42 protein-coding genes (1 of these 42 running past the window's edge) are annotated in these 54,036 nt (G+C 43.5%); 25 read left to right on the top strand and 17 right to left on the bottom strand.

The genetic code is table 11. The features are described 5' to 3' along the window. Positions 1-768, top strand: coding sequence for an immunoglobulin-like domain-containing protein (locus ITG10_RS17605; protein WP_248386588.1), 768 nt, complete (start codon positions 1-3; stop codon positions 766-768). After that, positions 755-4,201, top strand: a complete 3,447-nt coding sequence (locus tag ITG10_RS26355) for a hypothetical protein (RefSeq protein WP_282575741.1) — start codon at positions 755-757, stop codon at positions 4,199-4,201. The genes ITG10_RS17605 and ITG10_RS26355 overlap by 14 nt, the downstream gene beginning before the upstream one ends. A gap of 55 nt (positions 4,202-4,256) precedes the next feature. Here the strand turns inward: ITG10_RS26355 and ITG10_RS17595 are convergent, their stop codons facing one another. Then, on the bottom strand, positions 4,257-5,450 hold the full coding sequence (locus ITG10_RS17595; protein WP_017631283.1) for a class I SAM-dependent methyltransferase: 1,194 nt from the start codon (positions 5,448-5,450) through the stop codon (positions 4,257-4,259). A gap of 109 nt (positions 5,451-5,559) precedes the next feature. After that, on the bottom strand, positions 5,560-6,963 hold the full coding sequence (locus tag ITG10_RS17590; protein WP_248386586.1) for a methyl-accepting chemotaxis protein: 1,404 nt from the start codon (positions 6,961-6,963) through the stop codon (positions 5,560-5,562). Between the two features lie 88 nt (positions 6,964-7,051). Between ITG10_RS17590 and yccX the strand changes: the two genes are divergently transcribed. Next, positions 7,052-7,339, top strand: coding sequence for an acylphosphatase (gene yccX, locus ITG10_RS17585; protein ID WP_017629738.1), 288 nt, complete (start codon positions 7,052-7,054; stop codon positions 7,337-7,339). 50 nt (positions 7,340-7,389) lie between these two features. Here the strand turns inward: yccX and ITG10_RS17580 are convergent, their stop codons facing one another. The 6 genes from ITG10_RS17580 to ITG10_RS17555 form a co-directional block, all read right to left on the bottom strand. Beyond that, positions 7,390-7,719 (bottom strand): TusE/DsrC/DsvC family sulfur relay protein, encoded by a 330-nt coding sequence (locus tag ITG10_RS17580; RefSeq protein WP_017629739.1) that lies wholly within the window; start codon positions 7,717-7,719, stop codon positions 7,390-7,392. Between the two features lie 179 nt (positions 7,720-7,898). Continuing rightward, positions 7,899-8,564 carry a Bax inhibitor-1/YccA family protein gene (locus tag ITG10_RS17575; protein ID WP_017057206.1) on the bottom strand — a complete coding sequence of 222 codons (666 nt, stop codon included), beginning with the start codon at positions 8,562-8,564 and terminating at the stop codon, positions 7,899-7,901. A 295-nt stretch (positions 8,565-8,859) separates the two neighbouring features. Next, a complete protein-coding gene (locus ITG10_RS17570; protein ID WP_004742336.1) occupies positions 8,860-9,624 on the bottom strand; it encodes an amino acid ABC transporter ATP-binding protein in 765 nt (254 codons plus the stop codon). A gap of 22 nt (positions 9,625-9,646) precedes the next feature. Continuing rightward, the gene (locus ITG10_RS17565; protein ID WP_248386585.1) at positions 9,647-10,744 is read right to left on the bottom strand and encodes an amino acid ABC transporter permease; all 1,098 of its coding nucleotides are present in this window, start codon (positions 10,742-10,744) and stop codon (positions 9,647-9,649) included. A 1-nt stretch (position 10,745) separates the two neighbouring features. After that, on the bottom strand, positions 10,746-11,951 hold the full coding sequence (locus ITG10_RS17560) for an amino acid ABC transporter permease (RefSeq protein ID WP_017630038.1): 1,206 nt from the start codon (positions 11,949-11,951) through the stop codon (positions 10,746-10,748). Positions 11,952-12,097: 146 nt separating this feature from the next. Further along, complete coding sequence (locus ITG10_RS17555) at positions 12,098-13,126, bottom strand: amino acid ABC transporter substrate-binding protein (RefSeq protein ID WP_017630037.1); 1,029 nt, start codon at positions 13,124-13,126, stop codon at positions 12,098-12,100. A 481-nt stretch (positions 13,127-13,607) separates the two neighbouring features. Between ITG10_RS17555 and ITG10_RS17550 the strand changes: the two genes are divergently transcribed. Further along, positions 13,608-14,549, top strand: a complete 942-nt coding sequence (locus ITG10_RS17550; RefSeq protein ID WP_017630036.1) for a bifunctional precorrin-2 dehydrogenase/sirohydrochlorin ferrochelatase — start codon at positions 13,608-13,610, stop codon at positions 14,547-14,549. Between the two features lie 167 nt (positions 14,550-14,716). Here ITG10_RS17550 and ITG10_RS17545 read toward each other — a convergent pair whose 3' ends face one another. Next, positions 14,717-15,199: a YajQ family cyclic di-GMP-binding protein gene (locus ITG10_RS17545; RefSeq protein ID WP_017630035.1), complete on the bottom strand. Its 483-nt coding sequence runs from the start codon at positions 15,197-15,199 to the stop codon at positions 14,717-14,719. A gap of 12 nt (positions 15,200-15,211) precedes the next feature. Beyond that, positions 15,212-16,270, bottom strand: coding sequence for a 3-deoxy-7-phosphoheptulonate synthase (locus ITG10_RS17540; RefSeq protein WP_248386584.1), 1,059 nt, complete (start codon positions 16,268-16,270; stop codon positions 15,212-15,214). 207 nt (positions 16,271-16,477) lie between these two features. On the opposite strand from ITG10_RS17540, the gene ITG10_RS17535 reads away from it, so the two are divergent. Both ITG10_RS17535 and ITG10_RS17530 read left to right on the top strand, forming a co-directional pair. Beyond that, entirely contained in the window at positions 16,478-17,365 is an 888-nt protein-coding gene (locus ITG10_RS17535; RefSeq protein ID WP_017630033.1) for a putative PEP-binding protein, read from the top strand. 159 nt (positions 17,366-17,524) lie between these two features. Beyond that, positions 17,525-18,010 carry a DUF4442 domain-containing protein gene (locus tag ITG10_RS17530; RefSeq protein WP_017630032.1) on the top strand — a complete coding sequence of 162 codons (486 nt, stop codon included), beginning with the start codon at positions 17,525-17,527 and terminating at the stop codon, positions 18,008-18,010. 128 nt (positions 18,011-18,138) lie between these two features. Here ITG10_RS17530 and ITG10_RS17525 read toward each other — a convergent pair whose 3' ends face one another. Continuing rightward, on the bottom strand, positions 18,139-19,494 hold the full coding sequence (locus ITG10_RS17525) for a hypothetical protein (RefSeq protein ID WP_017630031.1): 1,356 nt from the start codon (positions 19,492-19,494) through the stop codon (positions 18,139-18,141). A 28-nt stretch (positions 19,495-19,522) separates the two neighbouring features. On the opposite strand from ITG10_RS17525, the gene ITG10_RS17520 reads away from it, so the two are divergent. After that, positions 19,523-20,431 (top strand): S1-like domain-containing RNA-binding protein, encoded by a 909-nt coding sequence (locus tag ITG10_RS17520; protein WP_017630030.1) that lies wholly within the window; start codon positions 19,523-19,525, stop codon positions 20,429-20,431. 368 nt (positions 20,432-20,799) lie between these two features. Here the strand turns inward: ITG10_RS17520 and rsmF are convergent, their stop codons facing one another. From rsmF to ITG10_RS17500, 4 genes are all read right to left on the bottom strand, one after another. Beyond that, positions 20,800-22,221: a 16S rRNA (cytosine(1407)-C(5))-methyltransferase RsmF gene (gene rsmF / locus ITG10_RS17515; RefSeq protein ID WP_017630029.1), complete on the bottom strand. Its 1,422-nt coding sequence runs from the start codon at positions 22,219-22,221 to the stop codon at positions 20,800-20,802. Positions 22,222-22,415: 194 nt separating this feature from the next. Next, a complete protein-coding gene (locus ITG10_RS17510) occupies positions 22,416-25,082 on the bottom strand; it encodes an MlaD family protein (RefSeq protein ID WP_017630028.1) in 2,667 nt (888 codons plus the stop codon). Continuing rightward, positions 25,069-26,352 (bottom strand): paraquat-inducible protein A, encoded by a 1,284-nt coding sequence (locus ITG10_RS17505; protein WP_026084157.1) that lies wholly within the window; start codon positions 26,350-26,352, stop codon positions 25,069-25,071. Before ITG10_RS17505 ends, ITG10_RS17510 begins: the two co-directional genes overlap by 14 nt. A gap of 54 nt (positions 26,353-26,406) precedes the next feature. Continuing rightward, positions 26,407-28,203: an ABC transporter ATP-binding protein gene (locus ITG10_RS17500; RefSeq protein WP_239848213.1), complete on the bottom strand. Its 1,797-nt coding sequence runs from the start codon at positions 28,201-28,203 to the stop codon at positions 26,407-26,409. Positions 28,204-28,292: 89 nt separating this feature from the next. Here ITG10_RS17500 and ITG10_RS17495 point away from each other — a divergent pair, with 89 nt between their 5' ends. The 14 genes from ITG10_RS17495 (at position 28,293) to rmf (ending at position 49,780) form a co-directional block, all read left to right on the top strand. Next, the gene (locus ITG10_RS17495; RefSeq protein ID WP_017630025.1) at positions 28,293-28,784 is read left to right on the top strand and encodes a GAF domain-containing protein; all 492 of its coding nucleotides are present in this window, start codon (positions 28,293-28,295) and stop codon (positions 28,782-28,784) included. Positions 28,785-28,881: 97 nt separating this feature from the next. After that, a complete protein-coding gene (gene proQ / locus ITG10_RS17490; RefSeq protein WP_017057223.1) occupies positions 28,882-29,505 on the top strand; it encodes an RNA chaperone ProQ in 624 nt (207 codons plus the stop codon). Positions 29,506-29,522: 17 nt separating this feature from the next. Further along, the gene (prc, locus tag ITG10_RS17485) at positions 29,523-31,517 is read left to right on the top strand and encodes a carboxy terminal-processing peptidase (RefSeq protein WP_017630023.1); all 1,995 of its coding nucleotides are present in this window, start codon (positions 29,523-29,525) and stop codon (positions 31,515-31,517) included. Between the two features lie 322 nt (positions 31,518-31,839). Further along, positions 31,840-32,523, top strand: coding sequence for a hypothetical protein (locus tag ITG10_RS17480; RefSeq protein WP_017630022.1), 684 nt, complete (start codon positions 31,840-31,842; stop codon positions 32,521-32,523). Positions 32,524-32,741: 218 nt separating this feature from the next. After that, complete coding sequence (pepN, locus tag ITG10_RS17475) at positions 32,742-35,348, top strand: aminopeptidase N (RefSeq protein WP_017630021.1); 2,607 nt, start codon at positions 32,742-32,744, stop codon at positions 35,346-35,348. A gap of 206 nt (positions 35,349-35,554) precedes the next feature. Beyond that, positions 35,555-35,773: a DUF2835 domain-containing protein gene (locus ITG10_RS17470; protein WP_086711486.1), complete on the top strand. Its 219-nt coding sequence runs from the start codon at positions 35,555-35,557 to the stop codon at positions 35,771-35,773. A 228-nt stretch (positions 35,774-36,001) separates the two neighbouring features. Beyond that, positions 36,002-40,843, top strand: coding sequence for an NAD-glutamate dehydrogenase (locus ITG10_RS17465; protein WP_017630019.1), 4,842 nt, complete (start codon positions 36,002-36,004; stop codon positions 40,841-40,843). 312 nt (positions 40,844-41,155) lie between these two features. Next, a complete protein-coding gene (pyrD, locus tag ITG10_RS17460; protein WP_248386583.1) occupies positions 41,156-42,166 on the top strand; it encodes a quinone-dependent dihydroorotate dehydrogenase in 1,011 nt (336 codons plus the stop codon). 206 nt (positions 42,167-42,372) lie between these two features. Continuing rightward, complete coding sequence (locus ITG10_RS17455; protein ID WP_017059680.1) at positions 42,373-42,921, top strand: cell division protein ZapC; 549 nt, start codon at positions 42,373-42,375, stop codon at positions 42,919-42,921. Positions 42,922-43,428: 507 nt separating this feature from the next. Next, the gene (gene rlmKL, locus ITG10_RS17450) at positions 43,429-45,549 is read left to right on the top strand and encodes a bifunctional 23S rRNA (guanine(2069)-N(7))-methyltransferase RlmK/23S rRNA (guanine(2445)-N(2))-methyltransferase RlmL (protein WP_017630018.1); all 2,121 of its coding nucleotides are present in this window, start codon (positions 43,429-43,431) and stop codon (positions 45,547-45,549) included. 25 nt (positions 45,550-45,574) lie between these two features. Continuing rightward, positions 45,575-45,835: a glutaredoxin family protein gene (locus ITG10_RS17445; RefSeq protein ID WP_019823251.1), complete on the top strand. Its 261-nt coding sequence runs from the start codon at positions 45,575-45,577 to the stop codon at positions 45,833-45,835. Next, positions 45,813-47,729, top strand: a complete 1,917-nt coding sequence (locus tag ITG10_RS17440; protein ID WP_017630017.1) for an ABC transporter ATP-binding protein — start codon at positions 45,813-45,815, stop codon at positions 47,727-47,729. Before ITG10_RS17445 ends, ITG10_RS17440 begins: the two co-directional genes overlap by 23 nt. Before the next feature lie 9 nt (positions 47,730-47,738). Further along, on the top strand, positions 47,739-49,445 hold the full coding sequence (locus ITG10_RS17435) for a DUF3466 family protein (RefSeq protein ID WP_017630016.1): 1,707 nt from the start codon (positions 47,739-47,741) through the stop codon (positions 49,443-49,445). 161 nt (positions 49,446-49,606) lie between these two features. Then, positions 49,607-49,780 (top strand): ribosome modulation factor, encoded by a 174-nt coding sequence (gene rmf, locus ITG10_RS17430; protein WP_010440780.1) that lies wholly within the window; start codon positions 49,607-49,609, stop codon positions 49,778-49,780. A 270-nt stretch (positions 49,781-50,050) separates the two neighbouring features. Here the strand turns inward: rmf and fabA are convergent, their stop codons facing one another. Together fabA and ITG10_RS17420 are read right to left on the bottom strand one after the other, a co-directional pair. Next, a complete protein-coding gene (gene fabA, locus ITG10_RS17425) occupies positions 50,051-50,566 on the bottom strand; it encodes a bifunctional 3-hydroxydecanoyl-ACP dehydratase/trans-2-decenoyl-ACP isomerase (RefSeq protein WP_017059675.1) in 516 nt (171 codons plus the stop codon). Positions 50,567-50,636: 70 nt separating this feature from the next. After that, entirely contained in the window at positions 50,637-52,289 is a 1,653-nt protein-coding gene (locus ITG10_RS17420; protein ID WP_248386582.1) for a Lon protease family protein, read from the bottom strand. A gap of 189 nt (positions 52,290-52,478) precedes the next feature. Here ITG10_RS17420 and matP point away from each other — a divergent pair, with 189 nt between their 5' ends. The 4 genes from matP to ITG10_RS17400 all read left to right on the top strand — a co-directional run. Then, positions 52,479-52,934: a macrodomain Ter protein MatP gene (gene matP / locus ITG10_RS17415; RefSeq protein WP_017630014.1), complete on the top strand. Its 456-nt coding sequence runs from the start codon at positions 52,479-52,481 to the stop codon at positions 52,932-52,934. A gap of 23 nt (positions 52,935-52,957) precedes the next feature. Beyond that, positions 52,958-53,266 carry a DUF3634 family protein gene (locus tag ITG10_RS17410; protein WP_248386581.1) on the top strand — a complete coding sequence of 103 codons (309 nt, stop codon included), beginning with the start codon at positions 52,958-52,960 and terminating at the stop codon, positions 53,264-53,266. A gap of 105 nt (positions 53,267-53,371) precedes the next feature. Next, positions 53,372-53,686: a hypothetical protein gene (locus ITG10_RS17405; protein ID WP_248386580.1), complete on the top strand. Its 315-nt coding sequence runs from the start codon at positions 53,372-53,374 to the stop codon at positions 53,684-53,686. 144 nt (positions 53,687-53,830) lie between these two features. Next, positions 53,831-54,036, top strand: the 5' portion of a protein-coding gene (locus ITG10_RS17400; RefSeq protein WP_248386579.1) for a hypothetical protein. It continues 1,015 nt past the right edge of the window; the window shows 206 of its 1,221 coding nt (coding positions 1-206); its start codon is at positions 53,831-53,833; its stop codon lies off the right edge, out of view.

The following is a 54,036-nucleotide window of genomic DNA, read 5'->3' as shown; positions in this document are numbered from 1 at the left end:
GTGAAAGACCCAACAGCAGCAACGACGACCATCAATGATGACTCAGACGTGACCACAGTGAGCTTGTCAGCGGATGCGTCAGTCACCGAAGGCGAGAACATCACCTACACGGCGACACTGACGAATCCTGCGGATGGCGCGGTGACGGTCACGCTAAGCAATGGTGCAACGATCACTATCGCTGATGGCGCGACTTCAGGAACCACGACGGTTCCAGCAAGTGATGATGTATACGTAGGCGGCGATACGGCTTCCGCGACTATCACTGATGCAACGGGCGGCAACTTCGAGAGCTTGGTGAAAGACCCAACAGCAGCAACGACGACCATCAATGATGACTCAGACGTGACCACAGTGAGCTTGTCAGCGGATGCGTCAGTCACCGAAGGCGAGAACATCACCTACACGGCGACACTGACGAATCCTGCGGATGGCGCGGTGACGGTCACGCTAAGCAATGGTGCAACGATCACTATCGCTGATGGCGCGACTTCAGGAACCACGACGGTTCCAGCAAGTGATGATGTATACGTAGGCGGCGATACGGCTTCCGCGACTATCACTGATGCAACGGGCGGCAACTTCGAGAGCTTGGTGAAAGACCCAACAGCAGCAACGACGACCATCAATGATGACTCAGACGTGACCACAGTGAGCTTGTCAGCGGATGCGTCAGTCACCGAAGGCGAGAACATCACCTACACGGCGACACTGACGAATCCTGCGGATGGCGCGGACGTTCGGTACCGATTACGTGGCGGGCGATGAAGTGACGTCAACACCGTTTACAGTGTTGGATGACCTCACTTTGACGGTTGCTTCTACTAGTGGCGGAAATTTTGAAGTTTTAGACACCACTGATTCGGCTCAAGTTAACATGAATGACGCGCCGGAAGCCGATGACTTCACAGAAACAACTGTTGATTGCATTACTTCGGTCAACTTTGCTCCTCACACTAGTGACGAAGAAGACGATGCCGCAGGCGTTGAAACCTCGGTTATAGTAGAGAGTGATCCAGTGTTTGGTACTTTGTATGAAGTTGCAGACGATGGAACTAAGACAGAAGTAGTTATCGGCCAAGAGTATGGCGATGCGGATAACTTCGAGTATGTGGTCGATTCAGATATCGCTGAGCAACTTAGTTTTAGTGCGTCTGAGCTTGCTTCTTCTATCGATACGTCAAACGGAAGTACATCGCTCTCTTATTTTAATGACCTGATTTCGATATCTGCTGGGAAATATACGGGAAGTTCACCTGTCGGAAACGATGTTGTTAGTAACCCCGGTGTTTACCTTAATTACGATGGTGCTGGTGTAGAAGACGGTTTTGGTGTTTCAACGAGTAAGAATGGAAACAGTGAACTAGACGTAACTTCAAAAGAATTTATCTCTGTTGATTTTTCCAATAGTGGCGCTGAAATCTTGTCTGCTAACCTAGATTTCGGAAGTGTATACGGGAATTACAATGCAAACAGTAGTGCGGATGGGAAAATCAATGTTGTTGCATTGGATGCTGCTGGTAATGTCGTTGGGACCTTCAACTTCAATACTGAAAATGGTTCGAACTCCGGGGATGAATATACGTTATCCATAGACGGCAGTGGCAACGCGACTGTTAATGTCTCTATTCCTGACGGTAATGGTGGCTTTATTCCGTTTACAGAGCTCAGGGTGTTCACTACCCAAGACGGCTCATCAAATCCAAATAGAAATTCAAATATTACTTTTAAAGGTGTTGATGTAGTCGACGCAAAAGTTACAGAGACTATTGATTACAAAGTAGAGGATTCTAGTGATTTAGAGAGTTCAACAGCGCAAGTTACGATTGAGACGGACTCTATAGTTAAACCGTCTCCAGAAGTGACCAGCGTTTCACGTGATGTATCTGAGGATGCTAATACGACACAAACGGTTTCTGGCAATGTAGATGTTCTCTATGCAGATAGCGTTACCTTACAGGAGCCTTCAGAAAACTATACGTCAGGTGGTCAAAGCATCACTTGGGTATCTTCAAATGGTGGTCAAAGCCTTGTCGGTAGCGCTAATGGGGTTGAGATTGTGACCGCGACGATTGACGATTCCGGAAATTACTCAGTAAGTTTAAGTGGTCCGATTGATCATTTAATCGGAAGTACACCAGTCAACGATATGTCGATTGATATCAGTGTTGTAGTAACTAACGATACCGGGACTCAATCCGGCACGATTTCGTTGACTATCGATGATGATGTTCCAGTTGCTCAGGCTAAAGTTCATGAATTGACACCAGTGGTTAAAGATGGTGCAAACGTGCAACTAATTCTAGACGTCTCAAGATCGATGTCAGGAAATGCCATGACGGTCATGAAGCAATCTGCGATAGCTTTGCTTAAAGGATATCAATTGCTTGGAGAAACCAAAGTCCAAATAACTGTATTTGAATCTGATGCGAATGTTGTTAATGAAAATGGCAGTTGGTCTTCAGATAACTCATTGCCTTCTAACCTTTCAACGATTTGGATGGATGTTGACACCGCAATCGGAGTCATAAATTCATTAACAGCAGGTGGTGGTACGGATTATGATGACGCTGTGTGGTTAGCGGGTAGTGATAGCATCTGGGGTAACAGTGACATGGTTTCAGGAGGAAGCAATATTAGTTACTTCTTGTCCGATGGCGGTCCTAGTTCAACTAATCATAGAATCAATGCTTCTGAGCAGGCTGCTTGGGAATCTCAGTTAACGAAGTATGGTGTCACATCACTTGCATACGGGATGGGCTCGAATATTTCGAGTGAACATATGGAACCTGTCGCTTTCGACGGTGATAAAGGTATCGATATTAATCCTGTTATCGTTTCAGATATTAGTCAGTTACCGCCAGTTCTTTTGCAATCTATTATTACTCCTGTTTCAGGTAATATTGGTGCATCTGGTTCCGCGGGTAATGGTTTTGGTGCTGATGGAGGTTACATCCAAAGTATTGTATTTGATGGAGTAACTTATCAATTTGATGGTAGTACCCTAATTAACCCACAAAGCCAATCTTCATCAAATCATTCATTTGATGATTCTAACAATACTCTATCTTTGTTTATAAATAACGAACACTCATTTGTTATTAACTTGGATACCGGCGACTATGAATTTTATGGTGCTAGCGTTGCGGCGGATACCTCGTTTGATTTTGCCTACACGATCGCTGATAACGATGGAGATACAAGCTCTAGCACTATTCAAATTAATATCGCGTCGACATCACTAAGTCCTATTGCAGATGTTAAATCCGAAGGCGACATAGTAGATTCTGTGCAGGTAGTACATGCTGGGACTCAATATGCGTTCACACAATGGGCTCCTTCAGGTCAAGTTCCTACTACGTTTAACCTAGACCAAACTCAATCTGGCTTAGTCGTTGATGTTGGTGCAGCCGGTGATGATGTATATCTAGGCTCCGGTGACGACACTATTTATCTTGGCGATAGTCATGCCACTGGTCTTGATAATGATGCATCCCATCAAGAAAAACTCGCTAATGCTCAAAGCCTTTTAGATGATGTCTTTAGCAAAGGCAGTGACAGTTCACACTTACAAGGCGGCCTCGAGTCTGGAGGTTTCACTACGCTGGCTGCTTCCTCAAATGCTTACGTTGATCTTGGGCACGGTGGGGGCGGTGACGATGCAATTTATGGCCAAGGTGGCGTAGATCTTATGTTTGGTGGTTCAGGGAATGATACTCTTGATGGAGGAGATGGTAATGATGGGCTTCGTGGTGGTACCGGCAACGATACACTTGTTGGTGGTTCTGGCGATGATGTATTAATCGGTGGTTTAGGAGATGATATTCTAACTGGCGATGAGGACAGTGATTTATTCAAGTGGGTTGATCAACCGTTCCAAGATGATGTCGATACGATAACCGATTTTGCTTTAGGGGAAGACCATCTTGATATCTCTGAGTTGTTACCAAACGAAAGTTCAATGTTTGATCTTCTTGAGCATATTACAATTGAAAAAGTTGATAACGGCAGTGGTGATAAAGACCTTGTTATTACCATCTCAGAAAACATAGATAACACAGGTCAAACTCAAAAGATTGTTCTTGATAATGTAGGCGTTCAGTTCGACTCGGTTAGTAGTGCAGTAGATGGTTCTGTCACTAATAGTGATTTGACTAATTTGGTGAGTCAGTTGTTCGTTAACTTACCGGATCAACTTTAATAAAAAAGGGCCGAAAGGCCCTTTTTTATTATCTAGTGACTTAAAGCTTTATCGTCTATAGGACCTTACAAGCAAAACCTTTTAGGTAGAAACCTTCTGGGTAGGCTGTGTCTGTTAGGTGGTCGGCAGCTTGTTCGAAGCGCTCTACGAACTTAACCGTTCGGCCTGCGTCTAGTGCTGCGTCAGCGATGATCTTTTGGAACAAATCTGTGCCCATCAAGCCAGAGCAAGAGTAGGTGAGTAGCGTGCCGCCCGGTTTCAGGATCTGCATTGCTAGCATGTTTACATCTTTATAGCCGTTTGCACCAGACGTTAGGTTGTTCTTGCTTGAAACAAACTTCGGTGGATCCATGATCACTACGTCAAACTTAGTACCTTGGTCGCGGTATTCACGAAGCAGCTTGAATACGTCGGCATTTAAGAACACAGCGCGCTTTTTCGAGATATCAAACTCATTCAATTCAGCGTTCAACTTCGCAGTATCAAGAGCAAGTTGAGATACATCAGCGTTAATTACACGCTTAGCATCGCCTTTCAGTGCGTAAAGGCCAAAACCACCTGTGTACGAGAAACAGTTAAGAACATCTTTGTTTTTAACGTACTTCATCGACTCTTTACGGCTATCACGTTGGTCCATGTAGAAGCCCGTTTTGTGGCCTTCCATAATGTTCACGCTGATTTTTACACCATTCTCTTCAATCACGATTGACTTAGGTGGCTCTTCGCCGTGCAGTACACCGACAACTTGTTCTAGACCTTCTTTTTTACGAACTGCTACGTCAGAGCGTTCGTAAATGTTGCAGTCTGGGAAGCACTCGATTAACGCTTCAACCAATACGCTTTTGTTATATTCAGCGCCAGCACTTAGCAGTTGGCAAACTAGAAAGTCTTGGTACTTATCGATAGTGATGCCAGGCAAGCCATCAGACTCTGCAGCTGTTAAACGGTAACCAGTTAGGCCGTCACGTTCGATGATGTCTTCACGTAAAGACTGTGCATCTTGAATTCGTTTTACGAAGAACGCTTTGTTGATTTCTTCTTTTTCAAATGTCCAAACACGAGCTCGAATTTGAGAAGCTGGAGAGTAAGCTGCTTTTGCAAGCCACTGACCATTTTGAGCATATACGTCTACAGTTTCACCTTGTTGTGGCTCGCCTTCGACCTTATCGATACCGCGTGAAAATACCCAAGGGTGTTTGCGGCGTAGTGATTTATCTCGGCCTTTAGCTAGATGAATTGAAGGAGTCATAATTTACTCTGTTTGTTGAATTTGAAGGAGGGGTATTGTCGGGGAAGTACAGGTGAAAAGCAAATAAGAAAGGGCTGCAGAAGCAGCCCTAGTAACGATATTTCAATGATTAAGCCTTTAGGCCGGTTAATAAGCCTTCCATTGTGTCGCTTTGCTTACGAAGCTGGTCAACGTTGGCATTACTCTTACTGATCATTTCACAGATGCTATCTGATTGATGACGAATCTCTTCGACACTCTGTGCAATGTTATCAGCAACAACACCTTGCTCTTCAGCTGCGGTAGCTATCTGAGTACTACTGTCCGAAATGGATTGATTCTTTTCAGCCAGAGAGCCGATTTCAACGTTCACTTCAGCCATTAATGTTTGTCCTTCATTTGCGTTGTTGACCGTCACTTCCATCAGTTTTGTTAGCGATTGGCTGTTACGTTGTAATGATTCAATCATGCTTTGGATTTCAACAGTCGCTTGCTGTGTTCTTCCTGCAAGAGCACGAACCTCATCTGCAACCACAGCAAAACCACGTCCTTGTTCACCAGCACGAGCTGCTTCAATAGCGGCGTTGAGAGCAAGCAGGTTAGTTTGTTCTGAAATACCATTGATGGTTGTGACTACTTCATCGATCTGTGCAGCGTTCGCATCAAGCTCTTCTACTGCCTGTGAGGCTGATTGAATCTCTTGAGATAGGCTAGAGATAGATTGTAGAGTATTTGAAACCTTCACTTGGCCACTTTGAGCAACACCGCGAGCATCCATCGTTTGAGAGCTAGAATCGTGTGCAAGGGTTGCCACTTCACGAATGGTTGCTGCCATCTGTTCGGTAGCGCTTGCTAGGCTATTCAGGTGCTCTTGTTGATTGCCTGAAATGTCTGAACTTTGCTGTGTTGATTGGTTCAAGTCCGAACTGATTTGCTGCATAAGTGCCACAGATTCTTGTATAGAAAGAACCATGTTTTGTTCACGCTCGGCTACCTTATCGATAGTGATGGCAATTTCACTGAATTCATCACGAACTAAGAAGTAGTTCATACGACAAGTTAAGTCACCATTCGCCAGTGTGTTCAGTGCTTTGTTCATTGAGAACATGGCACCGCCAATGAAGGTCATGATGTAGTAAACACCGAGTGCAATCAGCGTTAGTGTTACCGCGATGATAGATACTTGAGTTGTAGATAGTGCAGACCAAAGGTTTTGATCGTGGTTTGCCACTAAACTAAATGCGCCATTCATGACTGAAACAGAACCCGCGCCATAGCCTAAAGAGATGCTATCAGAACTACTAACGAGTTGAGCCACTTGATCTTTCGTGAGTTGACCCGCCTCAATAAGTCCTTTCATCAAGAGCATTTCTTCTTGATAAAGGTGAGCCAGTAATGAATCCGCTGCACTATCTAAAACGAGCGTTAATATAACCAGAGCGAGAAGAGGTAATAAGAAGAGTAGATAGAACTTTTCTTGGATTTTTAGGTGAATGAGATATTTATCAATCCAACGAAATGGGATTTCTTTCATAATCGTTATACTCGAAGTAAGTCCACCAATAAGCGGTGAATGAATAGAAGCTTAACTATATCATTCATATAATTTATGAGGCAACGTTATGGAAAGTTCCCAATTTATTTTTGTCGTGTCAGGCGTAGTTCAGTGTGTTGGTTTTCGTTATCACACCAGTAGACAAGCGCAAGCTTTGAGTATTTCAGGTTACGCTAAGAACCTAAATGATGGCCGAGTAGAAGTATTAGCGGTCAGAGAGGTTGGGCAAATCGAGAAGCTATACCAATGGCTAAAAATCGGCCCTAAGAGTGCAGTAGTTGATAGTGTTGCAAAACGTCAAGTCGGAGAGGAAGAGCGACAAAAGGTGCGTGTCGGGGAATTTAAAATACTGTAGCTCGTCACTACAGTATTTATATTCGGTAATGTTCTAAAGCAGGTTAGTCTTTACAAGCACTTCGCTGGTTTAGGTAGACCTGCGAGCTTGGTCGCTTGTTTTGCAGGGCCTTTCTTGAATAGCTTGAATAGGTACTTGCTGTTGCCTTTTTCTGGGCCATGCGCCTTTTCCATCGCTTTAACTAGCATGCGAACTGCTGGAGAGGTGTTGAACTCTTCGTAAAAGCTCCTTACAAAATGTACGACTTCTAAGTGCGCATCCGTAAGTTCAATAGCTTCATCTTGAGCAAGAATTTCAATCATACCTTCTTCCCATTGTGTGTAGTCCAATAGGTAGCCTTGAGCATCGGTTGCGATTTGCTTGCCGTTATATTCAAACATGTTTAATCCAGAATCCAGTTAACTATCCAGATAGGGTAATGACCAAGTTTACTTTTCTCAACAGATTTATAGCGATCTCAAGAAATATTGCAGCTATCAAAAGAATTCTGGTGCTGATAGACACAAAAAAGCCCAAGAGCGAGGCTCTTGGGCTAGATATTCTTCAGTTATGGGAGTGATTAGTCGTCGCTACCCATGATGCCTAGAATGCTTAATAGGCTGATGAAGATGTTGTAGATAGATACGTACAAGCTGATCGTTGCTGAGATGTAGTTAGTTTCACCGCCACGAATGATGTTTTGCGTTGTAAGCAAGATAACACCAGTCGAGAATAGGATGAACATACCGCTCATTGCCAATGATAGTAGAGGCATTTGTAGGAAGATGTTTGCAACCATACCTACAAGCAGTACAACGAAACCAGCTAGTAGCATGCCGTTAAGGAATGACAGGTCACGCTTAGTAGTAAGAGCGTAAGCTGAAGCACCCATAAATGCTAATGCGGTACCGCCAAGTGCAGTTAGGATGACATCACCCATACCTGCGCCAACATACATATTAAGGATTGGACCGATGGTGTAGCCTAAGAAACCTGTAAATAGGAATGTGAAGACTAGACCCATGCTGTTGTCACGGTTCTTTTCAGTAAGGAAAAGTAGGCCGTAGAAGCCAACTAGCATGATGATAAGACCAGGGCGAGGAAGGTTCATCGCCATAGATACGCCTGCTACAACAGCAGACCAAAGTAGTGTCATAGACAGTAGAGCGTAGGTGTTACGCAACACTTTATTGGTTTGCAGAGCACTTTCTTGAGATGCTGTGCGTGAAAACATAGGGCTGTTCATAATCTTCCTCGTAAGGTGACTTCAATAGTTATTAGTACATTTATGGGGGTGAAAGTTCGAAAAATCAAGTCTTTCATTCCTCTTGTATACGTAAAATAATAATCAAAATAGTCGGTTAAGTGTTTCTGAAGGTGTAACAAAGTATTTCTTTAGGCTGTAATTAAGTATAGCTAAGATACGATGTTCAACCTTTGGTCGATCCATTCAATTAACCAAAACTTTAAAAGCTATCTATAACATATGAAAAATAAAGAGGCGACCTAAGCCGCCTCTGAAGTTTATGCATCATAACACATTAATGGTGTAAGATTTGGCTTAAGAAGTTCTGGGTTCTGTCCGATTGTGGATTTTCAAAGAAGTCGACAGGGTTGTTCTCTTCGATGATTTCGCCGGCGTCCATGAAGATCACGCGATCCGCTACCTCTTTAGCAAAGCCCATTTCGTGCGTCACACACAACATGGTCATGCCTTCTTCTGCAAGCTCTACCATTACATCTAACACCTCACGAACCATTTCTGGATCGAGTGCCGATGTTGGCTCATCAAACAGCATCACTTGAGGGTTCATACATAAAGAACGGGCGATAGCTACACGTTGTTGCTGACCACCTGAAAGCTGACCTGGGAATTTATCTGCTTGCTCAGGGATTTTTACACGCTCTAGGTATTTCATCGCAATCGCTTCAGCTTCTTCCTTCGGCATCTTTTTGACCCAAATAGGGGCCAGAGTACAGTTTTCTAATACCGTAAGATGTGGGAACAGGTTGAAGTGCTGGAAACACATACCTACATCTCGGCGCACGGCTTCGATGTTCTTTAGGTCTTCTGTCAGTTCATTACCTGAAACGAAGATATGACCTTTTTGGTGCTCTTCCAATCGGTTGATACAACGGATCATCGTTGATTTTCCTGAGCCAGAAGGGCCACAGATAACGATTTTCTCGCCTTTCTTAACTTCTAGGTTGATGTTCTTAAGCACGTGGAACTCACCGTACCACTTGTTCATGTCTTTAAGTTCAATCATCAACTCTTGCGATTCTGGGTTTAGTTGTTGCGTCATAATACGTCCTTGATCTTATTAACTATCGTTTGTGACCGGTGTGAAGTCTGTTTTCTAGCCATATCGAGTACCTCGACATGCCAAAACAGAACACCCAGAACACTAACGCGACAAATACATAACTTTCTGTAGCGAAGCCTAACCACTCAGGGTCGGTATTCGCTGCTTGGCCAATACCCAACACATCAAACATACCGATGATAAGTACCAGACTGGTGTCTTTAAATAGGCCAATGAATGTGTTCACGATTGATGGAATAGTTATTTTCAACGCTTGAGGAAGAATAATCAGTCCCATCTTTTTCCAATAGGTTAGACCCAGTGCATCTGCTGCTTCGTATTGACCTTTAGGAATTGCTTGTAGACCACCGCGAATAACCTCTGCCATATAAGCTGCACTAAACAACACCACACCAACAAGAGCACGGATTAGCTTATCGGTTTCAGAACCTGCGGCCAAGAATAGAGGTAGCATTACTGATGCCATGAACAGCACGGTAATAAGAGGTACGCCACGCCAGATTTCGATGTACACAGTACAAATACTACGAATGATCGGCATCTCTGAACGACGTCCAAGGGCTAGTGCAACACCGATAGGAAGCGAAACCACAATACCCACTAATGCGATGATCAGTGTAACCAGCAGGCCGCCCCATTTATGGGTATCGACAACTTCTAGTCCAAACACACCACCGTATAACAAACCAGCGATTAGAAATGGGTAGATGTTTACGAAGAACAACCAAATCCACGTACGCTTAGGTGTTTTTTCATAAGCCAATAAAGCGACGAAAATCGCTAGAGTTGCGTAGAAAAGGCGAGGGCGCCACAGTTGAGCTTCAGGGTAGAAGCCATACATGAACTGATCCCAACGAACACTGATGAATACCCAGCACGCGCCGTCACTCGTACATGCATCGCGAGTCGTGCCGACCCAATCTGCATTTAAGAATGCCCAGTCAAAGGTTGCCCAAAGTAATGAGAATGCGATGTAACCTAAAACCAGTGTCACTACGCTGTTAATAGGGCCGTTAAAGAGATTTTTCCTTAACCAGCCAACCATACCAACCGTGTTAGCGGGAGGCGGAAGATCAGGTTGAAATTGATGTGTGCTCATATTATCTCTCCACCAATGCGACTTTACGGTTATAGATATTCATTAACGCGGAGGTCAATAAGCTCAGAGTTAGATATACGCCCATGGTCATTGCAATGATTTCAATTGCTTGACCGGTTTGGTTAAGCGTTGTACCTGCGAATACAGAAACTAGGTCAGGGTAACCGATCGCCATTGCTAGCGAAGAGTTCTTGGTTAAGTTTAAGTATTGACTGGTAAGCGGTGGAATGATGATACGTAGAGCTTGTGGGATGATAACCAGCTTAAGTGTGCGAGAACGTGGTAGCCCCAAAGACATTGCAGCCTCTGTTTGACCATGGTTCACAGCATTAATACCCGAACGAACGATCTCTGCAATGAAAGATGCCGTATAAATACTAAGAGCTAACACAAGGGCTGCAAGCTCAGGGATGATGCTGATGCCGCCTTTAAAGTTAAAGCCTTTTAGTGCAGGGTATTCAGCCGAAATAGGCATGCCCATCACAAAGTAAATAACCAGAGGTAAACCAACGATTAAGCTCGCTGCGATGCGAAACATCGGTGTTTGTTGCCCAGTCAGTTTCTGTTTGTTGTTAGCCCAAATATTGATGATCACAGTAGCGATAATACCGATGATCAATGCAGCAATAACGAAGCTGCTTCCTTGCTCTAAAACAGGCGCCGGGAAATATAATCCACGAACATTCAAGAAGATGGCTTCACCCAAGCTCAGGCTTTGGCGAGCTGATGGTAGAGCTTGAAGAACGGCGAAATACCAAAAGAAAATTTGAAGTAATAGAGGGATATTTCGGAAGATTTCAATGTAAACCGCTGCACATCGGCTAACTAACCAGTTAGAAGACAAACGAGCGATACCCATACTAAAGCCAAGAACGGTGGCTAAAATAATACCTAGCACTGAAACTAGGGCGGTATTTAATAAGCCGACAACGAACGTTCGACCATAAGAGAAGGTTTCGTCATATTCGACGAGCGTTAATCCGATACCAAATCCGGCTTCTTGACTTAGAAAGTCAAAACCAGTGGCAATGCCTCGGGCATCAAGGTTGGTAAGGGCATTATTTACGATGGTGTAGAAGAAAGCGCCGAGTGCTCCGATGGCGATGATCTGAAAAACAACAGATCGGAAAGTCGGGTTATATAATAGGTTGGCACTTTTTGCTTCAGGCTTTTCCTGGGAAGGAGTAAGAGTGTTGTTAGGTTTCATACTGCAATAACCTCAAATCCATTTAACAGTTAGGGCGGAAAAACCGCCCTAAATCGTGTTACTCAAATATTCATTTTCTGTTTGTTGCTACCACACAAGATGTGCGTGATAGCAACGGTTACGAACAAGTAATCACGTAGGTGCTATTAACGGATTGGTGGAGCGTACATAAAGCCGCCCGCATTCCATAATGCATTTACGCCACGAGAGATTTGAAGTGGAGAACCTGTACCAACGGTACGCTCAAAACTCTCACCGTAGTTACCAACTTGCTTAATTACTTGGTAACCCCAGTCGTCACGGATGCCAAGGCCTTTACCTTTAGGACCGTCTACACCAAGGATACGCTTGATGTTTGGATCTTTTGACTTAAGCATTTCGTCTGCATTTTTAGAAGAGATGCCGTATTCTTCCGCGTTAATCATTGCAGAAAGTGTCCACTTAGCAACGTTAAACCATTTGTCATCATCTTGACGAACAACAGGGCCTAGAGGCTCTTTAGAGATGATCTCAGGAAGTACTTGTGCAGATTTCGGATCAGCTAGGTTTAGGCGAAGTGCGTATAGACCAGATTGGTCTGTTGTTAGCACGTCACAACGACCTGCGTCGAAACCTTTAGACGTTTGTGCTGCTGTATCAAATACCACTGGCTTGTAAGACATGCCGTTGTTACGGAAGTAATCGGCTAGGTTAAGCTCAGTCGTTGTACCTGATTGAACACATACAGAAGCGCCATCAAGTTCTAGAGCACTTGTAAGACCTAGATCTTTCTTAACCATGAAGCCTTGACCATCGTAGTAGTTAACGCCTACGAAGTTCAGACCCAGAGCGGTGTCACGATGTAATGTCCATGTTGTGTTACGAGATAGTACGTCGATTTCACCAGATTGAAGCGCAGTAAAACGCTCTTTTGCTGTTAGAGGTACATACTTAACTTTGGTCTTGTCACCGAGTACAGCCGCTGCAAGAGCTTGACAATACTCAACATCAATTCCTTCCCATTCACCTTTTGAGTTAGGGTTAGAGAACCCTGGAAGACCTGTACTTACACCACAAGTTAAGAAGCCTTGAGATGTGACTTTGTCCAGAGTGCTTTCTGCCGCTGATGCCGATGTTGCCATCATCGCAGTTGATGCAGCTACTACTGAAGCAAGAAGTGTTAGTTTATTTGTCATTTGTATCCTTCCTTGTTAACCAGGTGACACCTGATACTCGTGCTCGTTTGAGTTTTTCTATATGTGTTGCGTTTTCTATGACCTTGTTGCCCAAATCAAACGAGTTGCATTTTGCAAATGAAACTGTGTGCGATTTAAACAACTGTTTATAAGGTTAGGAAAGGATCCGTAGTTTCACAAATGTATAATTTAAAAAGAATTTTGAATGAAATCACAAATCCGAACACATTTAGAATGACCAAATGTTAACTGAATGTAAATAGTGCAAGGGTTCACACTGTTGGTGCAACAAGATTTAGATTTTTATATTGATAATCGACTAGATAAATATTCTGAATGTATCTCACACTGATGAAACATTCGCCTTAAAAAAGATTGAAATTTGGTCAATAAATATTTTTATTACACTTGGATAGTTATGAATATGCTCCAAATTTGGTAGCATGGCTGAATAGTTATTGAAGTAGTCTCAAGGAAGAACATGCGTTATTTCCCAATGTTTTTGGATGTAGAGAATAAGCCAATTCTGGTGGTTGGCGGGGGCGAGGTTGCTTGCCGTAAAGTCGACAGCTTGTTGCGAGCTGGAGCGAATGTGACTTTGGTTTCTCCCAAGGTAGCGCCTTACCTAAAGCAGCTTGTTGATGAGAACAAACTTCACTGGGTTCAGAACTTTTATTCGTCGCAGATCATATCGAAAGATTACCTACAGGTTTGGGCTACAACCGACAACCCAAGCCTGAATCATCAAGTGTATAATGATGCGAAAAAATTGGGTATTTTAGTCAATGTAGTTGATGATTTACCTTACTGCGATTTCATCACGCCTTCGATGATAAATCGCGGAAGAATTCAAATTGCGATCTCTAGCGGCGGTGCTTCACCTGTTTTAGTGCGAAATATTAGAGAGAAACTCGAAACAGTACTGCCACAAAATATAGGTTTGATTGCAGATTTCGGTGCATCAAAACGCAATTCAATCAAAGAGTCATTTCCAACTGTCGACGAGCGTCGTAAGTTCTGGGAGCGTTTCTTGTCATCTAGCTTTATTGAGCAGATAACAGATAGAGAGCAGTTAGAGTCTTACTATCAACAAGCGTTAACGCAAGGTATTGATAGTGAAGGACAGGTAACTTGGATCGAGTTCGATCAAGATATAGAGCTGTTACCAATGAAAGCTTTACGTCTAATGCAGGAAGCGGAACTGGTTCTTGCTCCGATTGATTGCCCGTTTGAGTTTATAGACTTATGTCGCCGAGATGCGGAAAGGGAAAGCTATGCGAATAGTGGAGAACTGTCTACTAAGCTCGAGCAAGCAAGATCAGAGAGCCTACGTGTCTGTGTGTTTATTCCACCAGCGAGTGTTGAGTTCAATTTACTGGTAGGGAAAGACCTGAAACTGTCTTCTGCCAAGGTGTTGAGTTAAAAGGTAGGTCAGTTAGCTGTCTTCATACTGGCGTCTAACACGCAATAACAACGCCTAGATAAATAAAAAGCCACTTCCGATAAAGAAGTGGCTTTTTGCTATTTTAAATGCCGCATTAAACTGATTAGTGAGCAGCGAATAAGAGCCGCTGCACATAGCCAGATTAATTAGTCGCGGAAGTTATCAAACTGGAAAGGTTGACCAAGTTCACCGTTACGAACAAGTGCCATAACCGCTTGTAGGTCGTCACGCTTCTTACCTGTAACACGAACTTTTTCGCCTTGGATAGCCGCTTGAACCTTAACTTTGTTGTCTTTGATTAGCTTAACGATTTTCTTAGCAACATCGGTTTCGATGCCTTGCTTGAAGATAACCGTTTGGTGCCAAGTGCGACCAGTTTGGTCTGCAGCCTTCGCTTCCATCGCGTTAGGATCAACATTACGCTTTGTTAGGTTGCTACGAAGGATATCGCGCATTTGCTTCAGTTGGAAATCGTCTTGAGCAGTCAGTTTTACCGACTCATCTTTGTAGTCGAAGCTTGCATCAACGCCGCGGAAATCGAAACGAGTCGATAGTTCACGGTTAGCATTGTCTACAGCGTTGCGTAGCTCTACTGATTCTACTTCAGAGATAATGTCAAATGATGGCATTGTGTTATGTCCTTAAGCTAAGTTTCTATCTTTAATTGCAGATGCAAGCATGTCTAGCATAGTTGCAGTATCTTCCCAGCTTAGGCATGGGTCAGTAATCGACTTGCCGTATTCTAGGTTGTTGATGTCAGTCATTGGCTGGTTGCCTTCTTTAATGAAGCTTTCTGCCATGATGCCTGCAATTTGATTCTTGTTAGATTTGATCTGGTCACAAATGTCTTGTGCAACTTCTAACTGCTTACGGTGTTGTTTCTGACAGTTAGCGTGGCTAAAGTCTACAACCAAACGTTGAGGCAGGTCGAATTCAGCCAATTGCTTACATGCGATATCTACCGACTCAGCGTCGAAGTTAGGACCCTTATCACCACCACGTAGAATAACGTGACCGTATGGGTTACCAGAAGTACGATAAACCGTCATGCGGCCGTTCTTGTCTGGAGAGTAGAAGTAGTGTGAAGCATGCGCAGCACGAATCGCATCGATAGCGATCTTGATGTTGCCGTTAGTCGCGTTTTTGAAGCCAACTGGGCAAGAAAGAGCAGAAGCCATTTCACGGTGAATCTGAGATTCTGTTGTACGAGCGCCAATTGCGCCCCAAGTGATAAGGTCTGCAATGTACTGACCTGTGATCATATCAAGGAATTCAGTCGCTGTTGCTAGGCCAAGCTTATTGATGTCTAGCAGAAGCTTACGCGCTTTGTTCAAGCCCGTTTCAAGTGCGTATGAACCATCAAGGTTTGGATCGGTAATCAGACCTTTCCAACCTACAACCGTACGAGGTTTCTCGAAGTAGGTTCTCATCACAACGAACAATTCGTCTTTGTATTGCTCTTGAATCTGGCTTAAGCGCTCAGCGTAATCAAGTGCCGCTTCTGTGTCATGAACAGAACAAGGGCCAACGATAACTAATAGGCGGTTATCACGACCAGTTAGGATATCTTCGATTTGGCGGCGAGAATTGGCAATACGCTCAGCAACGTCGTCAGTAATAGGGTGTGCATTGCCTAATTCGGCAGGGGTTGGCATAGGACCCAGTGCTTGGGTTCTCAACTCATCAGTTTTTAATGGCATGTGATAGCTTTTTTATTCTATTGCGAAGTGGTTAAGATAACGGAATTGAACAGAGGAATAAACTCTCTTGAGTCAAAGTTATCTCAGTTATTGCTAATATTCTTATTTTTATCAGCAGGCCAGGGTCAAATAAGGGATTTTCACTTGTATTAACAGGCAGCTATCGGTATTTTCGTTTGAACACAACATAAAAATGCTGGAGCAGCAATGACTCAAGAAAATCAAAGCACTTTGCACCCAGAACTTGCCTTAGGTGATGTGCTGCCTTCTTATAACGATAATAATAATTCTACCCACTTGTACGTATCTCTGTCTGAATTGGTTATGGACCGTGTTTTCTACCATCCATCGATTGAAGACCATTTAGATACACTTTCTGATATTGAGAAAACCTCTTTAGATGCCATCCTTGGTGGCAAGAGTGTCGAAGAACATTTTGTTTCAACACTGGTTGTTGCGATTCAAGCTGCAGTCCTACCGAATCATACCTCAGTGCGCATCGCGTTGAGCAGTGCAGATAGCTACAGCTTCCGTTCGTTGCTAGGCGGAAATTGTGAAGTTGAAGAAGTGAACCCGGCACTGGGTGTTCGTGGTGTAGCTCGCTATGCGACACCAGAATACAGCAAAGCTTTCTCTTTAGAGTGTCAGGTGATTAAGGCATTACGTGAGCAGGGCATCAACGTTGAAGTGGTTGTGCCTTACGTTCGTGCGTTAAGCGATGCTGCGAAGATCATCGACTTGCTAGCAGAGCAAGGCTTGCCACGCGGTCTTAACGGCCTGAAAGTGCTGTTCTCGTGTGATGTGCCGTCTGCTGTGCTAATGAGCGAGCGTCTACTGCATTACTTTGATGGTGTCGTTGTGAATGTCGACAGCCTAGCGTCTTTCACTCTTGGTGTAGACAAACAAAATGAAGCGCAGCAACATGCTTTCGATCCGCAAAACGAAGCGGTGATTACTTTACTGGACATGATTGTTAAAGCGACGCTGCATGCGAAGAAACCAGTGTTGTTGGTAACGCAAGGTTTAGTCGATTATCCACGTCTACAAGGTTACATTGCTGACCTTGAAGGTGTTGAAACGGTCGTGACTGCGTAAATCGATTAGCTTGCCTGATAAGCTGACTTAAAGCGCTAATGCTTTGAGAATGAAAGAGATATCATTGTGCGATGATATCTCTTTTTTGTAACATTTTTTTGACATTCTTATCGCTAGTCGATTAACTGGTCTGATGACTAACTTGGCTAGGTAATTCGAATGTTGACCCCTCTACAAAAAGCAAATTTCTACTTAAGCATGTTTGGCTTTTTCAAAGTCCCTCTGATCTGGTTGTGTCGACCAAAACTGCTCGCGTTGGACAACCAACATGTTGAAGTGAAAATTCCGCTAAAAAGGCGTACCAAGAATCACCTTAACAGTATGTACTTTGGCGTTTTGGCTGTCGGTGCGGATGTCGCCGGTGGCTTTCTTGCGATGAGCAAATCGCAGCAGCAAGGTGAAAAGATTTCGTTGGCTTTTAAAGAGGTGACGGGTAACTTTTTGAAGCGCCCTGAGGGTGATGTGCATTTCACTTGTCACGACGGTGAGCTGATCAACACTATGTTGGCAGAAACTATGTCGACCGGAGAACGAGTCAATCAACCTGTCACCATTATCGCGACTTGTCCATCTTTACATGGTGACGAGCCGATGGCCGAGTTCACACTGACGCTTTCGATTAAGAAAGTCCCATCTAGAAAATAGCTATTTAAAAAGTAGTAGTTATTAAGTAAATAGATGTTGGGTAAAAAGTTATAGGGAACGTTCGAAGAGTTGAAACAACGGTATGTGAATGGTTTCCACATACCGTTATAGAGAACTTTATAACGGCTCTATGACTCTTGAGTGATCTGCTCAATATCAACGATTTTGGAACGGTTCATAACGATTTTCCAACGGTAGTAGGTTGGTTCGTTATCATGGTTATTCTCTTTGATGATTAAGTTGAGAAGATGACGTTTCTCTACTGATTCGCGGCTAACTTGCCCTTCATTCAACCGGTAGATCTTGTTCGAACCCTTATCCATCAATCGTGTCAGCGCTCTTAGGCTGATTGATAACGTTTCACGAGTCTCCTCATAACCACTCATAAAGGTCGATGTCGACATCTCAGTATGAGAGCGGTAATGCAAGATTTGCTCTTCACGTTGCACCACACGCTTTTTACGGATCGACTGAATGCGATCTGCAAGCTTAGAAAAGTTTGCGTAGTCCAACCATTCCAGTTTATGGCCAACAGATTTATTGGTCGTTGGATCATAGTAACGACGCTTCCATTTCGGTTTGCCTTTACGTAGCCAGCGCCAAAGGATGTCTCTCAAGTCATCTTTAAAGATCTCACGCAGTGCGTAGATGAAAGACATCGCCACGATGAAAGAGGCGGTAATCTCACCAAGAAAGTCACGAGCCAAGATCACAGTAGTGGTCACGACAACCATCACCAAACCAGTCGCGATGCCTTTCACGGCGCGCTTAACGTTCTTACCCATCGATGTCGTTTTTTCTTTAAGCACGATAGGGTGTTCAATTAAACGACGCAGCAAACGCATCTTGTTACTCAGGCGGGTAACATCTTCTCGAACTCTCGCTGAGTTATAGCGGTTTAGTTTACGGTGCGCGGTCTCTTTATCACAAAGTGTTAAGAGTCGTTCTTTAATCGTTGAATACTCGCTGCCACGCGGCATATGCGAAACCAGCGATAAGAACTTTTGCTCGGTGTACCAAGATAGGTAGTTATCGATATTAGCGTAGTAACGTTTAAGGTTTTCTTCGTAAGGGATGCTTCGGCGTAGCTTCTTCAAGATATCTAAAGCCAGTTCAATGACTTCATCTACTTCATCAGCCGTTACGTCGTCACTATCGTTATTGTTCAAGCTGCTTACGGCTTTGTCCAATGCGATAACATATTGATAAGCGAACAAACTCAAACTTACACGGTACTGTGTAATGGACAGTCGGCCACGTTTAGCTAAACGGCTGTGCACCAAAGGCAGCAGTGTTTTATCACTGTAATAAGCACGTTTTTGAGTAATCGAGCTGTAGAAAAATGCGCTTTCAGAAAGCACTTCAGGAGTCAGTCCAAGTTCACCGGGAATGAATAGATAAACGTCCATGTCGAGCTTTTTTGTTTTAGCCATGGCATGGTTAATTTTAAGTGTTATCGCATCTTGTTTATCAACGGTGATCAACGATGGCTCCTAGAATGTAAAAATATGAATGAAACTAGCGAAAGCATATCAGAGATCACGTATAATCTCCGCCAAATTTAAAGTAGAGACAATCTTGATGATTAATATTGGTCAAATAAACAACTTAGAAGTAGTAAAACAAGCAGACTTCGGTGTATTCCTTGACGCTAGCGACTATGGAACCGTGTTGCTGCCGAAACGATTTACTCCTGAAGGTGTTGAAATTGGTCAAAAGTTAGATGTTTTCTTATACATTGATTCTGACAACCAGATCGCTGCAACGACTGAAAAACCGATTGCTCAAGTAGGGCAGTTTGGTTTGATGACCGTTGAAGGTGTAAACAGCACTGGCGCATTCATGAGTTGGGGCGTGAAAGGTAAAGACCTACTGGTTCCTTTCAGCGAGCAACGTGGCCGTTTAAACGAAGGTCAGTCAATCTTAGTATATGTATATATTGATAAAGCATCTAGCCGCATTGTAGGTACAACAAAGTTCAACAAGTGGTTAGACAACACGCCTGCGACTTATAAGCAAAACGAGCAAGTGGATCTTATCATCGCTGAACGTAGCCAGTTGGGTTACAAAGCAATCGTGAATGGCGAGCACTGGGGCATGATTTTCCCATCTGACATCATCGGTAAGCTGTTCATCGGTAAAACTCTGAAAGGCTACATTAAAAATATTCGTGAAGAAGACGGTAAGATTGACTTGTCTCTTCAGAAGATTGGCGTAGCTAAGATGGATGATCTAAGCACTAAGATTCTAGACCTGCTTGAAAAGAAAGGTGGCTTCTTGCCATTGAATGACAAGTCTTCACCGGATGCGATTTTCTCTGCATTCAGAACCAGTAAAGGTACGTTCAAAAAGACCATTGGTGGTTTGTACAAGTCTGGCAAAATCTCGATCGACAAAGAAGGCATTCGCTTAACTAAATAAGCGGGTCTGTCGGTCAAAAAAAAGCCCAAACCTTCCTGTTTGGGCTTAGGGGAAAGGGCTCCGAAGAGCCTACGCTAATCGTTATAATCGTTATAATCGTTATAATCGTTATAATTGTTTATCTAATAGACTGAAGTCTAGTTTAATTTTTCTGATATGCGATTTTTGATAACGCAAATAGTGACTTGAATTGATGTTTTTATAATTAAGCGTTGATTCATCAACCTTTTATTTGCGTTGACTGAGTTAGTCCCTCCGAAAAACAGATTGAATAGAAAAAGCCCAAACAACCTGCGTTGTTTGGGCTTTTTGTTTATTCGTCTGTATAGCTCTGTTCAGGGATAGAGCATGTGCTAGAAGCTAAGAAGCTAAAACAGGTTCTTATCGCGCACTAGCTCACGTGGTAAACCGTTCTTAACTCGGTTGCCAACCCATTTACCAAGGCCAATGATCGCACCGTTGTATTTAACCAGTACTTCGCCTTTACCTGATAGACCTTCAGGGCGAACATCTCGTCCCATGAACCATTCGCGAGCATCTTCAATCGTTAGCTCAACAATGTTGTTTTCGTTGCCTGTTGCGAGGGTGGTCGCCACTTGGTGTTGCCAGCGGTAGCCTTTTTTATGAGTTTCTGCGATCTTGATGCCCATGCGTGAGAAGCGGAACTCACCAATCATCGGCTCCAACGCTTCAGGGAATAACCATACATCTTTGTCACGTATCCATACCTGAGTATCACTTGGTAATTCGATATCTAGCGCACTTGAAAGCTGTTCAGCCACTTCTTGTTGTGCTTTCTTCGATGCTTTCTCAAATGGAAACTTACCCAAGCGCTTTTTCACTTCTGGCGGAGTTACAGACGCCAGCTTGCGAATACGTGCAACGAAGAAGCCTTCAGAGTCATAAACCTGAGGGAAAATGTGTAAGAAGCCTTCTTCTGTTGTAGTTGCTTTCGCATTGTCGAATAGCGATTCCAGAGATTCGAATTCAACCGCGTCACCAAAGGTTTCCTTTAGGTGATGACACACTTGTTGGTTCTCTTCCGTGCTTAACGTACACGTTGAGTAAACCAGAACACCATTAGGCTTAAGGGCGTGGAATGCACTTTCGATGAGGTCTTTTTGGGTATCTGCAATGTCGACTACAGATTGATAAGTCCAGTTCTTCATTGCGTCGGCGTCTTTACGTATTGTGCCTTCGCCAGAGCAGGGTGCGTCTAACAACACAGCATCGAATTGTTCTGGTAGCCATCCACCAAATACACGGCCGTCAAAGTTGCTCAGTGCAGCATTACGCACACCACAACGTTCGATGTTGGCGTGAAGTACTTTTACTCGGCTTGCTGCGTATTCATTTGCAACCAACACGCCACGGTTATTCATGAGTGCTGCAATCTGTGTGGTTTTAGAGCCTGGAGCCGCAGCCGTATCTAGCACTGCTTGGTAGTTTTCTTCGCCTTGGAATAGTGCCGAAGGTGGCATCATTGAACTGGCTTCTTGGATGTAGAACAAGCCAGACATGTGCTCGGCAGTATTACCTAGTGGCGCTTCAGTTTCATCGGCCGTGATCCAAAAACCCGTTTCACACCAAGGTACTGGTTCCAGTTCCCAACCTTTATCTTTCGCGCGCACCAGAAAGTCTTCAACAGTGATCTTGAGAGTGTTCACTCGAATACTTTTACGAAGTGGCTTTTGACAAGAAGCGACAAACGAAGCCATGTCTAGATGGCTTGGCATGATGCCTTCAATGTGAGTTAGGAATTCTTCTGGGATATATACGTTAGCGTGCAAAAGGGTATCTCGATTTATAGCATTAATGCGCGCAGTTTAAAGCAAAATGAGATTGTCCTAAACCAAATTTGCTTGAAACAATAAAAATGCAGCCCAATGGCTGCATTTTACAAGTGAATCCTTGGTTATCTGCTAAGAAAGCAGAAGCCATGGCTAGTTGCTTTAAGTGCCTAAGTGCCTAAGTGCCTAAGTATCTAATTGCTCTGAGGGCGTGGAATCGCGGTTCTCCACGATTTCCACTCGTCTTCGGCTTTAGGATATAAGTAGAAAGACTGATCTTCTTTTGCCAACGGTTGTAATTCATCGGTTGGTGGCGTTGAGAAGGTGATGCCGCCTCGAATCAGGCTATCGACAGTGCCTGCTTTAATGTTCGCGCCAGACAAGCCGATAGACACATCAACACCAGACACATTCCAGAACACGCTGTTTGAGCGAATCAGGTAAGCGAACTCTGGTTTTATCTGAATCGTAGAGATAATACGGTCTGCAAATTCGCCAAGCTGTACGTCAATCACAGAACCAATTTCTAACTCTCGGAACAGCACTGGTGTGCCTTCTGACACTGAACCGCGACTTTCACTTTGTAGGGTGAATATCTTGCCTTCAGGTTGTACTGGGCCGCTGCTCAACTTGAATGCCGTGGTTTTACTTCCGTTCCCCGGCTCAACTTTAATGTGCTTAGAAATCAGAGACGACACATTCTTAATCCCGTTCAAACCGATTTCTGGTTCGGCTACCCAGAAGTGGCTATCCGCGACGGCAATTTTCTCAACATATTCCGGCAGAATACGAGCTGTGATTTCAATACCGCCCTTGTTAAAGATAGGAATAACCAAAGTGACTTCGCCCACTGTCACACCTTGGTATTTGATCGGCATGCCCTTGCTGACTTCTTGATCGCCAGAAGAGGTGATAGTAACTGCACGACCGAATTTACGAGCTGATTTCGAATCGTTGTAAAGCTTCCACACATCGCCCAGTTTGTTGTCGATACCCGGTAGTGAATCAAACGCAATGCCACCTTGAATCAGTGTTTTTACTGGTGCCGCTTTGATGCTGATTCCAGATAAAGACGCATCAACTTCAACACCTGAACGGTTCCAAAAAACTGTGTGCTTATTGATTAAGTGTGTGTAGCGGTTTTCAATCGTGACTTTAATTCTCACGCCACCATCAGCCAGTTGGAAATCTGAAATGCTACCCACTTGAAGGTTACGGTAGAGTAGTGGACTGCCTTTAGAAATCGAAGGTAACTCACTTGCAAACAACGACAGCGTTTTAGAACCTGATTGGTTGAACTTCGCTATCTCGGCCAGTGATTTACTTTGGAACAGTTGGTAATTACCTCTAGCCTGATCTTTGCCTTCACTTACAAAGCTGATTGAGCCTGTTAAAAGCTGTTTGGCTGGTGGAACGGTCACACTTAGACCCGATTCTGTTAACTCAGCGGTTGCGCTGCCAGTAACGAAGAATCGGTTGTTACTTTTGATAAGGTGCGCGTATTCATTGTCGATCAACGCATCCATGAAGACTTCGTGTTTGTCGCTGCCTGTACCTACGCCATCAACCAAGCCCACTTTGATAATTGAGCCGACCGCAATACCTTTGTAAAGCAGTTGGGTACCAACATCCAAGCCGAATGAATTGTTTGAAGTTAGGCGAATCGCGACTGATTTCTCTTGTTCTTGGCTGTATTCGGTTTGGCGAATCGCAGTAAAGCGACGCGCTTTTTCACCTTCACCGGGTACCAAAGTTAAGAAGTTACCTGTGACCAAGTTGGCGATGTTCTTCATACCAGTCAGTGATAGCTCGGCTTCTTCAAGAACGAATTTACTGCCACTGTTTAAGAAGTCACTGAATGCAGGTTGGATTGCAGCTGAAGCAACCACGTGCTCACGACCTTCGCTTAACGATAAATCGGTAATTTGACCGATTTCGATACCGCGATACATGATTGGAGCACCTGTCGCACTGATCTTATTGTCATCAGGAACCGCAATCTTAATTGAAATACCACGACCCGCTGTTTTCAGATCAGGGTAGAGCTTGAACTTAGTATTCATTTCTACTGGCTGACCATCTCCTGGCGAGTCTACAGCGATAGAACCACCTAAGAGGGCACTGAGACTTTCTAAGCGGACATCAACGCCAGAGAACCCGATACTTGCGCCTAAACCGCTCACATTCCAAAAACGGCTTTGGTCAGTGATGATATGGCTGTATTCGTCTTTAATCGCAGCCTGAATCGTTACTGACTTACCGTTTTCGTTGAGCTGGTAGTTATAGACCTCACCAATCGGGATTTTGCGATAAACGATTTGAGAGCCAACCGACACGCCACCTAGGTCTTTGGTCGTCAGTGAGATATTCAAACCTTCAGAAGCGAGTAAGTCAGAAGGAGATGATTCCAAGGCTTGGAAAACCGTTTCTGGCTCCTGTTTCGTTTCACTAGGGTGAATGGCAATGTAGTTACCCGAAACCAACGCGTCTAAACCAGAGATGCCCGATAAGCTTGCTGTCGGTTTAACCAACCAGAAGCGTGTACCTTTCGAAAGCAGCTTTTTAGCTTCAGGGTAGATATCAGCATCAACGTAAATATTGGACAGGTCTTTGGATAGCGTGATGTCACGAACCATACCTACCTCTAAGCCTTGGTAGCGAATGGTGGTGCGTCCTGCGATTAACCCTGCCGCATCCGAGAAGTAGATCTGCACACGTTGCCCAGCATCGTGAACCGACTTCATTACCAACCAACCGGCGAGAGCGACGGTAAGTATTGGCAGAATCCACAAAGGTGAGATGCCTTTGTTTTTCCTAACTTCTGGTGAATATGACGTTTGTGATTGGTTATTGTTGTTCATTCACTGACTCATCTTTAGAGGTATAGTTATCCCAAATTAGCCTAGGATCTAAGCTTTCCGCGGCCAGCATTGTTAGAACAACAACAACGCCGAAAGCGACTGCACCATAACCTGGTGTGAAGTTTAAAATTTGTCCACGGTCGACCAATGTCATCATGATCGAAATAACGAACAGATCCATCACGGACCACTTTCCTACCCATTTCACGATGAAATAGACGATCATTCGTTGCCTGTGGTAAAGCGCTCGCTTCATCTGAATACAAATCAAGATGTAAGCCAGTCCAAGGATTTTTGCTACTGGGACGACAATACTCGCCACGAAGATGATTATCGCAATACCATACATATCGCTGTTAATCAGAGATGCAACACCGGAGATAATCGTATCTTCGAGCCTTTGCCCGTTAGTAATTAGAATCGAAATAGGAATGACGTTGGCAGGCACAATGGCTACTGACGCGGCAAACAACAATGCCCATGTCTTTTGAATCGAGTAAGGCTTGCGGTGATAGAGGTCGTGATGACAACGAACGCAACTATCGCCTTCAGGTTGAGAAAGGTGGCAGTTATGACAATGAACGTTCTTGGTTTCGGCAAACTCGTAATCAGATTCTTTAGCCCACGCTTCCCAATAACGCCTTACACTAATGCGGCTAACTAATAGCACGCTAAATAGTTGCAGCAGAATGAGTCCAATCAAACCGGGACCAACAAAGATGTCTGAATAGTCTTGTAGCTTAAAGCACGAGATGGCCACGCTCACTAAGAACACATCCAACATCATCCAATGCTTTAGGGTTTGGATAATAGCTAATGAATAGCGAAACGGCGTAAAGAGTCCGAAGCGAAGTGATAGGTGGCTGATAAGTACAGAATTGCAAACCAGCAAGGGTGCGATGGAACTACAGAATAAGATTAACAAACCAAGTAGCGGGAAGCCTTCACCCATTAAGGTAAACACACCAGATGGCAGAGTTGCAGGTATCATCACCCCAATTAGGCGGATGCTAATGAAATCGAAAAAGTGAGAAGGGATAAATAGCAACAAACAAGTGACGGCGATTGCTAGGTTCCCAGACAGGCTAGGTGTGCCACCTCTATAAAGCTGAGTGCCGCATCTTGGGCAATAAGCGGATTTCCCTAAAGGAATGTCCATTTTATCGACGGGAAGTTCGCAGCCCTGACAAAGGCGCACTGAGCTGCTATCGCATTGATGCTTAGTTGATAAAGGGTTAGTAACGGATGGGGAGGTCACTCGACCTCCCAAGTTGAAACGTTAGTCAGGCTCGATGCCCGACTTAAAGACTCAGAACCACAAACATCAGGCGTGCGATTGCACACTGCCGTAGAGTGTTTGATAAAGTCCTTGTTGTTCAACCAATTCACCATGTGTTCCCGTCTGTGTGACTTGCCCATCTTCTAAAACATAGATTAGATCGGCTTGTTTCACCGCTGATAATCGATGAGCCACTATCAAAGTTGTGCGATCTTTCAAAAACTCGCTTAGAGCTTTATGCAGTGCCGACTCTGTGGCTGTATCCAGTGCGGAGGTCGCTTCGTCAAGAATAACAAACTTAGGATTGCTCAGCACCATACGGGCTATTGCTAAGCGTTGTCGTTGACCGCCAGACAGTCGAACCCCGTTCCTACCAATTTGTGTATCCAAGCCATTACTCAGTTGCTTGATAACATCTTGCATTTGAGAGACTTCAAGCGCACGCCATAGCGACATTTCATCGTATTCAGCGCCAAGGGTCAGATTATGCCTCAATGTGTCGTTAAAGAGTATAGGTTGTTGTAAAACAACGGCAATTTCATTGCGAATAATATCAAAACTGATGTCGTCAGTCTTTTCTCCGTTATAGCGTATACAACCTGAGTCGGCTTGATAAACCCCAATCAGCAATTGGATTAATGTAGACTTACCGCCACCACTCGCACCCACCAGAGCGACCTTTTTCCCAGCAGGGATGTGCAGTGATAGGCTATTTAAAACAGTGTTTTCTAATGTGTAAGAGAATGTAACGTTTTCTATGTCTACTGTCACTTCTTGGTTTTCATTGAAAGGGTTCACTTTACTTACTGGACGATGCTCTTCTTCTAACTTCAGAAGATCATTGATTCGTTGTAGTGCCGCTTTCGCGCTATACCAAGAGAATTGAATCCCTAGCAGCTCTTGAACCGGGCCCAACATAAACCACAAGTAACCGAACACCGCGAAGATTTGACCGATGGTTAAGTCACTGAATAGCACCATTAACATCGCGACAGCGCGGAAAAGTTCAAAGCCCAACAGAAAGAGCAGAAACGACACGCGCCCGGCAGCTTCCGATTGCCATGCGTATTTATCGGCATCGATTCTTACTTGGTTCGCTTGAACCTTCAATTCATCTAGGAAGATTCGTTCTTTATTGGCAGCACGTAGCTGATAAATGCCATCTAAGGTTTCCACCAAGCGATTCTGAAAGCGTTCGAAAGATTGGTTCTCGTACTTTTTAAGGTGTTTAACCTTGCTGCCTAGTTTACGAGAGAAATAAATAACAACAGGATTGACCAGTAGAATGAACAATCCTAAACGCCACTCTAACCATAACAACACGATCGCAGTGCCGAACACTGTTAAAAAGCTGATGAGAAACTTAGAAAGCGTTGAGCCAATGAACTTATCGATTGTCTCTATGTCTGTAATTAGGTGAGCATTAATGCCGCCGCTGCCCTTGGTCTCGTATTGTCTAATACTGATGCGACCAAGCTTATCTATCATCTTGCTACGCATTTGATAGGTAATTGTTTTGGAGACAAGTGTAAATTGTCGCCCTTGTAGAATGTTCAACGCTTGGCTAACGGTACGCATGATAATGACTAACAACAAAGTCAGTGCAATATAGCCAGTGGGTGTCTGCAACGATGTTGGAAGTAGGTGGTTCATCATATCTAAGCCAGAAGCCGGCTTATCAAGTAATACTTCATCAACCATTAATGGCATGAGCAACGGGATAGGGACACTGATGAGAGTTGCAAGTATGGCAATAATGTTAGCAAACAGTAATTTGGACTTGTGTTTTTTTACTTGAGTTATTAACCAAGAACGGCTAATAGTGTCTTCTGAATTGTTCATTGTAATGAGAATAAGTCCTATTTAGTTTGATGGCCGCATTCTACTGCGTTCTCTTGATAATGGAAGTCTCAATTTAATTGGAAGTTAATATGAAAATAGAACATTACCAACGCTTAACCAAACAAGCCGTTGCATTAATTGAATCAGAAACCGATCTAACTGCTAATCTTGCTAATATCAGTTCTTTATTATTCATGGAATTGGATGATTTGAATTGGGCGGGTTTCTATTTAATGAAGCAGGATCAAGCTAAGGAGAAAGACGAACTTGTACTGGGTCCTTTCCAAGGTCAACCTGCTTGTGTGCGAATTCCGGTAGGGCGTGGAGTGTGTGGAACTGCGGTTGCGACGAATACAGTTCAGCGCATTCATGATGTTCATGAGTTCGAAGGTCACATCGCTTGTGACGCTGCAAGTAACTCAGAAATCGTCATTCCGTTCTCTATTGGTGGAAAAATAGCGGGTGTTCTTGATATCGATAGCCCAAATGTTGGCCGTTTTTCTCAAATTGACGAGGACGGATTGACATTTTTCATGGCAGAAGTGGAAAAGCTGCTTAATTCGCACGCGAACAAGGCATAAATTATTCTCTTACTGTGGTTTTTCCCAAGCATCTCTCTATAATACGTAAAAATATTTTCTTAATGCTCGCGGAAAACCGCAAAAACCAGGAACCCACATGGAAAACACTGAAAAGTTAAAAAACAGCAAAGAAGTTATCGCATATATTGCTGAATGTTTCCCTAAATGCTTTACTCTAGAAGGTGAAGCGAAGCCACTTAAAATTGGTATTTTTCAAGATCTTGCTGAACGTCTAAATGAAGACGAAAAAGTAAGTAAGACTCAGCTTCGTGCAGCGTTAAGACAGTACACATCATCATGGCGTTACCTGCACGGCGTAAAAGCTGGCGCAGAACGTGTTGACCTAGACGGCAACGCGTGTGGCACACTAGAAGAAGAGCACGTTGAACACGCTAAAGCTACACTTGCTGAAAGCAAAGCGAAAGTTCAGGCTCGTCGTAAAGAACAAGCACAAAAAGCTCGTGAAGAAGGCAAAGCGAAACCTAAGGCGAAGAAAGCTCAACAGCCTCGTCGTCAAGCGCCTAAAGCACCAAAAGTAGAAAAGCCTGTAGAAACACGCGCTTTGAACGCTGACGAATTCATCGCTGGCAAAGAAGTAAATGTGAACATGGGTAAAGGAAACATGGCTGCGACCATTGTTGAAATCAATAAGGAAGATGTGCGTGTTCAGTTAGCAAACGGCCTACAAATGGTTGTTAAAGCGGAGCACTTGCGCGCTTAAAGGAGATACTCCTACGCATGAAATGCCGTTCAAAATTGACACTGATTGCTGCTAGCTTTTGGCTAGCAGCTTCAGCTCAGGCTCTCGAAGCCAAATTAGATCAGGACGATTTACCTCTACTCGCTCCTGAGGTCCAACACGAAACTGCTAGTAAACGTGTTACTTCTCGATTTACTCGTTCTCACTATAAACACTTCAATCTCAACGATGATTTCTCTCAAGCTATCTTTAGTCGTTACTTAGAGATGCTGGATTATAATCGTAATATCTTCACTCAAGCTGATATTGACTCTTTCTCTGCGTCATCTAAACAAATTGATGATCAGCTGAAATCGGGCAATAACCAGATTGCATTCGATGTTTATAATCTGTCTATGCAGAAGCGTTTCGAACGTTTTCAATATGCATTGTCTTTGCTAGATACTGAGATTAAGTTTGATACCGATGAAAGTATTGAGCTCAATCGCAGTGAAGCTGAGTGGCCAAAAGATATCGCTGAAGTGAATGAGCTTTGGAGAAAACGCGTTAAATACGATGCGTTGAATCTAAAACTTACTGGTAAAGAGTGGCCAGAGATTCAAGAAGTTTTGGAAAAGCGTTACAACAATGCGATGAAGCGTATTACTCAATCGCATAACGAAGATGCTTTCCAGATCTACATGAACGCATTCGCGCGTGAAGTTGATCCGCACACCAGTTACCTTTCTCCAAGAAATGCAGAACAATTCCAATCTGAGATGAATTTATCTCTAGAAGGTATTGGCGCTGTACTTCAAATGACTGACGACTACACCGTTATTCGTTCTTTAGTTGCTGGTGGCCCTGCGTCAAACAGCAAGCAATTGAGTGATGGCGACCGCATTGTTGGTGTTGGTCAAGATGGCGAAGAGATTGTTGATGTTATCGGCTGGCGTTTAGACGATGTAGTACAACTTATCAAAGGCCCGAAAGGGACCAAAGTTAAGCTACAGATCTTGCCAGATGGTAAAGATGCAAAAAGTCACGTTGTCACAATTGTTCGCGATAAGATTCGTTTAGAAGACCGAGCTGTTAAATCAGAAGTGATTGAAAAAGACGGCAAGAAGATTGGTGTACTAGAAGTACCAAGCTTCTACGTTGGCCTTTCTAAAGATACCGATAAACTGATCACCGAGCTTAAAGAGCAAGGTGTTGAAGGTATTATTGTTGACCTTCGAAACAATGGTGGTGGTGCACTGACTGAAGCAACCGAACTCTCTGGTTTGTTTATCAAAGAGGGACCTGTTGTTCAGGTTCGTGATAGCTACGGTCGTGTCAAAGTGAACAGCGATACTGATGGTCAAATCAGTTACCAAGGTCCGTTAACGGTATTGGTGAATCGCTACAGTGCTTCAGCATCTGAAATCTTTGCAGCAGCGATGCAAGATTACGGTCGTGCAATCATCTTGGGTGAAAACTCTTTCGGTAAAGGTACGGTGCAACAGCATCGCTCTTTGAATCATATTTATGATTTGTTCGATAAAGAGTTAGGCTACGTTCAATACACAATCCAGAAATTCTACCGAATCAATGGTGGTAGTACGCAAAACAAGGGCGTAGTGCCTGATATTGCTTACCCAACGCCAATTGATCCTGCAGATACTGGTGAAAGTGTTGAAGACAACGCTCTTCCTTGGGACAGCATCGACAAAGCGAAGTACTCAGTGTTACAGCGTAACGATGAGCAGATCGCAGCGTTGACGGCTAAACACCAAGCTCGTATCGCAACAGACATGGAGTTTGGCTTTATCGCGCAAGATATTGAAAAATATAAGGCAGATAAAGACGACAACGACCTTTCTCTTAATGAAAAGGTTCGTCAACAAGAGAGTGATGATGCGGATGCGCTTCGTCTAGAGCGTATTAACCAACGTCAAAAAGCCGCTAAGTTAGAGGCATTTAAAACGTTGGATGATATTCCAAAAGACTACGAAGCCCCGGATGCTTATCTTGATGAATCAGTTGCTATCATGCTGGATATGATCAAGAAATAAACAAAACACTTGTCATAAGGTGATTGTTTAAAGACGTACTATTTGAAAAGCGAGCTTAGGCTCGCTTTTTTTGTACCTGCGTTCTCGCTTAGAATAATGTCACGTTAACGGCATGCTTCCTCGCTTTTTAACTTGTTCCATAACCACTGTTATTTGATTTTCGACTGTGAAGTGCACCGTAAAAATAACTAAACTTAAGTATTATTTTTCGAGTAATAATGACATTTAAGTTACTTCGCACTTAAAATTTAGTGACTTGGATCATATTTTTTCGCTTTCTATTCATTACGTGCCTAAGCTTAAAGAAAACGAGGGGACGCTTATGAAATGGATTCTACTATTTTTATCTTGTTTAAGTTTTGTGGCTTTTGGGAGCGAGGTCGCTTCGAGTAGCCAACAATCAAAAAGTGATAGTAATCTATCCCATTTTGACCTTCCTTTGCTGCTTGGCGATTGGTATTTGATGAACCCTGATCCTGAGCAAGGCACTGAAAACTTTAGAGCGATCAAGCTTACTCTTGATTCAAACTACTCATTCACTATCGATATCCAAAAGAAAGACTACAGTGTCGATCATTGGGAAGGTTTGTATAACGCCAATGAAGACACGATTATTTTGGGTTTGAATACCTCAGAACCTCAGGTTTACGCGTACAGCAGTAATCACAACATGTTGAATCTTAACGGTGTTATGTTCACCAAGGCCTTGCCAAATGCATTGGCGGGAATCTGGTCAAGTGCCGAACTGTCTGGAAGCGATTTACGTGCAAGTAACATTCAAAAAATGGATTTGGTCCTTCAACCAGACTTCATATTCATGTTCCGAGTTTCCGATGAAGAAGGTGGTGAAGTCATTCGTCGCGGGGTGTATTACACCGAAGGCGACCAACTAGTGTTACTTTATGAAAACGGTGAACACGGTACTCGATATACACTGAACAGCGATGTGTTAACGCTGCAAGGTGAAGAGGGAGATATGTTTGCTGTGCTCAATCGCATCCGATAATCGAGAATTTTAGCAGTAAAGTCGTACTCGTTGATAATATTGTGCACAGTTCATTTCTTAGGCGTTCCTGTCTGATTTGATTGATAAAATAGCAAAACATGGAGGCATTTTCTTACAATGCCTCCTTTTTTTAATATTCCCCTTGTTTTATTGGCGCTCAACCTTTAGATATATACAGTTAAAAAATAATTACGTATAACGATCAAAAGGAACCCGTCATGGCACATACACCTCAAGCCAAGTATCGTAAAGATTATCAATCACCATCTCACACGATTTCTGAAATCGATCTTACTTTCGATTTGTACGACTCAGCATCCATTGTTACGGCTGTTTCTAGTGTTAAGCAGGAGAAAGACAGCGCGACATTAGTACTTGATGGTGAAGGCTTGAAGTTGGTTTCTGTTTTGGTTAAGGGCAACGAATGGACTCAATACGAGCAGTCTGAAACTCAACTTACGCTGAATGATCTTCCAAAAGAATTTACGCTAACTATCGTTACTGAAGTTAACCCTGAAGGGAACAGCGCACTAGAAGGCTTGTACAAGTCGGGTGGCGCTTTCTGTACTCAGTGTGAAGCTGAAGGTTTCCGTCGTATTACTTACTACATGGATCGCCCAGATGTATTGGCGAAATTCACTACAACGGTAATCGCAGATAAAGCAGAGAACCCATTCCTATTAAGTAATGGTAACCGTGTAGACGAAGGCGAAGCTGAAAACGGTCGTCACTGGGTGAAGTGGCAAGACCCACATCCAAAACCAGCGTACTTGTTTGCTTTAGTTGCGGGTGATTTCGATGTACTTCGTGACGCATACACCACACAATCGGGTCGCAAAGTTGACCTAGAAATCTTTGTTGATAAAGGTAATCTAGACCGTGCAAACCACGCGATGGTTTCTTTGATTAACTCAATGAAGTGGGACGAAGAGCGTTTCAATCTTGAATACGACTTAGATATCTACATGATCGTAGCCGTTGATTTCTTCAACATGGGTGCGATGGAAAACAAAGGCTTGAACGTATTTAACTCGAAGTTCGTTCTAGCAAACGACCAAACTGCAACGGATACTGATTACCTCGGTATTGAAGCAGTAATCGGTCATGAATACTTCCACAACTGGACGGGTAACCGAGTCACTTGTCGCGATTGGTTCCAGTTAAGTTTGAAAGAAGGTTTAACGGTATTCCGTGACCAAGAGTTCTCGTCTGATCTTGGTTCTCGCGCAGTAAACCGTATCAACAATGTACGTATTATTCGCGGTCCACAATTCGCTGAAGATGCAAGCCCAATGTCTCACCCAATTCGTCCAGAAAAAGTAATAGAAATGAATAACTTCTACACTTTGACAGTGTACGAAAAGGGCAGTGAAGTGATCCGTATGATCCACACATTGTTGGGTGAAGATGGTTTCCAAAAAGGCATGAAGCTTTACTTCGAACGTCACGATGGCACGGCAGCAACATGTGAAGATTTCGTCGCAGCAATGGAAGACGCATCGGGTGTTGATCTGTCTCAGTTCCGTTTATGGTACAGCCAGTCTGGTACGCCAACGCTGTCTGTTGAAAGTCACTACGATACAGATAAGAAACAATACACGTTAACAACTCGCCAAGTAACGGCGCCAACGCATGAGCAAACTGAGAAGCAGGCTTTGCATATCCCTCTAGATGTCGAACTGTACACAGCATCAGGTGATGTGGTTGAGTTACAATGTAACGGAAAACCAGTTCATAACGTATTAGATGTGAAAGAAGCAGAACAGACTTTCGTGTTTGAAAACGTTTCTGAACAACCAATCCCATCACTACTTCGTGAATTCTCTGCGCCAGTGAAATTGGAGTACGACTACTCAGATGAAGAACTTATCTTCTTGATGGTGAATGCTCGCAATGAGTTCTCTCGTTGGGATGCAGGTCAAATGCTATTGGCTAAGTACATCCGCAGCAATGTTGAAAAAGTTCAACAAGGCGAAGCGTTTGCACTTTCTGATTCTGTGGTTGATGCATTCCGTGGCGTACTATTGAGTGACTCGCTAGAACCTGCCTTTATCGCAGAGATGCTTTCATTGCCAAGTCATAACGAAGTATCAGGTTGGTACGATCGTGTTGATATTGATGCTGTTGCATCTGTGCTGAACTCAATGAAGGTAACACTGGCAACAGAACTTGAAGACGAACTGGCCGCGGTTTACCACAGCAATACACTAGCAGAATACACAATCGATCACGATTCGATTGGTAAGCGCACTTTGCGTAAAGTTTGCCTAAGTTACTTAGCACATACAGAGCAGGGTAACGATTTGGTTGTTACAATGTACCAGCAGGCAAACAACATGACAGATACAATGGCAGCGATGGGTGCGGCAAACAGCGCACAACTGGCATGTCGTGAAACTTTGATGGCAGATTACAGCGACAAGTGGAAACACGATGGTCTTGTTATGGACAAGTGGTTTGCTCTGCAAGGTACCAACCCAAGTTCAAATGCGCTTGAAGTGATCAAAGAATCTATGTCACATCAAGCGTTTAGCTTAAAGAACCCGAACCGAACTCGTAATTTGGTTGGTTCATTCTTAAACATGAACCCGGTACAGTTCCATGACAAGTCTGGTCAAGGGTATGCGTTTGCAGGTGAGATTTTACGTGAGTTAAACAGCAGTAATCCGCAAGTTGCTTCACGTCTGATTGATCCACTTCTTAAATTCCGTAAGTACGATGATGAGCGCCAAGCTCTTATCAAGCAGGAACTTGAAACATTGAAGAAAATGGATAACTTAGCAAAAGACCTATTTGAGAAAGTAACGAAAGCACTAGAAGCTTAAGTTATGCCTTCTCAAGGTTAACGGTTTACTTATAAGCTGTTTACTTATTAAGGAAAGTCACCAGTGGTAGAGAATATCTGCCACTGATTTTTTGTTTCTGGTTCATCGAATTTTCGATAAGCTAGAGCAGTTTCAAGCTCAGTTTCACCGTCAGACATCGTTAAGTGCCCCAAAATACTGGCACTGTATATCTATACAGGTATCGTATGAATCACTATATTTTCCAACTTAACATCTCATATCAGCAGTTTTTGGCCAGTTATTCTGGTGCGGCAAGTAAAGTTCAAGTGATAACAACGACCGGATTACGTTTACAGTTACCTGCAACTCGGTTCAGACCATTTCTTACACAAATAGGGGTTAGAGGGCAGTTTAGACTGACAACTGACCAAAAAAATAAGTTTATTAAGTTGGAAGCTCTGTAAACCTTGGCGTGCCTAGTGAGTTAAAAGGAATCTTAATCACATAATCAAACATTTCACCTCTTACCACCTCCAAAACAATTAACTATTTCTCAATAATGCTTTTACAATAAATGAATGCATTACCTTTGCTTAACTCGTTAGTAGAAAAGCGCTCAACGGCACGATTCAAACACCAGATTAAGTGATCCCCCTAATAATAAAATATAATTCTAATTGTGGAGTGTGACTATGACCGCACGTGAAACTGTGGTTCCAGTTTTACTTGAAAAAGTTTACAAGCTGATTCAAGACAAACTTGACCTTGCTCATCGACCTCTCGTAACTCAACTTGCTCAACACTTGTTTAGTAACGTTTCTCACGACGACCTAACTCAGAGAAACGAATCCGATTTATACGGTGCTGTAGTTAGCTTATGGCATCACATCAATGAAAAGAAAGCCGACGAAATTTCTGTTCGTGTTTTTAACCCGACAGTAAGTCGCCAAGGCTGGCAGTCTACTCACACTATCGTTGAGATAGTGGTACCAGATAGCCCATTCCTCGTTGATTCTGTAAAAATGGCATTAACTCGCCTCGACCTCTCTTCTCACCTTATGCTTCACAACCCAACTCAAATTTCTCGTTCTGACTCAGGAAGTGTTGTCGGTGTGAGTAATGATGAAGGTGTGTTCCAGTCGCTTTTCCATATTGAGGTTGACCGTCTTAGCAGCAAAGCCGAGATGACAGCACTTAAAACAGAATTGCTGGATATCTTTACTGATACTGGCCTTGTTGTTAACGACTGGCTAAAAATGGTTGAAAGACTGAAAGAAGTCACCAACCAAGTTGAAAAGCAAAAAGAGACAATTCCGGTAGATGCTCAACGCTTCGATGAAACGCTGGCTTTCCTTCGTTGGTTAGGCGAGCACAACTTTACGTTTATGGGTTACAAGGAATACGACCTTGTGTCTGTAAATGGTGACACTGAACTGCAACCGACTAAGGAGCAAGGCCTTGGTTTGTTCGCGAATTCAGATCGTGTACGCAACGTTAAGCTGTCTGAGTTTTCTGACTCGGCACGTTTAGAAGCGAAGAAACCGTATGTACTTATCGTCACGAAGGGCAACACGGCTTCACGCATTCACCGCCCAGCTTACAATGACTACATCGGTATTAAGAAATTCGATAAGAACGGTAAGGTAATTGGTGAGCATCGCTTCACTGGTCTTTACACTTCTGCTGTTTATAACCAAACCGTTGAAACGATTCCTCTAGTTCGCGAGAAAGTAGAGCGTATCTTAGACGCGAGTGGTTACCGTGAGGGTTCATACTCTTACAAAGCACTTCATAATATTCTTGAAAACTACCCACGTGATGAACTGCTTCAAGCTCGAGAAGAAGAGTTACTTGAAGTGGGTACCGGCGTAGTTCAAATGCAAGATCGTGATCTTCTGCGTTTGTTCGTTCGCAAAGACCCGTTTGGCCGTTTCTTCAGCTGTATGGTTTACGTAACAAAAGATCGTTACAACACTGAACTTCGCCGTCAAACACAACGCATCTTGAAGCAGTACTTTGGTTGTGAAGAAGAGGTTGAATTTACAACGTACTTCTCTGAAAGCCCACTGGCGAGAACGCACTATATTGTTCGTGTTGATAACAACAACATGGATGTGGACGTGAAAACAATTGAGCAAAATTTAATGGAAGTATCGTCTACTTGGGATGACCGCCTGTCTGAATCAATCATTGCAAACTTCGGTGAGAGCAAAGGGCTTCCATTGTCGAAAGAGTACATGCGTGCATTCCCACGTTCGTACAAAGAAGACATGATGCCAGGTTCTGCGGTAGCGGACATCGAGCGCTTGGAAGCACTAAGCGAAGACAACAAACTGGGTATGCTTTTCTACCGTCCGCAAGAAGAAGCGGCAGATTCTAAAGCAGTTCGTTTGAAGTTGTTCTATCACAGTGATGAGCCAATTCACCTTTCTGATGTAATGCCAATGCTTGAAAACTTTGGCCTGCGCGTTATCGGTGAGTCTCCATATGAAGTGCGCAAAACCAACGGTGTGACATATTGGATCCTTGATTTCTCTATGCTACACAAGAGTGACAAGACAATTGATCTTCGTGAAGCTCGCGATCTTTTCCAACAAGCCTTCGCGGCAATTTGGGCGGGTGAGTTAGACAGCGATGGTTTCAACCGTTTGGTATTGGGCGCGGGTCTTTCTGGCCGTGAAATCTCAATCTTACGTGCTTATGCTCGTTACATGCGTCAAGTGGGTTTCCCATTCAGCCAACAATACATTGAAGACACATTGTCTCATTACCCAGATTTAGCAAAAGGGTTAGTGAGCTTATTCGGCAAGCGTTTTGACCCGAAACTGAAGGGCAGCGCGAAAGGCCAACAAGATCTTATTAAGAAGATCACAGAACAGTTGGATCATGTAGAAAGCTTGGATGATGATCGTATCATTCGTCGCTACATGGAAATGATCACTGCAACGCTTCGTACTAACTACTACCAAGTAGATGAGAACAAGCAGTCTAAACCTTGGCTGGCTCTGAAAATGAGACCAAGCGAGATTCCAGATATTCCAGCGCCGGTTCCTGCGTTTGAGATCTTCGTTTACGCACCTGATATTGAGGGTGTGCACCTACGTGGCGGTAAAGTAGCTCGTGGTGGTTTACGTTGGTCAGACCGTCAAGAGGATTTCCGTACTGAGATTCTAGGCTTAGTTAAAGCACAACAAGTGAAGAACACTGTGATTGTTCCTGTTGGTGCTAAAGGTGGTTTCGTTTGTAAGCGTCAACACATGATGTCTGGCCGTGACGAGATTTTTGCTGAAGGTCAACGCTGTTACAAGCGCTTCATTCGTGCACTATTAGATGTATCAGACAACATCATCGAAGGTGAGGTTATCCCACCTAAGAGCGTTGTTCGTCACGATGAAGATGATCCGTACTTGGTTGTTGCAGCCGATAAAGGTACAGCGACATTCTCAGATCTAGCGAACTCAGTATCTGATGAATACAACTTCTGGTTAGGTGATGCATTTGCATCGGGTGGCTCTAACGGTTACGACCACAAAGCGATGGGTATCACCGCGAAAGGTGGCTGGGAATCAGTTAAGCGTCATTTCCGTGAAATGGGCATCAACTGCCAAACGACAGATTTCACTGCGATTGGTGTCGGTGATATGGCGGGTGACGTATTTGGTAACGGTATGCTGCTATCTAAGCATATTCGTATGCAAGCGGCGTTTAACCACATGCACATCTTCATTGACCCGAATCCAGATTCAGCATCAAGCTGGGTAGAGCGTGATCGTCTGTTTAATCTGCCTCGCTCAAGCTGGGAAGATTACAATAAAGATCTGATTTCTCAAGGTGGTGGCATCTTCTCTCGTCGAGCGAAGTCTATTTCTCTAACGCCTGAAATTCAGAAAATGCTGGGTACCAAGAAAGCATCAATGGCGCCGAATGACTTGATCAAAGCGATCTTGTCTATGCAGGTTGATCTACTTTGGAACGGCGGTATCGGTACTTATGTTAAGTCTTCAAGCGAGACTCATACTGATGTTGGTGACCGTGCCAACGACGTTCTACGTATCGATGGCCGTGACCTAAAAGCTAAGGTTGTTGGCGAAGGCGGTAACTTGGGTATGACTCAACTGGGTCGTATCGAATACGCTCTTACGGGTGGCCGAGTTAATACCGACTTCGTTGATAACGTTGGTGGTGTTGACTGTTCGGATAACGAAGTAAACATTAAGATCTTCTTGAATGGCTTGGTATCTAATGGGGATCTAACCGTTAAGCAACGCAACCAAGTGCTTGAATCAATGGAAGATGAAGTGGGCGAAATCGTACTAGACGACGCATATTGCCAAGCTGAATCGATTTCTGTTACTGAGCATCAAGGTGTTGGCTTAGTGAAAGAGCAAATCCGCTTCATTCACACAATGGAGAAAGCAGGGTACTTGGATCGTGGTTTGGAATACATCCCAGATGACGAAACGCTTCTAGAGCGTGAGAAGCAAGGCCAAGCACTAACAAGACCTGAGCTGTCGGTATTGATCGCTTACGGTAAAATGGTGCTGAAAGAAGATCTTGTGAGTGATGATATTGCGAATGATGAGTTCCATGCTCAACAGTTGATGCAATACTTCCCAACCGAGTTACGCCGTAACTATTCTCAACACATGGATAACCATCCACTGCGTGCTGAGATCATTGCGACAGCACTTGCAAACCAAATGGTTAACGAAATGGGTTGTAACTTCGTGACTCGTTTGCAAGAAGAAACGGGCGCAAACATTGTTGATATTGCGAATGCTTACGCGGCATCTCGAGAGATCTACGGCTTGGGCAAAGTGCTTAAGAGCATTCGTGAGCTGGATAATATCTCAAGTTCTGAAGCTCAATACGAGTTGCTTTACCACGTGCGCCGCACGCTGCGTCGTCTAGCGCGTTGGTTGCTAAGAAACCGTACCGGTAAACAATCAGTGAACGCATTGATTGAACTGTACCAAGGTGATGTGGTTGCTATTACTGAGAAACTGGATGAAAACCTAGTGGCTTCAGAAGTAGAAGAGCACCAAGCAATGGCTCAGGTATGGATTGATCAGGGTGTAACGGCAGAACTGGCGAATTCAGTGGCTCGTTTGTCTAGCTTGTACTCAGCACTGGATATATCCACAGTGGCTCGTGAAACGGGTAAAACAGTACAGCAAGCGTCTAAGCTTTACTTCAACCTTGGCGACCGTTTGTCTCTGCACTGGTTCTTGAAGCAAATCAATGGCCAAGCGGTAGACAACAACTGGCAAGCGTTGGCACGTGCGGCATTCAGAGAAGACCTAGATTGGCAGCAACGTCAGCTAACAGGCCAAGTTCTTAACTGTGGTTGTGGTTCAGACTTAGATGTTATTAAAGCATTGGACGACTGGATGGAAAGCAACTCAGTTTCTCTACATCGTTGGGAAAGCATCTTGAACGAATTCAAAGTGGGTTCCGTTCATGAGTTTGCTAAGTTCTCAGTGGCGTTACGTGAATTGATGCTACTGAATCTAAACTGTATGTCGAAAGACTAATGACTAGATAGAAACGAAAAACTATTAGGGTAGGCCATTAGGTCTGCCTTTTTCGTTTGGCTAAACAGTTTTCGATAAATTAACTATTCGTAGAAGTCTCACTGTATTAGTGAGCTGGTGGCAGAAGAGGTATAAGGAACATTCCCAATAGATAATCAGAGCTTGAAACGGTAACGTTTGCTTAATAATGAACCTCATTCGTTAGCAAACTCGATTATCTTACCCTTACAGTCAGTAATAGATTGAATAGTTGGGTAAATAAGTAAATAATATCGCCCCGTTTACACGGGGCTTTTTTCTATCGGAGGCACAATGCTTTACCGTCTAGCCAGAACTGGCTTTTTCCAACTTGATGCCGAAAAGGCACATGATCTTGCAATTCAAAATTTCAAACGCTTCACAGGTACACCTATTGATCTTTTGTATCGCCAACAATTACCTCACCGACCTGTAGAGTGCATGGGTCTTACTTTTAAAAACCCAGTTGGCCTTGCTGCCGGCCTAGATAAAAACGGCGAATGTATTGATGCATTTGGCGCAATGGGCTTTGGTTTCGTAGAAGTAGGGACTGTTACTCCTCGTCCGCAAGCGGGTAACGACAAACCTCGTTTGTTCCGTCTTGTTGAAGCAGAAGGCATCATCAACCGCATGGGCTTTAATAACCTAGGCGTAGATAACCTTGTTGAGAATGTTAAGAAGTCGAACTACGATGGCATCTTAGGCATCAACATCGGTAAGAACAAAGACACACCAATTGAAAAGGGCGCTGAAGATTACTTGATCTGTATGGAGAAGGTATATCAATACGCTGGTTACATTGCTGTGAACATCTCTTCACCAAATACTCCAGGACTTCGTTCTCTTCAATACGGCGAAGCACTAGACGATCTATTGTCTGAGCTGAAAACGAAACAATCTGAACTAGAAGAGAAGCATGGTAAATATGTTCCTCTTGCTCTTAAGATTGCTCCGGATCTAAGTGACGATGAAATCAGTCAAATTTGTGAATCATTGATCAAAAATAAGATCGATGGTGTGATCGCAACGAACACAACATTGGATCGTTCAATCGTTGAAGGCATGAAGCATTGGGACGAAGCGGGTGGTCTAAGCGGACGTCCAGTTCAATCTCGCAGTACTGAAGTTGTTCGTAAACTTTATCAAGAGCTTGGTGACCAACTGCCGATCATCGGGGTAGGTGGTGTTGATTCGTATGTTGCTGCAAAAGAGAAAATGATGGCAGGCGCTAAGCTTGTACAAGTTTACTCTGGTTTCATTTACAAAGGTCCAGGCCTTGTAGGCGACATCGTTAAAAATCTTTAAACGGCAAGACGCTTTTATTTCTGAAAAGCGACAATCTGGCATCGTCTTAATAAAAGAGACACTGTAACTCACTGAGTTGTAGAGAAAAGCAATAAGAAAGAGGAATTCATTTCCTCTTTTTTTTTGCCTATTGCTCAGTAAAATTACTGTAATTGAAGGTAATTTTGCGTTTTACCTAATGGAATGGTTCAACAGTGTGAGACGAAATGATGCTTAAACCTAGCGATACATGGAGTTGGTATTACGATGAGCAGCAATGTTCATTAATGCTAAACCTCGGAGAGGATATGATTTTCAAAACGAATCTGGTCCGCAATAAGCTGGTGGACTGCGCGTTTCGAGATAATGAATTCACCGTTGATGACGCATCTTCATACCAAACCTTCAAAGAACAAATTTCTGGCTTAGAGCTGTCTGAGCCTCGCCAAGCTGAACTGGCACTCTATTGTGTGGCAGCAAAGCGCTTCCATAAGCCTGTACAGCCTAAGAGTTGGTTCTTCGACTCACAAGGTGCAGGTCATGAATATCCTCAAGAAGGGGATATTGTACAAATGAATAACGAGCATAGCTTAGGGTATTTCATTGTATTAGAAGTGGGAGAGTGTGCGAGCCTATGTGCATTTGTCGACCTAGAAGAGTTCCTGTTAACGCCTTCAAAAGGACTGCGATTTGGAGACTCAATCAAGGTGATGCACGATAGAATGATAGACGCGAACGCTATCCTTCATCAGACACACATAGCGATGGTAGGTTAACCTCCAATCTAGCACATCATTTCTACCACGCATCGCAGCACACAAACGTATAAACTCTCCTCAGAATCGGCTTAATAGCCGATTTTTTTGTGCCTAAAAAACCTCATCCTGATAAATACATCACTGCTTAACCATTTAAATAGTGAACTTACGACTATTTTTTCACCTTAATTTCTGCTCGTTTTCATCACCAGAAGAGTAAATTTACCGCCTTTATTCCCTGTTTTTGGTTTTTTGTAGCTAAATTTCACCCGTAAACCTCCATTGGTATATACCAATTTTAAGGTGAATATAAATTCACATTGCTACTTTGGTTAATAAGTGGTCAGAAATGGAATTGGTTTGATAGGTCTTATGTTCTAAAGGGATGTGGGTAAGCGATCGCTTCAAGACTGTGCATTTGCTAGCCAGTTAGTCGAAAGATTCAATGAAAAGACGCGTTTAGTGTGATGCTCTAGTTACAAATTCAGGTATAATCGAGCTCATTTTTATTAATAAAAGAACACTATGAATCAATATCTAGCGGTTACCTCAAACGGCCTTGAGAATTTATTAGTTGAAGAACTAACCCAACTAGGGATTACAAACGCAAAACCTGTTCAAGCAGGTGTTAAATTCAAAGCGACCAATGAGCAAATTTATCGTTGTTGTTTGTGGAGCCGTTTGGCTTCTCGATTTGTACGTGTCCTTTCTGAATTCACTTGTGTGGACGACATGGATTTGTACCTATCAACCACTGCGGTTAACTGGGTAAATCAATTCCATAGCTCTAAGCGTTTTGTTGTTGACTTCAATGGTACGAACAACGAAATCCGTAACAGCCAATACGGTGCGATGAAAGTAAAAGATGCTGTTGTTGATTGCTTCGAGAAGAAGTCTGTACCACGTCCTTCTATCAGCAAAGAGAACCCAGATGTTCGTATTCACGTTCGTCTACACCGTGATAAAGCGATTCTTGGTGTTGATATGGTGGGTAGTGGTCTTCACCAACGTGGTTACCGTCCAGAATCAGGTCGTGCTCCGTTGCGTGAAACACTAGCTGCTGCAATCCTTCTTCGTAGTGGTTGGGATGCAACGAAACCTTTCTTAGACCCTATGTGTGGTTCTGGTACGTTAGTGATTGAAGCTGCAATGATGGCTGCAAACCTAGCACCAGGTGTTAAACGTCAGAAATGGTGTTTTGAATCACTAGAAGATTTCGAGCCTGAGCTTTGGGCTGAAGTTAAAGCAGAAGCGAATGTTCAAGGCCGTCGTGGCGTTAAGAAAGTAGAATGTAAGTTCTATGGTTACGACAACGATGAACGCATGATCAAAACAGCGCGCGATAATGCTCGCCGTGCTGGTGTAGAAGATTTGATTGAATTCGAAGTAGGTGATGCCGCAAAACTTAAACGCCCTACAGAATTTACTGATGGTGTGATTGTGTCTAACCCACCTTATGGTGAGCGTCTAGGCACGGAGCCTGGCCTAATTGCACTTTACACCGCATTTGGTGCGCAACTTAAAGCTGAATTTGGTGGTTGCAACGCATCTATCTTCTCTAGCTCAGACGAGCTACTAAGCTGCTTACGCATGCGTGCAGACAAACAGTTCAAATTGAATAACGGTGCGTTACCGTGTCACCAAAAGAACTACTCAATTTCAGATCGTCCGATGTCAGAGCGTCCATCAGGCGAGCAAGAACAATTGATTGCACCTGATTTTGCGAACCGTCTTAAAAAGAACATCGGTAAAATTGGCAAGTGGGCTAAGAAAGAGCAATTAGATTGTTACCGTATCTACGATGCAGACTTACCAGAATACAATGTAGCGATTGATGTATACCCAGGTCACCTTGTGATTCAAGAATACGCAGCGCCGAAAGATGTACCGGAAGAGAAGGCAAAACGTCGTCTAACCGATATCATCCGTGCTTCTATTCAAGTGACTGGTGTTGAAGCAAACAACGTTGTGCTTAAATTTCGTCAGAAGCAGAAAGGTCGCTCTCAATACCAGAAACTGGCTCAAGACTCATCGAATCTAGAAGTGAACGAATACGGTGTGAAGCTGATTGTTAATCTTCACGACTACTTAGATACGGGCTTGTTCCTAGATCATAAGATCACTCGTCGTCGTATCGGTGAGATGGCCGCAGGTAAAGATTTCCTAAACTTGTTTGCTTACACTGGTAGTGCGTCTGTACATGCTGCAGTGGGTGGCGCTCGTTCTACAACTACTGTTGATATGTCAAATACCTACCTAGAGTGGGCGAAAGAGAACATGGAGCTTAACGGTCGTGTTGGTCGTCAACATCAGTTTGTTCAAGCTGACTGTCTACAATGGTTGGCTAAAGAGCAGGGCTCTTACGATCTGATCTTTATCGATCCACCTACGTTCTCTAACTCAAAGCGTATGGATCAATCTTTCGATGTTCAACGCGACCACATTCAGCTGATGGAGAACCTTAAGCGTCTTCTTCGTGAAGAAGGCACGATTGTGTTCTCTAACAACAAGCGTCACTTCAAAATGGACTTGGAAGCTCTAGATGAGTTAGGTCTTAAGGCTCAGAACATCTCAGCTAAGACACTTCCATTGGACTTCTCTCGCAACAAGCACATTCATAACTGCTGGTTGATTACTCATAAGTAGTTAAGAGATTGTATAAGGATATATAGTGCTGACTCTCTACAGTACAGAAGGGTGCCATCTATGTGAGATGGCATTCCAACTCACGGAACAGTTAAACATTAGCCATCACGTCAACGTTGTTGACATTGCATTTGATGATGAGCTCTTTTCCCGTTACGGGGTCACTATTCCGGTGCTCAAATTTGAAAGCTCTGACCTTTCTCAAAGCTCAGAGCTTAACTGGCCATTTGGCTTGTTAGAACTTAATGATTGGTTAAAGAAGAATGGCATTACTTACAATTCATAATGGGCAATTAGCGTTTGGCGATCACCCATTATTAGATCGTGCGGACTTCGCGCTGCAAGAAAACGAACGTGTGTGTTTAGTAGGGCGCAATGGCGCTGGTAAGTCGACATTGATGAAAATCCTATCTGGAAACATCATCATGGACGATGGCAAGATGCAAATCACGCAAGATGTGGTTGTGTCTCGCCTTGAGCAAGATCCACCGCGTAATGAACAAGGTACAGTTTATGACTACGTTGCTGGTGGCCTTGCTGAAATCGGTGAACAGCTGAAGATCTATCATGATCTTCTGGATCTCATCGCGACAGACCCAAGTGAAAAGAATCTAAACCGTCTTACTCGTGTTCAAGAACAACTCGATCATGCTAATGCATGGCGTTTTGAAGATCGTGTAAGTAACGTATTGGCAGCGCTTAAGCTGACTGCAGAAACCAAACTGACGGATTTGTCTGGTGGTTGGCAACGTAAAGCAGCACTTGCTCGTGCGCTTGTATGTGACCCTGACGTGCTTCTACTCGACGAACCGACTAACCACTTGGATGTTGCTACCATTGAATGGTTAGAGGGCTTCCTGAAAGACTTCCGCGGATCAATCATCTTTATCTCGCACGACCGTGCGTTCATTAAATCGATGGCAACACGTATTGTCGATCTTGATCGCGGTAAATTAAGTTCGTTCCCGGGTGATTACGAAAATTATCTTGTTGAGAAAGAAGAAGCGCTTCGTGTTGAAGAAATGCAAAACGCCGAATTTGATAAGAAGCTTGCTCAAGAAGAAGTTTGGATTCGTCAGGGCATCAAAGCTCGTCGTACTCGTAACGAAGGCCGTGTACGTGCGCTTAAGAAGCTACGTGAAGAACGTTTGAACCGTCGTGAAGTGCAGGGTAAAGCTGTTATCCAAATCGATGATGGTCAGCGTTCTGGCAAGATTGTATTCGAAGCAGAAAATCTTAACTTTGGTTTTGAAGGCAAAGAGATTGTTAAAGACTTTAGCTTCAATATCATGCGTGGCGATCGTATCGCTCTGATTGGTCCGAATGGCTGTGGTAAGAGTACGGTACTTAAACTGCTGCTTGATCAACTTAAGCCAGACTCAGGTCGTCTACATTGTGGTACTAAGCTTGAAGTCGCTTACTTCGACCAATACCGTGAAATCCTAGACCCAGAGAAGTCGGTGATTGATAACCTTGCTGATGGTAAGCAAGAAGTGACTGTCGGCGGCCGTGAGCGTCATGCACTAAGCTATCTACAAGATTTCTTATTCTCGCCTAAACGTGCTCGTACGCCTGTTAAAGCACTATCTGGTGGTGAGAAAAACCGTCTGTTATTAGCGCGTATTTTCCTTAAGTCGAACAACTTATTGATTCTCGATGAGCCAACCAACGATCTAGATATAGAAACTTTGGAACTTTTAGAAGATTTGCTTGCCAACTATCAGGGTACGCTTCTTTTAGTGAGCCACGATCGTCAGTTTGTTGATAATACAGTGATGACAAGTTGGATCTTCGAAGGTAATGGCGTTATCGAAGAATTTGTTGGTGGTTACCACGATGCTCAGCAGCAAAGAAAGCAGGCATTAGAGTACCGACAGGTTGAAAAGCCATCAAAGCCTGAGAAAGTAGTTGAGGAAACTCCCAAAACTGCGCCAGTTAAGGCTAAACCTAAGAAGTTATCGTATAAGCTACAACGAGAATTAGAAGCGCTACCAATGCGTTTAGAAGAATTGGAAACTCAAATTGAAACTCTTCAGGAAGAAGTCAACGATCCCAACTTCTTTTCAAAACCTGTAGAGCAGACACAACCAGTATTAGATAAGCTATCTGCAGCAGAGCAGGAGCTTGAAGTTGCTTTTGAGCGCTGGGAAGAGCTCGAGGCACTACAACAGGAAAGTTAAGAAGTAATAATGACTTGTACTAATTTTAAATTAACAACAGTTGCAGCATTAGTGTTTGCTGCAACTAACGCGAATGCTGCGCTTTACAAGGTAATTGAAGTTACTCCTTCGATTACAGGTGCGTCTGAGATATTTGGTGTTGCGATTCAGCCTGGTGCTGCTACCGATGGAACGAATGACCTTGCATTAGGGTGTTTTGACTCTGCAGCGACTAACTGTGCGGACGGTACATTTAAACTTGCTGGTGAAACTCGCAATGCCGTTGATGGTATCGGTTATCGCGAAGAAGTCCCGTTTGCTATGGATGCTCCGTTCCAATACATTCAAGAGCGTGACGATTTCGAAAACTATTGTTATCGTGAGTTGAGATACTCTACTTGTGAAAGTTGGGCAGACAATCGATGGGCTACTTGGAGCAAAGAAAGTGACCTAAGCTACGTGAATGCGAAAGCGTTCATTGAAAATGGCAGTTCTATTAGCCCTTATAACGTTGCAATTACTGCTCTGGATGAATCAGGATCGCCACTCGGCATTGAATCAAACGGCAGTGATATTCGTTATAATGCAGTGACAACGGTTCCCCTTACTGCATCTTCTGAATCTCGTGCCTGGGGTGCTCTAACTGTTGATAACGCCGGTACTGATGTGACATACAACTTCGGTAGTATTTCGGTAGACGAACCTGCGACAGATACGTCAAATACGACATTTAGTTCTAAAGCTGCCATTTGGAAGAATGGAAAAGTTCACGAATTTACATGGATACAAGGTGATATCCCACAAACTGGTGATTACTTCGCTCAAGGAAGTATGCGTGGTCTCGCTGCAAACTCCGGCAAGTTATACGGCGTAGGTTTCGATACAGTGAATGGTAATGGTGATCTACAAGACATGAATGCAAGTGTCTTTATTAGTGACTCATTAGATATTTCAGGAGCGACTTGGACAACGAAAATTATTAGCGGTGCTGAAGTTAATTCAGGTTCGTCGAATGATGATGCTAGATACAGTAACTCCGTTGCGACTGACATCAACGATAACTTGTTTGCTGTAGGTTACTCTAAGCGTAATGGTTATGTGCCAGAGAGTGGTAGTGCAGGTAACAAGATTTTTGTAGTGGCTGATGCATCTGCAGCAACGCCGACTGCTACATACTTGTCTGGTGGTATCTTCTTCGGCGGTTCGAGTGGTGAAGCAAAAGCCGTGAATAACTTCAATGAGTTTGTTGGTCAGATTGACGCTGAAACCACTCGTGAGGTTGATGGTAGTGAGCGTAGACATCGCGGTTTTATTTACCCGTATCAAGCGAATGGTACTGACGCATCAAGAATTGCTCTATTTGAGAGCAAAGCTTGGTGGTTAGATGATCTAACCAATGATGGTAACGTTTCTGGAGATAACAACAAGTTCCGAATCATCGATGCTTCTGACATCAATGATGCGGGCGTTATTTCTGCTACTGCTATCAAATGTACAGTAGGTGGAACAACTCAAGCGTATGATACAACGGCACATAACTCTTACTGTGGTGGTGCCGCATCTAACGCGGTAGAAGAGGTTGTAGCGGTTAAGCTTGTACCTATTGCAGGTGCAACTCAAGCTAATATCCAAACTCGTAGTGCTGACTCAGAGAAAGTTGATCGCCAAGGCGGTAGCCTAGGTTGGTTAACTTTGACTGTACTTGGCCTATTAGGGTTCCGCAGAAAATTTAAATAATTTTATCTCTTGAGCCCGAGTTCACAATTCTGAACTCGGGCTTTTTTTCACCTTGAGAAAAGTGAAAAATTGATCGATTCTTAAAGTTGGAGTCACAAAAACTCCGCAAAGTTGTAATCATTGTATGTTAGTAAATGGAACACCCGTATGAGGACTGCACTATGAAGAGACAAAAGCGTGATCGACTAGAACGAGCACAATCTCAAGGTTACAAAGCTGGTTTAAATGGTAGGTCGCAAGAAGCTTGCCCATATAGCCAAATGGATTCTCGGTCTTATTGGTTAGGTGGTTGGCGAGACGCCAAAGATGATAGAAATGCAGGTCTCTATAAATAGATAGGGCGCAACGAATTCAAGGTCAGGGCTCCATTGTTGATTGCAACAATTGGAGCCTTGTTAGTTTCTGAGACACAAGAAGGGATTGGACTCGAAATGGTGCCTGAGACGGTCTAGTCGCTCTTGGTGAGCTCTCTAGGTAGGCGTAGCTGGTGGACTGATATTAATCCTATTACTAAAGTAGCAATACATCTTAGCGCACTATAACTAAATATATTGAGGTGAAAATAAAGCAGCCATGGGCTGCTTTATTAAAAATCTAATATTTAATTAGAATGCTGACGTATCTTGGAAAAGGCCAACTTTCAAATCTTTAGCAACATAGATCTCTTTGCCATCAACCAGTACGCGACCATCTGCAAGGCCCATTACTAGGCGACGGTTAACAACACGCTTCATGTGGATCTCGTAAGTTACTTTTTTCGCAGTAGGTAGGATTTGACCTGTGAATTTCACTTCGCCAACACCTAGAGCACGACCTTTACCTTCGCCGCCAACCCAACCAAGGTAGAAGCCAACAAGCTGCCACATTGCATCAAGGCCTAGACAACCAGGCATTACAGGGTCACCAGGGAAGTGACAGTCGAAGAACCAAAGGTCAGGAGTAATATCCAGCTCAGCAAGAACTAAACCTTTACCGTAGTCACCTTCAGTTTCAGACATTTTAGTGATGCGGTCCATCATCAACATGTTCGGTGCTGGTAGTTGAGGGCCTTGTGGCCATAGTTCGCCTTGGCTTGATGCTAGAAGCTCTTCGCGAGTGTAAGAATCACGTTTGTTTTGCATTATCAATTACTCCGATTTTTGATAGGTGCATATTAGTGAACAGGTGTACGCTAAACAAGTCCGATCAGTACTAGACAAACCAGTTTTTAATACGTCCAACAATTCCAATAGGGTGCTCATGTCTTTCAAAGTTTTCAATACGTTCCGCGATTTTGCTCAGAACGCTTTCTTGTTCGTCGTCTCTAAATGGCTTGTTCATAATGAGAGGAATAGCTTCATCTACATTAGACACAGACCAAATGTGAAATTCTTCATTCTTGATGCTTTCAATCAGGTCAGGCTTTAACGCAAGATGCTTAAGGTTCGATCTTGGAAGGATCACACCTTGTTCGCCAGTTAAGCCTTGGTGCTTACATACATGATAGAAGCCTTCGATCTTCTCGTTTAATCCGCCAACAGCTTGGACACGGCCAAATTGGTCTACTGCGCCTGTTACTGCAATCTGTTGATTGATTGGGTATTCAGACAAAGCGCTCACCAGAGAACACAGCTCCGCGAGAGAAGCACTATCGCCATCGACTTCGCAATAAGATTGTTCAAACACCACTGAAGCAGCATACGGTAGGGGATCTTCAAGGTTCAGTGCACTACTGACGAATGCTTGCATAATCATCATGCCTTTTGCATGAAGGTTACCACCAAGTTCGGCTTTTCGCTCCACATCGGCAATATCACCATCACCAAAGTGAATAACACATGAAATTCGTGCAGGTTCACCATACGATATCGGGTGTCCTGGAACATCGATAACAGTCAGACCGTTAACTTGACCAACCTGTTCACCTTCAGTTTCGATAATGACTTGGCCATCTCGAATATCATCAAGGGCGCGCTCTGGGAGGTATGATTCACGGTTGTATTTGTGCTGCTGAGCTTGTTGAATATGGTGGATGTCGATATCACCATTGTCAGCCTCAATCAAAGCCTCATTAAGTAGCGCATTGTGCCAAATTGGACACAGTGGGATATAGCTTTGATCCTCAGTCTCTCTTGCGCCAGCGGTGAGAATTCCAGTTAGCGCTTGCTGCGTAATATTTGGAAGGTCATAACGCTTTTGAAGCCACTTAAGGTACCCAAGGTATTGAACTAAAGTCTCTTCTGAAATTTTAACGTCTTGCTCTATCTCACTGAATAGACAAAAGCCCGTTTGAATATCGCTGTCTAGATAATCAAGGTCACCTAATTGAGCTCGGTCTCCAACCACAATCAATTTGATGTTGTAGGTAAGAGGTAAGGTCGGGGATTGATTCAGGTGTTCAGGGTTGCTGTTGATTGGCTCTACAGCTTCACCAAGAAGCGCAGACTTCAGCAATAGCCAGCTTCCTGGGTTCGCCAAGATCAAGTTTGCTGAAACGATCAGATAACCATTGTTGGCTCTAGCCAGTAAACCTGGTTTTGTCGCAATAACTTTGCCATCTTTTGATTGAACTTGGTCAAACAGGGAAACAGCATTTAAAGACTCAGTTTTTATAACCGGTAGAGTGTCGTCATCTAAAGCCGTAACTAAAGATTCAACAATCATTTGACGATAGATCGAGTTGTCCGGAGCGTTTACGAGTAAAACACGCGAAATGTTAGATAAGCGGACAAAGCGCGTTAGCGCGTCATTGAATCTATGTTGAATGTCTGAAAACGGGAAAGGCGAGATGTCAGGGAATTGCTCTAATTGAGCGCTATATTCGTCGTACTGAGGCGTAACATGTCGCCAATCTACTTGAGTCATTTAAGTTTCTGATTATGATAATGAGGTAGGGAGTATATAGAAAAACCGATCTCGCTTGTAGCTCTATGTTGTAGTTACTAATCACTAAGCTAATATAAGTATGATCTTGGTCTATTCTTTCAAGACAATAATTGTTAAATAGCCCATTATGGGTTACGCTGTCACTAGGATTAACTCTCGAGATTAGACATGAAATATCAGCAACTTGAAAACTTGGAATGTGGTTGGAAATGGAACTATCTGGTCAAAAAATGGAAAGAAGGTGAATCGATCACCTGCCATATCGATTCAAGTGAAGCTGATGTTGCTATCCAAGCCTTATTGAAGCTCGAACACCAGCCGACAGGCGTTCTTGAGTGGATATCTAATAACATGTCCCCAGAACTCGATAACAAGCTTAAACAGGCTATCAGAGCCAAGCGTAAGCGTCACTTCAATGCTGAACAAGTTCACACTAAGAAGAAATCAATCGACCTTGATTATCGTGTATGGGAAAAACTTTCCCAAAGAGCGAACGAGTTGGGTTGTACGCTATCTGATGCCATCGAGTACTTGGTTAGCGAAGCATCTCGCAGTGAACAAGCTAGCAAAACAGTGACCAGCCTCAAAGAAGACCTGAGTAAACTCCTTTCTGACGATAAATAATCATAGACTGTAATGGTGACATTATGATGTACGTAATCTTAATTGGTGCAGCCTTGGTTTTTTGGTTAGTCGCAATTGATAGACCAGTACTAAAAATCAAATTCAACGATGGGGCGATCGAGCAAGTTAAAGGTCATCTACCACCGAGCTTTAAGCATAACCTTCAAGAGATTGGTCATAACAATGCTTTTCAAGGTGAGTTAAAAGTGTATGCGAAGCGCTCAGGTTACAACCTTAAATTTACTAAAGACGTACCAAAAAGCGTTCAACAGCGGATTCGCAATGTATTCCCGCATAATGGCTTTAAATCTAAAGGTTCAAAGAAGGCGTAATTGCTTCTTAATACGTCTTACGTAGTAAACTGTCATACAAAGCTCATTCCTAACCTACCTTAAACTCCAGCATACTGTTCTTAACTTTGATTAAGAGAGAACAGTATGAGATATCTCGTATTCTTGTTGTATTTTTTATCCCCAACCGCCGCATTGTCCGACGATTCATTGATTAATCCTGTTGCAAAGAAGATCAAAACCACCGTCATCAAAGGGCTAAATAAGAGTCATGTTGATATGAATGGTTATTGTGACCTTATGATTGAGATGAAGCACTCTAAGGGCTATGCAAGAATCAAAAACGTGAGGACATCGGGAGATAGCAAAGTCTGCAAACAGGCAAAGAAGTACTTACCAAAGAACAAAAAGTTCAAATACAGCTTTCCAGAGAAATACATTCGAATTCAAGTTTCAGGTTAGCCAAATATGATGCACTATAACTAAATATCCTTAATTTTCTTGAAACAATTTCGTGAACCAATCTCTAATTTCTATTAATATTAGTTTTATTATCAAGGCAGGATATGCCGACAAAAGAAAGCTTAGGGCAAAGGAAAGTCACGGTTGTTGTTAGCAAATAAAAGTTATTCCCCTGAAGTCATAGAAATCTCTAGGAAAGTTTCGATCAACGTCGAGGCTCGTTTTACAAAGTGGTTAATATCACCTCAATATAAGCTTGAGCAATCTACGGTTGATACGCTGCTAAGTTTAGAAAATAGATATTGTGATAGTGTTATTTTCGATGAAGCCGACCGTATTTCTCATAATCA

This window comes from Vibrio sp. ED004 (assembly GCF_023206395.1).
Taxonomy (GTDB): domain Bacteria; phylum Pseudomonadota; class Gammaproteobacteria; order Enterobacterales; family Vibrionaceae; genus Vibrio.
This window is presented reverse-complemented; position numbering and strand designations above follow the sequence as displayed.

Excerpts from the sequence above, each read along its gene's own strand:
- ITG10_RS17595 (WP_017631283.1), bottom strand. The coding sequence starts at position 5,450 with ATGACTCCTTCAATTCATCTAGCTAAAGGCCGAGATAAATCACTACGC.
- ITG10_RS17590 (WP_248386586.1), bottom strand. The coding sequence starts at position 6,963 with ATGAAAGAAATCCCATTTCGTTGGATTGATAAATATCTCATTCACCTA.
- yccX (WP_017629738.1), top strand. The coding sequence starts at position 7,052 with ATGGAAAGTTCCCAATTTATTTTTGTCGTGTCAGGCGTAGTTCAGTGT.
- ITG10_RS17580 (WP_017629739.1), bottom strand. The coding sequence starts at position 7,719 with ATGTTTGAATATAACGGCAAGCAAATCGCAACCGATGCTCAAGGCTAC.
- ITG10_RS17575 (WP_017057206.1), bottom strand. The coding sequence starts at position 8,564 with ATGAACAGCCCTATGTTTTCACGCACAGCATCTCAAGAAAGTGCTCTG.
- ITG10_RS17570 (WP_004742336.1), bottom strand. The coding sequence starts at position 9,624 with ATGACGCAACAACTAAACCCAGAATCGCAAGAGTTGATGATTGAACTT.
- ITG10_RS17565 (WP_248386585.1), bottom strand. The coding sequence starts at position 10,744 with ATGAGCACACATCAATTTCAACCTGATCTTCCGCCTCCCGCTAACACG.
- ITG10_RS17560 (WP_017630038.1), bottom strand. The coding sequence starts at position 11,951 with ATGAAACCTAACAACACTCTTACTCCTTCCCAGGAAAAGCCTGAAGCA.
- ITG10_RS17555 (WP_017630037.1), bottom strand. The coding sequence starts at position 13,126 with ATGACAAATAAACTAACACTTCTTGCTTCAGTAGTAGCTGCATCAACT.
- ITG10_RS17550 (WP_017630036.1), top strand. The coding sequence starts at position 13,608 with ATGCGTTATTTCCCAATGTTTTTGGATGTAGAGAATAAGCCAATTCTG.
- ITG10_RS17545 (WP_017630035.1), bottom strand. The coding sequence starts at position 15,199 with ATGCCATCATTTGACATTATCTCTGAAGTAGAATCAGTAGAGCTACGC.
- ITG10_RS17540 (WP_248386584.1), bottom strand. The coding sequence starts at position 16,270 with ATGCCATTAAAAACTGATGAGTTGAGAACCCAAGCACTGGGTCCTATG.
- ITG10_RS17535 (WP_017630033.1), top strand. The coding sequence starts at position 16,478 with ATGACTCAAGAAAATCAAAGCACTTTGCACCCAGAACTTGCCTTAGGT.
- ITG10_RS17530 (WP_017630032.1), top strand. The coding sequence starts at position 17,525 with ATGTTGACCCCTCTACAAAAAGCAAATTTCTACTTAAGCATGTTTGGC.
- ITG10_RS17520 (WP_017630030.1), top strand. The coding sequence starts at position 19,523 with ATGAAACTAGCGAAAGCATATCAGAGATCACGTATAATCTCCGCCAAA.
- ITG10_RS17510 (WP_017630028.1), bottom strand. The coding sequence starts at position 25,082 with ATGAACAACAATAACCAATCACAAACGTCATATTCACCAGAAGTTAGG.
- ITG10_RS17500 (WP_239848213.1), bottom strand. The coding sequence starts at position 28,203 with ATGAACAATTCAGAAGACACTATTAGCCGTTCTTGGTTAATAACTCAA.
- ITG10_RS17495 (WP_017630025.1), top strand. The coding sequence starts at position 28,293 with ATGAAAATAGAACATTACCAACGCTTAACCAAACAAGCCGTTGCATTA.
- proQ (WP_017057223.1), top strand. The coding sequence starts at position 28,882 with ATGGAAAACACTGAAAAGTTAAAAAACAGCAAAGAAGTTATCGCATAT.
- prc (WP_017630023.1), top strand. The coding sequence starts at position 29,523 with ATGAAATGCCGTTCAAAATTGACACTGATTGCTGCTAGCTTTTGGCTA.
- ITG10_RS17480 (WP_017630022.1), top strand. The coding sequence starts at position 31,840 with ATGAAATGGATTCTACTATTTTTATCTTGTTTAAGTTTTGTGGCTTTT.
- pepN (WP_017630021.1), top strand. The coding sequence starts at position 32,742 with ATGGCACATACACCTCAAGCCAAGTATCGTAAAGATTATCAATCACCA.
- ITG10_RS17470 (WP_086711486.1), top strand. The coding sequence starts at position 35,555 with ATGAATCACTATATTTTCCAACTTAACATCTCATATCAGCAGTTTTTG.
- ITG10_RS17465 (WP_017630019.1), top strand. The coding sequence starts at position 36,002 with ATGACCGCACGTGAAACTGTGGTTCCAGTTTTACTTGAAAAAGTTTAC.
- pyrD (WP_248386583.1), top strand. The coding sequence starts at position 41,156 with ATGCTTTACCGTCTAGCCAGAACTGGCTTTTTCCAACTTGATGCCGAA.
- ITG10_RS17455 (WP_017059680.1), top strand. The coding sequence starts at position 42,373 with ATGATGCTTAAACCTAGCGATACATGGAGTTGGTATTACGATGAGCAG.
- rlmKL (WP_017630018.1), top strand. The coding sequence starts at position 43,429 with ATGAATCAATATCTAGCGGTTACCTCAAACGGCCTTGAGAATTTATTA.
- ITG10_RS17440 (WP_017630017.1), top strand. The coding sequence starts at position 45,813 with ATGGCATTACTTACAATTCATAATGGGCAATTAGCGTTTGGCGATCAC.
- ITG10_RS17435 (WP_017630016.1), top strand. The coding sequence starts at position 47,739 with ATGACTTGTACTAATTTTAAATTAACAACAGTTGCAGCATTAGTGTTT.
- rmf (WP_010440780.1), top strand. The coding sequence starts at position 49,607 with ATGAAGAGACAAAAGCGTGATCGACTAGAACGAGCACAATCTCAAGGT.
- fabA (WP_017059675.1), bottom strand. The coding sequence starts at position 50,566 with ATGCAAAACAAACGTGATTCTTACACTCGCGAAGAGCTTCTAGCATCA.
- ITG10_RS17420 (WP_248386582.1), bottom strand. The coding sequence starts at position 52,289 with ATGACTCAAGTAGATTGGCGACATGTTACGCCTCAGTACGACGAATAT.
- matP (WP_017630014.1), top strand. The coding sequence starts at position 52,479 with ATGAAATATCAGCAACTTGAAAACTTGGAATGTGGTTGGAAATGGAAC.
- ITG10_RS17410 (WP_248386581.1), top strand. The coding sequence starts at position 52,958 with ATGATGTACGTAATCTTAATTGGTGCAGCCTTGGTTTTTTGGTTAGTC.
- ITG10_RS17405 (WP_248386580.1), top strand. The coding sequence starts at position 53,372 with ATGAGATATCTCGTATTCTTGTTGTATTTTTTATCCCCAACCGCCGCA.